Annotated in this window: 50 protein-coding genes, 3 tRNA genes and 1 pseudogene (2 of these 54 cut by a window edge); 30 read left to right on the top strand and 24 right to left on the bottom strand. The window is 64.8% G+C overall.

The window, feature by feature from the left end:
* The 14 genes and pseudogenes from ACV17W_RS20235 to ACV17W_RS20170 form a co-directional block, all read left to right on the top strand.
* Window positions 1–397, top strand: the final stretch of a protein-coding gene (locus ACV17W_RS20235) for an acyl-CoA dehydrogenase (protein ID WP_462594149.1). It extends 1,952 nt beyond the left edge of the window; only the last 397 of its 2,349 coding nucleotides appear in the window; its start codon lies off the left edge, out of view; its stop codon occupies window positions 395–397.
* Between the two features lie 8 nt (window positions 398–405).
* Complete coding sequence (locus ACV17W_RS20230) at window positions 406–1,695, top strand: acetyl-CoA C-acetyltransferase (RefSeq protein WP_462594148.1); 1,290 nt, start codon at window positions 406–408, stop codon at window positions 1,693–1,695.
* Window positions 1,692–3,662 (top strand): 3-hydroxyacyl-CoA dehydrogenase NAD-binding domain-containing protein, encoded by a 1,971-nt coding sequence (locus ACV17W_RS20225; protein ID WP_462594147.1) that lies wholly within the window; start codon window positions 1,692–1,694, stop codon window positions 3,660–3,662. The genes ACV17W_RS20230 and ACV17W_RS20225 overlap by 4 nt, the downstream gene beginning before the upstream one ends.
* Before the next feature lie 82 nt (window positions 3,663–3,744).
* Window positions 3,745–5,013, top strand: a complete 1,269-nt coding sequence (locus ACV17W_RS20220; RefSeq protein WP_462594146.1) for an OmpP1/FadL family transporter — start codon at window positions 3,745–3,747, stop codon at window positions 5,011–5,013.
* A 69-nt stretch (window positions 5,014–5,082) separates the two neighbouring features.
* Window positions 5,083–7,476: a 3-hydroxyacyl-CoA dehydrogenase/enoyl-CoA hydratase family protein gene (locus ACV17W_RS20215; protein ID WP_462594144.1), complete on the top strand. Its 2,394-nt coding sequence runs from the start codon at window positions 5,083–5,085 to the stop codon at window positions 7,474–7,476.
* 25 nt (window positions 7,477–7,501) lie between these two features.
* Complete coding sequence (locus ACV17W_RS20210) at window positions 7,502–8,698, top strand: acetyl-CoA C-acyltransferase (protein WP_462594143.1); 1,197 nt, start codon at window positions 7,502–7,504, stop codon at window positions 8,696–8,698.
* 7 nt (window positions 8,699–8,705) lie between these two features.
* Window positions 8,706–9,224, top strand: a complete 519-nt coding sequence (locus ACV17W_RS20205) for a DUF4442 domain-containing protein (protein ID WP_462594142.1) — start codon at window positions 8,706–8,708, stop codon at window positions 9,222–9,224.
* A 17-nt stretch (window positions 9,225–9,241) separates the two neighbouring features.
* A complete protein-coding gene (locus tag ACV17W_RS20200) occupies window positions 9,242–10,909 on the top strand; it encodes an AMP-binding protein (RefSeq protein ID WP_462594141.1) in 1,668 nt (555 codons plus the stop codon).
* A gap of 244 nt (window positions 10,910–11,153) precedes the next feature.
* Entirely contained in the window at window positions 11,154–13,208 is a 2,055-nt protein-coding gene (locus ACV17W_RS20195) for a TonB-dependent siderophore receptor (RefSeq protein ID WP_462596598.1), read from the top strand.
* A gap of 212 nt (window positions 13,209–13,420) precedes the next feature.
* Window positions 13,421–14,930 (top strand): annotated as a pseudogene (locus tag ACV17W_RS20190) (NAD-dependent succinate-semialdehyde dehydrogenase).
* A gap of 60 nt (window positions 14,931–14,990) precedes the next feature.
* Window positions 14,991–15,809, top strand: coding sequence for a phytanoyl-CoA dioxygenase family protein (locus ACV17W_RS20185; protein ID WP_462594140.1), 819 nt, complete (start codon window positions 14,991–14,993; stop codon window positions 15,807–15,809).
* Between the two features lie 31 nt (window positions 15,810–15,840).
* On the top strand, window positions 15,841–17,451 hold the full coding sequence (locus tag ACV17W_RS20180; RefSeq protein ID WP_462594139.1) for an MFS transporter: 1,611 nt from the start codon (window positions 15,841–15,843) through the stop codon (window positions 17,449–17,451).
* Window positions 17,452–17,528: 77 nt separating this feature from the next.
* Window positions 17,529–18,272 (top strand): GntR family transcriptional regulator, encoded by a 744-nt coding sequence (locus ACV17W_RS20175; RefSeq protein WP_462594138.1) that lies wholly within the window; start codon window positions 17,529–17,531, stop codon window positions 18,270–18,272.
* A gap of 19 nt (window positions 18,273–18,291) precedes the next feature.
* A complete protein-coding gene (locus tag ACV17W_RS20170; RefSeq protein WP_462594137.1) occupies window positions 18,292–18,765 on the top strand; it encodes an OsmC family protein in 474 nt (157 codons plus the stop codon).
* Between the two features lie 117 nt (window positions 18,766–18,882).
* Here the strand turns inward: ACV17W_RS20170 and ACV17W_RS20165 are convergent.
* Together ACV17W_RS20165 and ACV17W_RS20160 are read right to left on the bottom strand one after the other, a co-directional pair.
* A tRNA-Arg gene (locus ACV17W_RS20165) sits at window positions 18,883–18,959 on the bottom strand.
* 92 nt (window positions 18,960–19,051) lie between these two features.
* Complete coding sequence (locus ACV17W_RS20160; RefSeq protein ID WP_462594136.1) at window positions 19,052–20,269, bottom strand: MFS transporter; 1,218 nt, start codon at window positions 20,267–20,269, stop codon at window positions 19,052–19,054.
* A gap of 130 nt (window positions 20,270–20,399) precedes the next feature.
* On the opposite strand from ACV17W_RS20160, the gene ACV17W_RS20155 reads away from it, so the two are divergent.
* The 3 genes from ACV17W_RS20155 to ACV17W_RS20145 all read left to right on the top strand — a co-directional run bounded on the left by ACV17W_RS20155 (window position 20,400) and on the right by ACV17W_RS20145 (window position 22,188).
* The gene (locus ACV17W_RS20155) at window positions 20,400–21,203 is read left to right on the top strand and encodes an AraC family transcriptional regulator (RefSeq protein WP_462594135.1); all 804 of its coding nucleotides are present in this window, start codon (window positions 20,400–20,402) and stop codon (window positions 21,201–21,203) included.
* A gap of 130 nt (window positions 21,204–21,333) precedes the next feature.
* Window positions 21,334–21,723 (top strand): DUF6152 family protein, encoded by a 390-nt coding sequence (locus tag ACV17W_RS20150; protein ID WP_462594134.1) that lies wholly within the window; start codon window positions 21,334–21,336, stop codon window positions 21,721–21,723.
* Window positions 21,724–22,188: a DUF2214 domain-containing protein gene (locus ACV17W_RS20145; RefSeq protein ID WP_462594133.1), complete on the top strand. Its 465-nt coding sequence runs from the start codon at window positions 21,724–21,726 to the stop codon at window positions 22,186–22,188. It begins immediately after the preceding gene.
* 174 nt (window positions 22,189–22,362) lie between these two features.
* Here ACV17W_RS20145 and ACV17W_RS20140 read toward each other — a convergent pair.
* From ACV17W_RS20140 to ku, 3 genes are all read right to left on the bottom strand, one after another.
* A tRNA-Arg gene (locus tag ACV17W_RS20140) sits at window positions 22,363–22,439 on the bottom strand.
* A 71-nt stretch (window positions 22,440–22,510) separates the two neighbouring features.
* Complete coding sequence (gene ligD / locus ACV17W_RS20135; RefSeq protein ID WP_462594132.1) at window positions 22,511–25,273, bottom strand: DNA ligase D; 2,763 nt, start codon at window positions 25,271–25,273, stop codon at window positions 22,511–22,513.
* 2 nt (window positions 25,274–25,275) lie between these two features.
* A complete protein-coding gene (ku, locus tag ACV17W_RS20130) occupies window positions 25,276–26,196 on the bottom strand; it encodes a non-homologous end joining protein Ku (protein ID WP_462594131.1) in 921 nt (306 codons plus the stop codon).
* Window positions 26,197–26,336: 140 nt separating this feature from the next.
* Between ku and ACV17W_RS20125 the strand changes: the two genes are divergently transcribed.
* From ACV17W_RS20125 to ACV17W_RS20105, 5 genes are all read left to right on the top strand, one after another.
* Window positions 26,337–26,903 carry a cysteine dioxygenase family protein gene (locus ACV17W_RS20125; protein ID WP_462594130.1) on the top strand — a complete coding sequence of 189 codons (567 nt, stop codon included), beginning with the start codon at window positions 26,337–26,339 and terminating at the stop codon, window positions 26,901–26,903.
* 98 nt (window positions 26,904–27,001) lie between these two features.
* Window positions 27,002–28,609 (top strand): PAS domain S-box protein, encoded by a 1,608-nt coding sequence (locus ACV17W_RS20120; protein ID WP_462594129.1) that lies wholly within the window; start codon window positions 27,002–27,004, stop codon window positions 28,607–28,609.
* Between the two features lie 183 nt (window positions 28,610–28,792).
* Window positions 28,793–30,070: a putative Na+/H+ antiporter gene (locus ACV17W_RS20115; RefSeq protein WP_462594128.1), complete on the top strand. Its 1,278-nt coding sequence runs from the start codon at window positions 28,793–28,795 to the stop codon at window positions 30,068–30,070.
* A 209-nt stretch (window positions 30,071–30,279) separates the two neighbouring features.
* Window positions 30,280–30,930: an MDR/zinc-dependent alcohol dehydrogenase-like family protein gene (locus tag ACV17W_RS20110; RefSeq protein WP_462594127.1), complete on the top strand. Its 651-nt coding sequence runs from the start codon at window positions 30,280–30,282 to the stop codon at window positions 30,928–30,930.
* The gene (locus ACV17W_RS20105) at window positions 30,927–31,121 is read left to right on the top strand and encodes a hypothetical protein (RefSeq protein ID WP_462594126.1); all 195 of its coding nucleotides are present in this window, start codon (window positions 30,927–30,929) and stop codon (window positions 31,119–31,121) included. Before ACV17W_RS20110 ends, ACV17W_RS20105 begins: the two co-directional genes overlap by 4 nt.
* Before the next feature lie 13 nt (window positions 31,122–31,134).
* On the opposite strand, the gene ACV17W_RS20100 is transcribed toward ACV17W_RS20105, so the two are convergent.
* Window positions 31,135–32,100, bottom strand: coding sequence for a tripartite tricarboxylate transporter substrate binding protein (locus tag ACV17W_RS20100; protein ID WP_462594125.1), 966 nt, complete (start codon window positions 32,098–32,100; stop codon window positions 31,135–31,137).
* Window positions 32,097–32,915: an amidohydrolase family protein gene (locus ACV17W_RS20095; protein WP_462594124.1), complete on the bottom strand. Its 819-nt coding sequence runs from the start codon at window positions 32,913–32,915 to the stop codon at window positions 32,097–32,099. Before ACV17W_RS20095 ends, ACV17W_RS20100 begins: the two co-directional genes overlap by 4 nt.
* Window positions 32,916–33,041: 126 nt before the next feature.
* Here ACV17W_RS20095 and ACV17W_RS20090 point away from each other — a divergent pair, with 126 nt between their 5' ends.
* On the top strand, window positions 33,042–33,950 hold the full coding sequence (locus ACV17W_RS20090; RefSeq protein WP_462594123.1) for a LysR family transcriptional regulator: 909 nt from the start codon (window positions 33,042–33,044) through the stop codon (window positions 33,948–33,950).
* A gap of 174 nt (window positions 33,951–34,124) precedes the next feature.
* Here ACV17W_RS20090 and ACV17W_RS20085 read toward each other — a convergent pair.
* The 6 genes from ACV17W_RS20085 to cysS all read right to left on the bottom strand — a co-directional run bounded on the left by ACV17W_RS20085 (window position 34,125) and on the right by cysS (window position 39,895).
* Window positions 34,125–34,217, bottom strand: a tRNA-Ser gene (locus tag ACV17W_RS20085).
* Window positions 34,218–34,287: 70 nt separating this feature from the next.
* On the bottom strand, window positions 34,288–35,553 hold the full coding sequence (locus ACV17W_RS20080; protein ID WP_462594122.1) for an aspartate kinase: 1,266 nt from the start codon (window positions 35,551–35,553) through the stop codon (window positions 34,288–34,290).
* A gap of 97 nt (window positions 35,554–35,650) precedes the next feature.
* Window positions 35,651–36,715 (bottom strand): tRNA lysidine(34) synthetase TilS, encoded by a 1,065-nt coding sequence (tilS, locus tag ACV17W_RS20075; protein WP_462596597.1) that lies wholly within the window; start codon window positions 36,713–36,715, stop codon window positions 35,651–35,653.
* Window positions 36,716–36,787: 72 nt separating this feature from the next.
* Window positions 36,788–37,753: an acetyl-CoA carboxylase carboxyltransferase subunit alpha gene (locus ACV17W_RS20070; protein WP_462594121.1), complete on the bottom strand. Its 966-nt coding sequence runs from the start codon at window positions 37,751–37,753 to the stop codon at window positions 36,788–36,790.
* Window positions 37,754–37,787: 34 nt separating this feature from the next.
* Window positions 37,788–38,432: a DNA-3-methyladenine glycosylase family protein gene (locus ACV17W_RS20065; RefSeq protein WP_462594120.1), complete on the bottom strand. Its 645-nt coding sequence runs from the start codon at window positions 38,430–38,432 to the stop codon at window positions 37,788–37,790.
* A 14-nt stretch (window positions 38,433–38,446) separates the two neighbouring features.
* Window positions 38,447–39,895 carry a cysteine--tRNA ligase gene (cysS, locus tag ACV17W_RS20060; RefSeq protein WP_462594119.1) on the bottom strand — a complete coding sequence of 483 codons (1,449 nt, stop codon included), beginning with the start codon at window positions 39,893–39,895 and terminating at the stop codon, window positions 38,447–38,449.
* Between the two features lie 213 nt (window positions 39,896–40,108).
* Here cysS and ACV17W_RS20055 point away from each other — a divergent pair, with 213 nt between their 5' ends.
* The 3 genes from ACV17W_RS20055 to ACV17W_RS20045 all read left to right on the top strand — a co-directional run bounded on the left by ACV17W_RS20055 (window position 40,109) and on the right by ACV17W_RS20045 (window position 42,220).
* The gene (locus tag ACV17W_RS20055; protein ID WP_462594118.1) at window positions 40,109–40,807 is read left to right on the top strand and encodes a tetratricopeptide repeat protein; all 699 of its coding nucleotides are present in this window, start codon (window positions 40,109–40,111) and stop codon (window positions 40,805–40,807) included.
* A gap of 137 nt (window positions 40,808–40,944) precedes the next feature.
* Window positions 40,945–41,454 (top strand): peptidylprolyl isomerase, encoded by a 510-nt coding sequence (locus ACV17W_RS20050; protein ID WP_462596596.1) that lies wholly within the window; start codon window positions 40,945–40,947, stop codon window positions 41,452–41,454.
* Window positions 41,447–42,220 (top strand): UDP-2,3-diacylglucosamine diphosphatase, encoded by a 774-nt coding sequence (locus ACV17W_RS20045; protein ID WP_462594117.1) that lies wholly within the window; start codon window positions 41,447–41,449, stop codon window positions 42,218–42,220. The genes ACV17W_RS20050 and ACV17W_RS20045 overlap by 8 nt, the downstream gene beginning before the upstream one ends.
* 53 nt (window positions 42,221–42,273) lie before the next feature.
* Here the strand turns inward: ACV17W_RS20045 and ACV17W_RS20040 are convergent, their stop codons facing one another.
* The 3 genes from ACV17W_RS20040 to ACV17W_RS20030 form a co-directional block, all read right to left on the bottom strand.
* On the bottom strand, window positions 42,274–43,137 hold the full coding sequence (locus ACV17W_RS20040) for an undecaprenyl-diphosphate phosphatase (RefSeq protein WP_462594116.1): 864 nt from the start codon (window positions 43,135–43,137) through the stop codon (window positions 42,274–42,276).
* 21 nt (window positions 43,138–43,158) lie between these two features.
* On the bottom strand, window positions 43,159–44,745 hold the full coding sequence (locus ACV17W_RS20035) for a TerC family protein (protein WP_462594115.1): 1,587 nt from the start codon (window positions 44,743–44,745) through the stop codon (window positions 43,159–43,161).
* A 164-nt stretch (window positions 44,746–44,909) separates the two neighbouring features.
* Entirely contained in the window at window positions 44,910–45,689 is a 780-nt protein-coding gene (locus ACV17W_RS20030; RefSeq protein ID WP_462594114.1) for an inositol monophosphatase family protein, read from the bottom strand.
* Between the two features lie 119 nt (window positions 45,690–45,808).
* Between ACV17W_RS20030 and ACV17W_RS20025 the strand changes: the two genes are divergently transcribed.
* Window positions 45,809–46,576 (top strand): RNA methyltransferase, encoded by a 768-nt coding sequence (locus ACV17W_RS20025; RefSeq protein ID WP_462594113.1) that lies wholly within the window; start codon window positions 45,809–45,811, stop codon window positions 46,574–46,576.
* A gap of 88 nt (window positions 46,577–46,664) precedes the next feature.
* Here ACV17W_RS20025 and ACV17W_RS20020 read toward each other — a convergent pair whose 3' ends face one another.
* Window positions 46,665–47,657: a Bug family tripartite tricarboxylate transporter substrate binding protein gene (locus ACV17W_RS20020; RefSeq protein WP_462594112.1), complete on the bottom strand. Its 993-nt coding sequence runs from the start codon at window positions 47,655–47,657 to the stop codon at window positions 46,665–46,667.
* Between the two features lie 196 nt (window positions 47,658–47,853).
* Here ACV17W_RS20020 and ACV17W_RS20015 point away from each other — a divergent pair, with 196 nt between their 5' ends.
* On the top strand, window positions 47,854–48,612 hold the full coding sequence (locus ACV17W_RS20015; RefSeq protein WP_462594111.1) for an IclR family transcriptional regulator: 759 nt from the start codon (window positions 47,854–47,856) through the stop codon (window positions 48,610–48,612).
* Here the strand turns inward: ACV17W_RS20015 and ACV17W_RS20010 are convergent, their stop codons facing one another.
* The 6 genes from ACV17W_RS20010 to ACV17W_RS19985 all read right to left on the bottom strand — a co-directional run bounded on the left by ACV17W_RS20010 (window position 48,613) and on the right by ACV17W_RS19985 (window position 55,221).
* Window positions 48,613–49,455 (bottom strand): mechanosensitive ion channel family protein, encoded by an 843-nt coding sequence (locus ACV17W_RS20010; RefSeq protein WP_462594110.1) that lies wholly within the window; start codon window positions 49,453–49,455, stop codon window positions 48,613–48,615.
* Window positions 49,456–49,573: 118 nt separating this feature from the next.
* A complete protein-coding gene (locus tag ACV17W_RS20005; RefSeq protein ID WP_462594109.1) occupies window positions 49,574–50,671 on the bottom strand; it encodes a DUF1513 domain-containing protein in 1,098 nt (365 codons plus the stop codon).
* Entirely contained in the window at window positions 50,661–51,734 is a 1,074-nt protein-coding gene (locus tag ACV17W_RS20000) for an imelysin family protein (protein WP_462594108.1), read from the bottom strand. The genes ACV17W_RS20005 and ACV17W_RS20000 overlap by 11 nt, the downstream gene beginning before the upstream one ends.
* A 20-nt stretch (window positions 51,735–51,754) precedes the next feature.
* Window positions 51,755–53,239, bottom strand: a complete 1,485-nt coding sequence (locus ACV17W_RS19995) for a di-heme oxidoreductase family protein (protein WP_462596595.1) — start codon at window positions 53,237–53,239, stop codon at window positions 51,755–51,757.
* A gap of 20 nt (window positions 53,240–53,259) precedes the next feature.
* Window positions 53,260–54,558, bottom strand: a complete 1,299-nt coding sequence (locus ACV17W_RS19990) for an imelysin family protein (RefSeq protein ID WP_462594107.1) — start codon at window positions 54,556–54,558, stop codon at window positions 53,260–53,262.
* Window positions 54,559–54,675: 117 nt separating this feature from the next.
* Window positions 54,676–55,221, bottom strand: a complete 546-nt coding sequence (locus ACV17W_RS19985) for an antibiotic biosynthesis monooxygenase (RefSeq protein ID WP_462594106.1) — start codon at window positions 55,219–55,221, stop codon at window positions 54,676–54,678.
* Between the two features lie 248 nt (window positions 55,222–55,469).
* On the opposite strand from ACV17W_RS19985, the gene ACV17W_RS19980 reads away from it, so the two are divergent.
* Window positions 55,470–56,024 carry an NADPH-dependent FMN reductase gene (locus tag ACV17W_RS19980; protein WP_462594105.1) on the top strand — a complete coding sequence of 185 codons (555 nt, stop codon included), beginning with the start codon at window positions 55,470–55,472 and terminating at the stop codon, window positions 56,022–56,024.
* A gap of 140 nt (window positions 56,025–56,164) precedes the next feature.
* Here the strand turns inward: ACV17W_RS19980 and ACV17W_RS19975 are convergent, their stop codons facing one another.
* The gene (locus tag ACV17W_RS19975; RefSeq protein WP_462594104.1) at window positions 56,165–56,383 is read right to left on the bottom strand and encodes a dodecin; all 219 of its coding nucleotides are present in this window, start codon (window positions 56,381–56,383) and stop codon (window positions 56,165–56,167) included.
* A gap of 203 nt (window positions 56,384–56,586) precedes the next feature.
* Between ACV17W_RS19975 and mutS the strand changes: the two genes are divergently transcribed.
* A protein-coding gene (gene mutS, locus ACV17W_RS19970; RefSeq protein WP_462594103.1) for a DNA mismatch repair protein MutS crosses the window boundary here: on the top strand, window positions 56,587–57,019 show its start. The gene runs 2,243 nt beyond the window's last position; 433 of the gene's 2,676 nt are visible here — the first part of the coding sequence; its start codon is at window positions 56,587–56,589; its stop codon lies beyond the right edge, outside the window.

The raw sequence follows: 57,019 nt of genomic DNA, 5'->3' as shown, positions 1-57,019 counted from the left end.
TGCACCCACCGATCTGCTTGGCCAACGCGTCGCCCGGTTGCTCACTGAACCCGGCGCCCCGCGTGATCGCCTCACCGCCAGTTGCCATATCCCGACAACGGCCGACGAACCTGTTGGCGCGCTCGAGCAAGCGCTGGCGGCCACCATCGCGGCCGCACCGGCCGATGCGCGCCTGCGTGCTTACGAAAAAACCGGCGCACTCTCCGGCAACCCTCAAGCCAACGTGCGTGACCTTGCCGATGCAGCCTACGCCGCTGGCGGGATCGATCGCCACGATTACGAACTTCTCAAGCATCGCGACGCATTGCGGGATCAAGTCATACGCGTCGACGATTTCCCATTCGACTTCGGCATGACCGGCGCCAGGCAGCCGGGTGCTCAGCGCGAAGCCGCCTAGAGGCCGCCATGGCATTCACCCCTATCTATGTCGTAGACGGCGCACGCAGTCCGTTCCTGAAGGCACGCAACGCTCCGGGGCCCTTCGCGGCGTCCGACCTTGCCGTGCAGGCCGGCCGCGCCTTGTTGCTGCGGCAACCCTTCCAGCCCGACGACCTCGACGAAGTCATCGTGGGATGCGCGGCGCCGTCCGCTGACGAAACCAACATCGGCCGGGTCATTGCATTGCGGCTGGGATGCGGTCACCGCGTGCCCGGCTGGACCGTCATGCGCAACTGCGCCTCGGGCATGCAGGCCCTGGACTCCGCCATTGCCAATATCCACACAGGACGCGCCTCATTGGTGCTCGCGGGCGGCGTCGATGCGCTGTCGCGCGCGCCACTGCTCGTGTCCGACGACATGACGCGCTGGCTCGCCGGCTGGAATGCGGCCCGCGGCGTGGGCGGCCGCCTCGCGGCATTGCGCGGATTTCCCTGGCGCGGACTGGCGCCTGTCATCGGACTGCTCAAAGGACTCACCGACCCCGTGGTAGGCCTCTCCATGGGCCAGACCGCCGAGAATCTGGCCACACGCTTCGGCATCAGCCGCGGCGCCATGGATGCCTACGCCGCGCGCAGCCATGCCCGCGCACTGGCGGCCCGGGCGCAAGGCGCCTTTGATGAAGTGGTTCCGCTCATCGATGCGAAAGGCAAGCTGTATCCCCACGACGACGGCGTGCGCGACGACTCCACGCCTGAACGGCTCGCGAGGCTGCGGCCGGTGTTCGACAAACCCTGGGGCAACATCACCGCCGGCAACAGTTCGCAGGTCACGGATGGCGCGGCCATGCTGCTGCTGGCCTCGGAAGACGCCGTGCGGCGCTGGAACCTGCGTCCGCTGGGCCGCATCGTCGATGTGCAATGGGCGGCACTGGACCCGGCAGAGATGGGCCTGGGGCCCGTGCACGCCGCCACGCCGCTGCTGCAGCGCAACCAAATGACACTGAATGATCCCGACTTGTGGGAAATCAACGAGGCGTTCGCCGCGCAAGTATTGGGCTGCCTGGCCGCATGGGAAGATGAATCTTATTGCCGCGCGCAGCTGGGCACGCCTGCCTGGGGCACGCTCGATCAATCCCGGCTCAATGTCGACGGCGGCGCCATCGCCATGGGGCATCCGGTCGGCGCCTCCGGTGCGCGTATCGTGCTGCACCTGCTGCACGCCCTGCGCACCCGGGGCCTGCGGCGCGGCGTAGCGGCCATCTGCATCGGCGGCGGACAAGGCGGCGCAATGCTGGTCGATACCGAGGCCACACCATGACCCATCCTGCCCTCACCGAACTGCGCCACTGGCATCTCGAACACCGGGCCGACGGCCTGGCCTGGCTTACTCTCGATCGCGCGGACAGCGCTGTCAACGCCCTGTCCGCCGACGTAATGGCGGAACTGGCTACGGTGCTCGACACCTTGCAGGCCCGGCCGCCGGCCGGCCTTGTCATCCGCTCGGGCAAGCCCGCCGGCTTCATCGCCGGTGCCGATGTCGACGAGTTCTCCCGACTGGCTACCCCACAGGATGCGCAGGGCCTGGTCGAGCGCGGCTGGCACCTGTTCGACCGCCTGGCCGCCGTACCCTACCCCACGCTCGCCCTGATCCACGGACATTGCCTGGGAGGCGGACTCGAGCTCGCCCTGGCATGCCGCTACCGGCTCGCCATCGACCAGCCCGGCACCTCGCTGGCCCTGCCGGAAGTCATGCTGGGCATTTTCCCAGGCTGGGGCGGCATGCGCCGCCTGCCCGCCCTGATCGGCGCACCCGCGGCCCTCGACATGATGCTGACTGGCCGCCCTGCCGACGCCCGCCGCGCCGCCGCGTTGGGTCTCGTCGATGCCCGCGTGCCGCCTCGGCTGGCCGAACAGGCGGCCCGCGAACACGTCCGCAGCGGCAAGCCTGCGCGCCGGGCGCGCGGACTGGCCGCCCTGACCAATCGCTGGCCGATCAAGCGGCTGGTGGCCCGCCGTGCACGGCAGCAGATCGCCGCCAAAGACCCGCAACAGCACTATCCCGCTGCGCCAGCCATCGTCACGCTCTGGGAGCAACACGACGGCAACGCCCTGCAGGCGCCAGAGATCGTGCAGCGCATTCTCACGTCTGGCGCCGCGCGCAATCTGCTGCGCGTCTTCCGACTGCAAGAACGGCTGAAAGCCTACGGCAAGCAAGCGGGCGTCCCACCCGTTGCGCACGTCCATGTAGTGGGAGCTGGCACCATGGGGGGCGATATCGCCGCCTGGTGCGCGCTGAAGGGCCTCACCGTCACTCTGCAAGACCAGGACGCCGCGCGTATCGCGCCGGCCATCGGCCGCGCGGCGCGCTTGTATCAGCGTAAATTGAAAGACCGCCGCGCCGTGCGCGCCGCGGCCGACCGGCTCATCCCCGATCCACAGGGCCATGGCGTGGCACGCGCCGACATTGTGATCGAGGCAATCAGCGAAGTGGCCGAGGCAAAACAGGCGCTATACCGCACGCTTGAGCCGCGCATGAAGCGCGATGCCTTGCTGGCCACCAACACCTCCAGTCTGTCGCTGGCCAGCCTGCGCAATGGGCTTGAGCGCCCCGGCCAACTGATCGGCATCCACTTCTTCAACCCGGTCTCCAGAATGCCGCTGGTTGAAGTCGTGCAGGCCGGGCCTGACGAACACGCCTCGCAGGCTCGGGCCTGCGCTTTCGTGGGCCAATTGGGCAAGCTGCCGCTGCCCGTGCGCGACGCGCCGGGCTTTCTGGTCAATGCGGTGCTGGCGCCATACCTGCTCGAAGCCATGCGCTGTGTGGACGAAGGGTTGGCGCCTTCAACGGTCGATCGCGCCCTGACGGATTTCGGCATGCCCATGGGTCCGCTGGAGCTGGCCGACACGGTGGGCCTGGACATCGCGCTTGCCGCCGGGCGCGAGCTCGCCGGACAATCCGAACCCCCGCGCTGCCTGGCCGAGCGCGTCGCCGCCAATGACCTCGGGCGCAAGACCGGCCGCGGCTTCTATGTCTGGAAAGACGGCAAACCCCGCAAGAGCGCACCGGGCGAGCGCCCCGCCGGCCTGGCCGGGCGACTGGTGCGGCCCCTGATAGATCGCACGCAACAACAAGTCGACAACGGGGTGGTGGCCGACGCCGATCTCGCCGATGCCGGCGTGATATTCGGCACGGGATTCGCGCCGTTCACCGGAGGGCCGCTGCACTATCGCGGGGCCGCGCGGCCCGCGCCCTCTGCCGCTCAACCCCATCCTGGAGGGACCTGATTCCAACTGCACGACCTCGCACTGATTCCACGTCCGTTCAGCCTGACCAAGGAGGAGACACATGAGTAAGGCATCGTGGGCTATGAGCACAATGTCGGCCGCCATCGCGGCTGGCGTTGCGGGTACCGTCAACGCTTCGGGGTTCCAGTTGCTGGAACAGAACGCCAGTGGCCTGGGCAACGCCTACGCCGGCTCGGCTGCCGTCGCGGATAATGCCAGCACTATTTATTTCAACCCTGCGGGCATGACGTATCTGCCGGGGCTGAGCGTGTCGGCGGGCGTCAATGCGATCAGGCCGTCGTTCAAGTTCCGCGACAACGGCAACAGCCGCAACCCGCTCGCGCTGGGAGGCGGAGTTCCCACCGGCGGCAACGGTGGCGATGCCGGCAACCTTGGCATTGTGCCCAATGCCTATGTTTCCTGGCAGCTCAACGAACAATGGTATGTAGGCCTGGGTGTGGGGGCCCCCTTCGGCCTCATGACCGAGTACGACGACGACTGGGTAGGCCAGTACCATTCCACCAAGTTCGATATCAAGACCATCAACATCAATCCGTCGATCGCATACAAAGTCAACGATCAGTTCTCGATGGGTTTCGGCGTCAACTGGCAGCACATCGACGCGCAGTACAAGAAAAAGGTGGTGGTGCCGGTGTCGCCCATGGGGCCGTTCCTGCCGGGCGACGCCGATCTCAATCTTGATGGCGATGCGTGGGGCTGGAACGCCGGCCTCATGCTTCAGCCTTCGGAAGACACGCGCATCGGGCTGTCCTACCGATCAAAGATCAAGCACACGGCGCGCGGCAATACCGACATCGACGGCTATGCGCCGGGCCAGTCTTTGTCATACGACGCGAAGGCCAAGGTTTCGCTGCCCGACACGCTCATTCTCAGCGCCCTGCACCGCCTGAACTCCCGTTGGGAACTGCTGGCCGATGTTTCCTGGACTGGCTGGAGCAGCCTGCCCAAGCTCACCATCGACAACGATGGTGGCCCAACGGATACGCTGCCGCTCGATTTTCGCGATTCGTGGCGTATCGCGCTGGGCGCAAACTACCAGTTCGCCCCGCAATGGAAGTGGCGTTTCGGGGTAGCCTGGGACCAATCCCCCGTCCATAACCCGTCCGACCGGCCTACCTCGCTACCCGACACCGATCGCTGGTGGTTCTCCACGGGCGTACAGTATCAGGCAGGCAAAGACACCACGATCGATGTGGGCTATACCTACCTGTATTTGCGGGATACAGATATCGACACCGACTCCGGTGACCCTCTGACCCGCGGACGGGTAGCTGGCGACTACCGCAGCAAGGGCAATATCCTGGGTGTCCAGGTATCGACTCGGTTCTAGGCTCGCGCCAGGCCGCCGCGGCGTCCCCGCTCGCCCGGCGGCGGGCGCCGTCCCAATCAGGAGATCGCTTTGAGCAGCAAGTTCAACGTCAAACACGCCGCCGTCCTGGGCGCCGGCGTCATGGGCGCACAGATCGCCGCGCACCTGGCCAACGCCGGCGTGCCGGTCCGCCTGTACGACCTGACCGCCCAGGAAGGCGATCGCAATGCCATCGCGAACAAGGCGCTCGCGGGGCTGACGAAGCTCGAGCCCGCGCCGCTGGCCAGCCCATCCAGACTCGCGCTGATCACGGCCGTCAACTATGACGATCACCTCGATCTTCTTGGCGACTGCGACCTCGTCGTCGAAGCCATCGCCGAGCGCATGGACTGGAAAACCGCGCTCTACGAGCGCATCGCCCCTTACGTGGCCGGGGACGCCATCCTGGCCTCGAACACGTCGGGCCTGTCGATAGGCGAACTGGCCGATACCTTGCCCGAGGCATTGCGGCCCCGCTTCTGCGGTGTGCATTTCTTCAACCCGCCGCGCTACATGCGGCTCGTCGAGCTCATCGCCACGCCGCACACGGGCGCCGATGTGCTCGATCACCTCGAAAGCTGGCTGACGACCCATCTGGGCAAAGGCGTCATCCGGGCCCTGGACACGCCCAACTTCATCGCCAATCGCATCGGGGTGTTCTCCATCCTGGCGGCCTTGCACCATACCGAGCGGCTGGGCCTGGGATTCGACGAAGTCGATGCACTGACCGGCCCCAGGATCGGCCGTCCCAAGAGCGCCACGTATCGCACCGCCGATGTCGTGGGCCTGGACACCCTTGCCCATGTCGTGGGCACCATGCGCGACAAGTTGCCCGACGACCCCTGGCACCGCCACTTCCAGATTCCGGCCTGGCTGAAGGCGCTGATAGATAAAGGCGCCCTGGGCCAGAAAAGCGGCGCCGGGGTGTATCGCAAAATGGGCAAGGAAATCCAGGTGCTGGATCTGTCCGGAGCTGACTATCGGCCTTCAGCCGGCGCGGTCGCAGAGGAAGTCGACGCCATTCTGAAGCAGCGGGATCCCGCACAATGCTTCGCGGCATTACGGGCCAGCCAGCATCCCCAGGCACAGTTTCTCTGGAGCCTGTTCCGAGACGTTTTCCACTACAGCGCCTTCCAGCTCGAGCACATCGCCGACAACGCGCGCGACGCCGACCTGGCCATGCGCTGGGGCTTCGGTTGGGCGCAAGGCCCGTTCGAGACCTGGCAGGCCGCGGGCTGGCAACCCATTGCCGCCGCCGTGGCCGAAGATATCGCCGCCGGCCGCGCCATGAGCAGCGCGGCGCTGCCGGCCTGGGCCGCCGACCCAGCCCGTACGGGCGTGCACGACGCGCAAGGCTCATACTCGGCGCGTGCCCGGAAGCAGCAGCCCCGTTCCACGCTGTCCGTCTACCAGCGCCAGTTGTTTCCCGAACGCCTGGCCGGCGAGCCGCCCGCCACGCGAGGCGCCACGCTGTGGGAGAACGAAGGGGTGCGGCTGTGGCACCTGCCCGAGGTCGACGAAAAAATCGGCATCCTGTCGTTCACCTCCAAGATGCACACCATTGGCGGCGAAGTGCTCGACGGCGTCCTGCACGCGGTTCAACAGAGCGAACAGGCCCTGGATGCATTGGTGCTGTGGCACGAGGCTCCGTTCGCCGTAGGCGCCAATCTTGCTCAGGTTGTCCAGGCCTGCGAAGAGGGTCACTACGATCTGCTGGAAGCCACCGTCGAGAAATTCCAGCGCGCCTCGATGGCGCTGCGCTACGCACGCGTACCCACGGTCGCCGCGGTGCAGGGCATGGCACTGGGAGGCGGATGCGAATTTCTGATGCATTGCAGCCATCGCGTGCTTGCGCTTGAAAGCTACATCGGTCTGGTCGAGGCCGGTGTAGGCCTGGTGCCCGCGGGCGGCGGCAGCAAAGCCCTTGCCGTCCGCGCCGCGGCGCTCGCGGCCGTCACGGCCACTCCCGGCGAAGTGTTCCCCTACCTGCAGCCGGTGTTCCAGAACATCGCAACCGCCCAGGTCGCCAAGAGCGCCCTGCATGCCATCGACATGGGATACGCGCAGGCACACGACGCGGTCGTCTTCCATCCGGATGAACTACTGTGGGTCGCGATGCGGCAGGCCCGTGCGGCAGCCGATATCGGCCACGTGCCGCCAGTACGGCCACAACGCATACCCGTGGCCGGCCGCACCGGCATCGCGAACTTCGAGATGATGCTGGTGAACATGCGCGAAGGCGGCATGATCAGCGCGCACGACTACCAGGTGGCGCGCAGCGCTGCTGTCGCTCTGTGCGGCGGCGAGATCGATGGCGGCACCCAGGTCGATGAGACCTGGCTGCTCGCCGTGGAGCGCCGCGAGTTCGTGAAGCTGCTGCGCACGCCCGAGACCCAGGCCCGCATTCGCCATACCCTGGAAACCGGCAAACCTCTGCGCAACTAGTCCTCACAGGCATTAAGGAATCTTCATGAGCAAACAGATCCAGGACGCCTACATCGTGGCCGCCACGCGCCTGCCGGTGGGCAAGCGCAACGGCATGTACCGATCGACGCGGCCCGACGACATGCTGGCCGCCGTGCTGCGCGCCGTGCTTGCGCAAGTGCCCGCGCTGGACCCGGCGCGGGTCGAGGACGTGATTGCCGGGTGCGCCATGCCCGAGGCAGAACAAGGCATGAACGTGGCCCGCATGAGCCTGCTGCTGGCCGGCCTTCCCGACAACGTGCCCGGCGTCACACTGAACCGGTTCTGCGCCTCGGGCCTGCAGGCCGTCGCAGACGCTGCCGCCCGCATACGCCTGGGCATGGCTGACGTGATCATCGCCGCCGGCACCGAGTCCATGAGCGCCATGCCGCAGATCATGGGCAACAAGGTCGCCATCAACCCCGAGATCTTCGCCCGTGATGAAAATCTGGGCATGGCGTATGGCATGGGTCTGACCGGCGAAAAAGTGGCGGCCCGGTGGAAGGTCTCGCGCGAAGACCAGGACGCCTTCGCGCTCGCCTCGCACCAGAAGGCCTGCGCCGCCATCGCGGCCGGACATTTCCAGGCCGAGATCACGCCCTATGAGGTGATACGGCACTTGCCCGGTTCCGACGGAAACGCCCGCATCACCGAGCGCGTTTGCGAGCACGACGAAGGCCCGCGGGCCGATACCAGCGCGCAGGCGCTGGCCAAGCTGCGCCCGGTCTTTGCGGCGCGGGGCTCGGTCACCGCAGGCAACAGCTCGCAGATGTCCGACGGTGCGGGTGCCGTCCTGATGGTTTCCGAACGCGTCGTGCGCGAACTGAGCCTGGCGCCGCTGGCACGGTTCGTGGGCTTCTCGGTCGCCGGCGTGCCACCCGAAATCATGGGCATCGGCCCCAAGGTGGCCATTCCCAAGGCATTGGCGGCCAGCGGCATCGCGCAGCACGACCTCGACTGGATCGAACTGAACGAAGCCTTTGCCGCGCAATCGCTGGCGGTCATACGCGACCTCGACCTGGACCCGGCCAAGGTCAACCCGCTGGGCGGCGCCATCGCACTGGGCCACCCCCTGGGCGCCACCGGCGCACTGCGCACGGCCACGCTGGTGCACGGCCTGCGGCGCACCGGCGGCAAGTACGGCATGGTAACCATGTGCGTGGGCACCGGCATGGGCGCGGCGGGTATCTTCGAGGCGCTGTAACCCTATCGTGAAGCCTTACTGGATCAAGCGGCTGCCGCCTGCATGGCGGGCCCGGCTCCTGCGCGCGGGCTTCAATCTGCATCCTGCGTTCCGGGCCACGGGCGGCCGCGTCGTCTATGTATCGCCCGATTTCCTGCATTTGCGGGTGCGGCTGCGGCTGTCGCGCCGTACCCGCAACATTGTCGGGTCGATGTACGGCGGTTCGCTGTTCGCTGTCACGGATGGCGCCCATCCGACCCTGCTGATGGCCTCCCTGGGCCCCGGCACCATCGTCTGGGACAAGGCTGCCGCCATACGTTTCCGCAGGCCGGCATATGCCACCCTGTACGCCGATTTCCGCATCGATGCCGGCGACCTGGCTGCCATTCGCGCAGAGCTCGCGCTTCACCATGAAACCACTCGCGTATACGAGGTCGAACTGAAGGACCAGCACGGCATGGTCTATGCCGTGGTCGAGCGCACCCTGTATATCGCGGATAAGCAGTTCTACAAAAACAAGGTGCGCGGTTCGCGCACCGTCGCCTGAACGGCCGGAGGCTCGCCATGGAACGCATCTGGCTCAAGCATTATCCGGCCGGCGTCCCGGCCGATATCGACATTTCCACGCACGGATCGTTGCTGGACGTCTTCAATGACAGTTGCGCGCGCTTTGCCGATCGCCCGGCCTACACCAGCCTGGGCACGACGATCACGTACGCGCAGCTGGACCGGTGGTCGCGTGAATTCGCGGCATGGCTGCAGGGCAGCGGAATGCGCCCGGGCGATCGCCTGGCATTGATGCTGCCCAATCTTCTGCAGTATCCGGTGTGCCTGTTCGGTGCGCTGCGCGCGGGCTGCGTCGTGGTCAGCTGCAATCCACTGTATACCGCCCATGAGCTGGCGCATCAGCTCGGCGACGCGGGCGCGAGCGCCATCGTGATCGCCGAGAACTTTGCGCATACGCTGCAGCAGGCATTGCCCCACCCTGGGCTGGAGCATATCGTCGTGACGTCGGTGGGAGAACTGCTGGGGCCGCTGAAGGGCCTGGCCGTCGACTTCGCCTTACGCCATGTGAAGCGCAAGGTGCCCCGCTGGGTGCTGCCCGGCGCCGTGCGCCTGGGCCAGGCCCTGGCCTCGGGCCGCCGCCGCGCACTGCAGGCGGTGACGCTCACGCACGCCGACCCCGCGTTCCTGCAGTACACCGGCGGCACTACAGGCGTGGCCAAGGCCGCGGTGCTGACCCATGGCAACATGCTGGCGAACCTGTTCCAGGCCCACGCGTGGGTGCGCCCGCTCATACGCGAAGGCCATGAATGCATCGTGACGGCCTTGCCGCTCTACCACGTGTTCGCATTGACGGCCAACTGCCTGTTGTTCCTGAAGGTGGGGGCACGCAACCTGCTGATCGCCGACCCGCGCGATCTGGCGGGCTTCATCAAAGCCCTGCGCCGTACTCCGTTCAGCGCCATCACAGGCGTCAACACCCTGTTCAGCGCACTGGTCAACCACCCTGATTTCGTGCGTCTGGATTTCTCGGGGTTGCGCATGACCCTTGGCGGCGGCATGGCAGTGCAGCGCGCCATTGCCCAGCGCTGGCGCGAAGTCACTGGTGTGTCCTTGGCCCAGGCGTACGGCTTGACCGAAACGTCGCCGGCCGTGAGCTTGAACCCGCTGGATGTCGCGGATTTCACCGGCTCGGTCGGCCTGCCCGTGCCCTCTACCGACCTGTCGGTGCGCGATGAAGCGGGCCGCGAACTGCCAATAGGAGAAACCGGTGAACTCTGCGTGCGTGGCCCGCAAGTGATGGCCGGATACTGGAGGCGTCCCGACGAGACCGATCGGGTTTTCCATCCCGATGGCTTCTTGCGCACGGGCGACCTGGGATACGTGAACGAACAAGGCTTTGTTTTTCTCGTCGACCGCATAAAGGATCTCATCCTGGTGTCGGGCTTCAATGTGTATCCCAACGAAGTCGAGGATGCTGCGGCGCTGCACCCTGGCGTGCGCGAGGTCGCGGCAGTGGGCGTGCCCGACCCTCGATCGGGCGAAACCGTGAAGGTGTACGTAATTCGACGCGATCCTTCTCTTGATGCCGACACCCTGATCGCGCATTGCCGCCAGCACCTCACCGGCTACAAGGTGCCGCGGCACGTAGAGTTCTGCACCGAGCTGCCCCGCACCGCCGTCGGCAAGATCTCGCGGCGCGCGCTGCGCACGCCCCGCGCTTCCTGAGCCGGAAAGGCTCGGTTCATCAGGGCGCGGGCTGCCGGGCAGCGCTCCGAACACCACAGCACCGATACGCTGCCCCCGGGCGGTCCCGCGCCGTGCCGGGTGTCGCCTCGCGCCGCGATCCCCTATAATCCGGAAAATTATCAAGAATCATTCGTATTCTTAATAACCTTAACACGCGAGGAATCCCTTGAAACTCCGAACGCGCAAATCGTCCGTACGCAAGGCGCCCGCCTTGACCCTCTTCATGCTGGTCGCCGGCGTATCCACGCACGGCGCAAAAGCGCAGGAAGCCGCCGTCGAAAACACGGCTACCTTGCCTGCGGTGCGTATCACGGGCAGCCAGGAAACGGCCACCGGTCCGGTCGCGGGATACGTTGCGCGGCGTAGCGCCACCGGCACCAAGACCGATACCGCGCTTCGTGAAACGCCCCAGGCCATTACCGTGATCACGCGCGACCAGATCGTGGACCAGGGCGCGCAGAACGTGCAGGATGCGTTGAACTATGCAGCCGGCGTGCGCCCGAACGCTTACGGGGTGGACAACCGCGCGGACTACGTGCGCGTACGCGGGGTGGAACCGGTTCAGTATCTGGATGGCCTGCGCCAGTTTTTCAGCTACAACAATCCCCGCACCGACATCTACGCGCTGGAGCGCATCGAAGTGCTGCGCGGCCCCTCTTCCATGCTGTACGGGCAGGGCAGCACCGGCGGCGTGCTCAACCTGTTGAGCAAGCGGCCCCAACCCGAGGCGCAGCGCGAAATCGGCGTCATCTTGGGTAACCACGACCGCAAGGAAATACAGGCCGACCTGACGGGGCCTCTGACCGAAGACGGCCAATGGCTATACCGCGTGGTGGCCGTCGCCCGCGATAGCGGAACGCAAGTACAGCACGTGTCGGATGACCGTCTGCTGCTGGCGCCATCGCTGACATGGCAGCCCAGCGCGGCGACCTCGCTGACCCTGCAAGGCTATTTCCAGAAGGACAAAGCCGGCACGACGCAGTCGTTCCTGCCCTGGAGCGGCTCGGTCAGCGGCAATCCCAATGGCCAGGTGCCCACGCGGCGCTTCGTCAGCGAACCTGGCTTTGATGCCTACGACACCGAGCAATTCAGCGTGGGCTGGCTGTTCGAGCACAAGTTCAACGACCGCTGGACGGTGCGTCAGAACTTCCGCAATACCATCAGCAAAGTCGATTACAAGTCGATGTACCCCGATGCGTACTCGAATACGCAAGCTCCCTACATCGATCCCGAGCAGCAGACGCTCAACCGCTACTGGTATGTGAACAAGCCACGCATGCGCACGCTGCTGGCCGACCAGAACCTCGAAGGCAAGGTGAACTGGGGAGCCACCGAACACACCCTGCTCTTCGGTGCCGACTACAGCCGCTATCGCGAGACAGGCGAAGAAGGTTCCGGATTCGGCACGCCTCTCAACGTCTATCACCCCGTATATGGCAACATTCCCGATTACGAGGCGCTGGACAGCCCCAAGACCAAGCAGCAGCAACTTGGCTTCTATGCGCAGGACCAGATGCGGTATCGCAACTGGGTGTTCCTGGCCGGCATCCGCCACGACCGCGCAGAAACCGAAATCGAGGGCAGCGACCGTGAATCGGACAACGCCACCACTAAGCGGTTTGGGCTCTTGTACGCTGCCGATAACGGCCTTTCCCCTTACATCAGCTACAGCGAATCGTTCACGCCCATCGCCGGCAGCGACGTAAACAGCAGCCGCTGGAAGCCGATGCGCGGCAAGCAATGGGAACTGGGTTTGAAATACATGCCGCCGGATCGCGATCTGGAAGCCACTGCGGCCATTTACGATCTGCGCGAGAAGAACCGCCAGGTGCCGGATCCGTCCAATCCGAACAACCAGCTCCAGACCGGCAAGACCGAGACCCGCGGGGTCGAGCTTGAAGTGCGCGGCCGCGTGACCAAGCAGCTGGACGTCATCGCGAACTACATTTACACCGATATCGACCCGGCCCTGGAGGGCGTGCCCAAGCATATGGCGTCGTTATGGAGCAAGTACCGATTCAATGTCGCGGGCAGGTCGGGATTTTCGGCGGGCGCAGGGGTGCGCTATCTCGGCGCCTTCACCGACGGTGGCGCTCCTGAAACGCCTTCGGTCACGCTTTTTGACGCAATGCTGGCGTACGACAGCGGCACATGGCGATACGCGCTCAACGTGAACAACATTGCAGACCGCACCTATGAGGTTACTTGCCTGCGCCGCGGGGATTGCTTCTACGGCCAACGGCGCACCGTGACTTTGAGCGCCGCCTATCGTTTCTGAGCCGCAGGCCTGCCGCCTGGCCCCTGCCGCATCCGCGGACCTGGTTTTTTCCATGAGGCCGACCCCACAAGGGTCGGCCTCTCGCATTCCGGACGCGGCGGCAGCGGCGGTGGAAAAATCACGCTCCTAGGGTTTCTACCGATTACGGCAAACTGTACACAGAATATTATTCACCTCGTGATGCAGTTAAACGCCGCCATGGAGCCCCCTAGATGTCCAGCCAGCCCGTCATTTCCGCTAATCCCGCCCCCCCATCTCTCGGCCATCCGCTTCGGCACACATACCTGCTGCAGACGGGCGGCTTCGTCGGCGGTCGCTGGCAGACCGGGTCCGCTGGCGCACCGCTACAGGTGACCAACCCCGCCACGGGACAGGCGATCGCCGCCGTGGCCGTTACCTCAGAGAATGGCGCCCGTGAGGCAGTGCAGGCCGCAAGCGATGCCCAGCCCGGCTGGGCGGCCCTGCCCGCCAAGGAGCGCGCGGGGCTGTTGATGGCCTGGCATGCACAAATACTTGCCCACGCCGACGACCTGGCCATGCTGATGACGCTGGAGCAAGGCAAGCCGCTGGCGGAAGCGCGCGGCGAAGTCCTGTTCGGCGCCAGCTTCGTATCCTGGTATGCCGAAGAAGCCAAGCGTCCACGGCGAGGTACTGCAGACCTACAGCACCGATCGCCGGGTGATGACCTTGCGTCAGCCCGTGGGCGTGGTCGTCGCCATCACGCCCTGGAATTTCCCCAGTGCGATGATCACCCGCAAATGCGCGCCGGCCCTGGCTGCGGGATGCACCATCGTGCTCAAACCGTCAGAAGAAACGCCGCTGTCGGCCATTGCACTCTGCGTTCTGGCGCAACGAGCCGGCATCCCCGACGGCGTAATCAACCTGGTGCTGTGCTCCCGCGAGAACGTGGCAGATATCGGCCGCATCTTGCTGACCGACAGCCGCGTCCGAAAGCTGTCGTTCACCGGTTCCACAGGCACTGGCAAGGCCTTGATGCGGCAGGCGGCCGACAACGTGCTCAAGGTCAGCCTGGAGTTGGGCGGCAACGCCCCCCTGATTGTGTTCGAGGATGCCGACCTGGATCGCGCGGCCGACGGCGCGCTGGCCAGTAAATTCCGCAACATGGGACAGACCTGCACCTGCGCCAATCGCATCCTGGTACAGCGCAGCGTGTACGACGCTTTCGCCACCAGGCTGGTCGAGCGCGTGCGCGGCTTGAGGGTCGGGGACGGCATGCAACCGGGGGTCACGCAAGGCCCGCTGATCAACCGGCAGGCCATCGACAAGGTGCGCCAGCATGTGTCAGACGCGCTGGCCCTGGGCGCCCGGGCCGCCATAGGCGGCGAAGCCGACAGTCGGGGCGGCCTGTTTTTCCAGCCCACCGTACTGCTCGACGTCACGCCCCGAATGCGCATCTGCCACGAGGAAACGTTCGGGCCCGTGGCGCCGCTGATCGCCTTCGATACCGAAGAAGAAGCACTGGCAATGGCCAATGATTCCAGCTACGGCCTCGCGGGATATTTTTATACCCGCGATCTCGCCCGCGCGCTGCGCATGGCCGAACGCCTGGAACTGGGCGCCGTGGGCATCAACGAAGCCGTCATCTCTTCGGAAGCCGTACCCATCGGCGGCGTGAAGCAGTCCGGCATCGGCCGCGAAGGCGCGCACCACGGCATCGACGAATTCCTTGAAACCAAGCAAATCACTATCGGGGCTTTGTAATCTGACTGGCCTGTACGGCTGCACTCGCTTTTCTTCTCAAACTTATGAAGGACGTTTGCCATGTTGACCGCTGAACAAATTGATTTCTATGACGAACACGGGTTTCTCGTGCTGCGTGACCTGTTCTCCCCTATGGAATTGAGGGCCTTGCAGGAAGATGCGCTCGTGCTGCGCAGCGACCAGCGCGGGCATCCGGACGCCAACGTGCTGGAAAAAGACGGGCAGACCGTACGCGCGGCCTGGGCCGTGGAGCTCGATTCGGAGGCGTGCGCCCGCGCGTACCGCCTGCCGCGCCTGCTGGGAGCGGTGAAGCAGTTGCTGGGACCGACCTACTTGTATCAGTCTCGACTGAACTACAAGGCCGCCGGCACGGGCGACATCTTCCAATGGCACCAGGACTACGCGAGCTGGGTACACGACGGCATGCCGCACGGAGGCCATCGCGACATGCTCACCGCGTTGATCACGCTGGACGACTCAACACCGGAGAATGGGCCCTTGAGATTCGTACCTGGCTCGCACAAGCATGGATTGATCGAGGCGTTTTACGACACCACCACCACCAGCTATCCGCTGCACATCGTGCCCGATGAATATCTGGCCGAGCACTTTTCGCAGACGCCGATCTATGAGTGCACGTTCCCGGCCGGCACGGTCGTGCTGTTCTGCGGCAACCTGGTGCACAGCTCAAAGGAAAACCGTTCGCAGCAGGGGCGCCGCAATCTTTATTTTGCCTATAGCCGTGACGGCAATCGCCCGACCGGCACGGCGACACGGCAGCACAAGAACGCCTACATCATGAATCCCGCGCCTTACGTGCTGCAGGAAATCGACGACGACAGCCTGGCCGACTACGCTCGCGGCCTGCTGCCCGCCTGATGTCGCCACCATAACCGGACAGGGGGAAAACATGGAAACGCTGGCTGGCAGTATGAGCAATCCCGCGCCTACTCAGACTGCGCGCAGCAAAGAAATGCGCAAGGTCATCTGGGGCGCCTCGTTGGGCACCGCGTTCGAATGGTACGACTTCTTCGTATACGGCGCGCTGGCCGCCGTGCTGGCGCCACTGTTCTTTCCGCCCAGCATGGGCCAGACGGCGGCGTTCCTGGCCAGCCTGGCCACCTTCGGCGTGGGGCTGGTGCTGCGCCCTTTCGGGTCGCTGGTCTTCGGCCGATTGGGCGATCTCGTGGGGCGCAAGTACACGTTCCTCGTGACCATCGTCATGATGGGCATCGCCACCATCGGAGTCGGACTGCTGCCGACATACGCCACCGCCGGCGCCTGGGCCCCGGCCCTGCTGGTACTGCTGCGCTGCATCCAGGGCCTGGCCCTGGGCGGTGAATACGGCGGCGCCGCCACCTATGTGGCCGAGCATGCGCTGGACAGCAGGCGCGGCGAATACACCAGCTGGATCCAGGCCACGGCCACGGCCGGCTTCCTGCTGTCCCTGCTGGTGGTGACGCTGAGCCGTTATGCAACCACTCCCGAGCAGTTCAATGACTGGGGCTGGCGTCTTCCATTTCTTTTCTCGGTCGTTCTGCTGGGCATCTCTATCTATATCCGCGCCAAGCTGCATGAGTCGCCGGTATTCCTGCAGATGAAGGCCGAAGGGAAGACCTCGCGGCAGCCGATACGCGACGCATTCGGCAACTGGGCCAACCTGAAGTACGTACTGTTGGCCCTGTTCGGCACGGTCGCCGGCGTGACCGTGCTGTGGTACACCGGGCAGTTCTTTGCGCTGATATTCCTGATGAAATGGCTGAAGGTAGAGCCGACGACCGCGTACATGCTCGTATCGGTGGCTTTGTTGCTGGGTACGCCGTTCTTCGTGCTGGCCGGCTGGCTGTCGGACCGTCTGGGACGCAAGCGCGTCATCATCACGGGGTTCATCGTGGGAGTGCTCGCCGTGATTCCCATCTTCAAAGGCCTGACGCACTACGCGAATCCGGCACTCGAGCGGGCGATCTCTTCGTCGCCGGTGTCGCTGGTTTCGTCGGAATGCCGCCTGCGTTTATTTTCCGGCCCTGAAAACGCCTGCGAACGGGCCCGCGAACTGCTGAATACCGCCGGCGTGCCGTACACCCTGGTACCGGCTACGGAGCCGGGCGCCCGGGTACAGGTGGCAGGAAGCGAGGTGGACGGGGCCGACGCGGACGCTGTCGCCAGCGCCCTGAAGGCTGCCGGCTATCCCACACAGGCGAACACCCAGGATATCAACCGGCCCATGGTCATACTGCTGATCTGGCTGCTGGTGGTGATCGGCTGCGTGGTGTACGGACCCAATGGAGCCTATCTGGTCGAGCTGTTTCCGACCAAAGTACGCTATTCCAGCATGTCCATGGCGTACCACATAGGCACCGGCTATTTCGGAGGCTTCGCGCTCTACTTCGCCACGCTCATTTCGACCACCACCGGCAATATCTATGCAGGCCTTTATTACCCCATTGTGGTGGCGGTGATCTCCATCCTGGTGGCGGGCTTCCTGCTGCCCGAAACCAAAGGGTGGAAGCTGAATCGGTAGCGCCCTGCACGGGCCGCGGCGCGGTCCTCACTGCCTGGATATAATACAGCCCGGTATACACATTATCGGATGCCCCAATGACCCAGGCTGGATCCCGCGCCGCGTACGCTCCCGATTTTCCGACTGACGAAAGCGCCGCCGCGCCACGCAAGCGTACAGCGCTGAGCTCCGCGGCCATTTATGAACGCATCAAGACCATGGCCGCCACTTACGAGTTCAAGCCCGGCGAGCGCATCAATGAAATCGAGCTGTCTAAACAGCTCGAGGTCAGCCGCACGCCGCTGCGCGAGGTGCTGAACCAGCTCATGGTAGAGGGATTCCTCGAGCGCACTGCCAACAAGGGGTTCACCAGCCGGCCGCTGGACGCCAAGCAGGTCTTCGATCTGTACGAGTACCGCCTGGGTATCGAAACCGCGATCGCGCGCCTGGCCTGCCGGCGTGCCAGCGACGCCGAAATCGACGCCCTGGACGCAGCGACGCAGCACGACACTTCGATTCCCGACGATACCGACTCGGCCGAGCTGCTGGCGCTGGATGAAGAATTCCATATGGGCCTGGCCAGGCTGACCCACAACGAAGAATACGTACGGGCGCTGGACAACATCAATGCGCGCATCCAGTACGTGCGCTGGATCGACATGCGCAACGGCCGTCGGCCTTACACACAAGCCGAACACGTCGGCATCATCAACGCGCTGCGCGCTCGCGACGAGGCCGCGCTGGTGGCCCTGCTGGAATCGCACATCGCCCGCCGCCAGGACCAGATCACCGAAGTCATCAAACTGGGCTATTCCGAGATCTACACCCGCAACCGAACCTGATCCGTCATGCGAGGACCTCATGAAAGGCATCGAGACTACCGTGACCTGGGCACGCCAGCCGCACGAAGCGTTTTCCGATCTGCGCTATAGCCGGGCGCACACCTGGCGATTCGATGGCGGCGCGGAAGTCGCCGCGTCGTCGTCACCGCATATCGTGCCCCTTCCGCACTCCGTGCCCGAACATGTGGATCCCGAAGAAGCCTTTGTGGCGTCGATTTCGAGCTGCCACATGCTGGTGTTCCTGGCCATCGCGGCAAAACAGGGCTACGTGGTCGACAGCTATGAGGATCGTGCGACGGGCCATATGGAAAAAAACGCGCAGGGCCGGCTGTTCATCAGTCGAGTGGACCTGCGCCCGCGCGTGGTCTATCGCGGTTCGGTACCGGATCCGGCCACAGACCAGGCCCTGCATCACCAGGCCCACGAACAGTGCTTCATCGCCAACTCGGTCCACACAGCCATCGCCACCGCGCCTGAATCGTTGGCGGGCTGACCGCCGGTACGGCTGGCAGCCGTTGTGGCGGGGCGGCCACCCGCATGCGGCGACCACGGTTTTCGCATTTGCCGATGCAAAAGAAAAAGGGCCTCGCATTGGAGACCCTTTTAAATTTGGCGCGCCCGGCAGGATTCGAACCCACGACCCCTTGGTTCGTAGCCAAGTACTCTATCCAACTGAGCTACGGGCGCTGGTAAAGAGGCGAAATTATAACGGATATTGTTTTTTTGTCCAGCCGTGTCTCGGTGCCCCCCAATTGCGGGGTGAGCATCGGGCCTGGCGCCTAGGCCTTCTTGCGTTCGATATCGGGTAGCAGGAACGCCACCAGCCCCAGCAGCGGCAAGTAAGCGCACACCTGATAAACGTAGGCCAGGCTGGTCATGTCGGCCAACTTGCCCAGCGCCGCCGCCCCCAGCCCGCCCATGCCGAACGCGAAGCCAAAGAACAGGCCCGCGATCATGCCCACCTTGTTCGGCACCAGCTCCTGCGCGTACACGACGATGGCAGAAAAGGCCGACGCCAGAATCACGCCAATAATCACCACCAGCACGCCCGTCCAGAACAGGTTCGCATACGGAAGCATCAGGGTAAACGGAGCGACACCCAGTATTGATGCCCAGATCACGATCTTGCGCCCCACCCGGTCGCCCACCGGGCCGCCCGCCACAGTACCGAAAGCCACGGCCGCGAGGAACAGGAACAGATACAGCTGCGCCGAACGTACCGACAGATCGAACTTGTCCATCAGGTAAAAGGTGAAGTAGCTGTTCAGGCTCGCCATATAGAAGTATTTGGAGAACACCAGCACGCCCAGTATGCTCAGCGCCCAGACCACCTTGCGCCGCCCCGGGGGAGCCGCGTCGCCCGCCGCGCGCGGCTTGGGCTTGAGCAGTGCGCGATTGGCCCCGTACCAGCGGCCGATGCCGATCAGGACGACCATGCCGAACAGGGCCGCCACGGAAAACCAGGCCACGCTGGCCTGCCCGTGCGGGATGATGATCAGCGCCGCGAGCAGCGGGCCCAGCGCCGAACCCACGTTACCGCCCACCTGGAAAAGCGATTGCGCCAGCCCGTGCCGGCCACCTGAAGCCATGCGGGCCACGCGCGATGATTCAGGATGGAATACCGAAGAGCCGGTGCCCACCAGCGCTGCGGCCACGAGCAGGTAGGGCAGCGATGGCGCAAAGGCCAGCATCAGCAGGCCCACCAGCGTGAAGCCCATGCCCACCGGCAACGAATACGTGGTGGGCCGCTTGTCGGTATACAGGCCGATGCAGGGCTGCAGCAACGAAGCCGCCATCTGGTAGACCAGTGTGATCAGCCCGATCTGCGCAAAGCTGAGATTGAACGACTCTTTCAGCATGGGATAGATGGCCAACAGGATCGACTGGATCATGTCGTTCATCATGTGGGCCACGCTGATGGCGCCCAGTACTTTGAAGGCGGTGGCCGGCGCAGGGGTCGATGCGGGGGGCGGTACGGGTGCAGCAGTCGTGGTCATGGCGCAGCAGTTGTCTCGGAACGGCAGGAAATACACAAGGGCGTGTCTACGCACGCATGGCCCAGTGTATAAAGTCCTTGACTCGCGGAAGTGCCAATCTTCGTCGCATAAATGACATAAGCCCCCCAACATGGCCCGTCGCCCTCCCCCGCCTCCCGACCCGTCTCGCAGCCGCCGCGCCGACGACTACCAGCACGTTCCGCGGCAGGTGACTGCCATGGCCAAGGATTTCGTGCCCAGCGAATCGACCGGCCCGCACAGCCATCCGCGCGGGCAGCTGGTGTATGCCATAGAAGGCATGATGCGCGTCAGCACACCCGACGGCTTCTGGACGCTGCCACCGTTGCGAGCCCTGTGGGTACCGCCGGACACCGTACACGGCATCCAGATGGTCGGCACGGTATTGATGCGCACGCTCTATGTGCACGCCGACGCGGCCAGCGCATTGTGGGACCGCTGCCAGGTGATCGAGGTATCGGACCTGCTGCGGGAGCTGATTCTGGCGCTGGCGGCCGAACCCATCGAATATGCGCTGGACGGCCGTGGCGGACAGATCGCCGCGCTGTTGCTGACGGAACTGCGCAGCGCCCCCGTCATTCCGATGCGCATCCCGTGGCCCGAAGATCGCCGCCTGCAGATGGTATGCCGCGCCATCCTGGCGCAGCCAGGCATGGCGCGCACCATCGACGATTGGGGCGATGAAGTGGGCGCCAGCGGCCGCACGCTGATCCGCCTGTTCCAGGCCGAACTGGGCCTGAACTATCGACAATGGGTTCAACAAGTGCGCCTGGCCGAGGCGCTGCGCCGCCTTTCACTGGGCCAACCGGTGGCCCGTGTTGCGGGCGACCTGGGCTATCGCAGCCCCAGCGCCTTCAGCGCCATGTTCCGCCGCGCGCTGGGCTCGCCGCCGCAAGCATATTTGAGCGACCGCTAGCCACCGCCGCCGGCGGCAGGTGGCGCGGCCGCCCCTATGCGCTGCGCGCCTGCGCCGGTATAGTGATGATGCCTGCGGCGCTATCGCGGCGGGCGCGCAGCCCCTGTCACCCATCATGAAACGGTGAGCCATGGCGTTTACGAAGCTTGTCGCAACCTTCGCCGTGCTGGCGTCCGCGGGCCTGCACAGCCTGCCTGTCTGGAGCCATCATGGCTGGTCATGGGCAGATGCCGACCCCATCGAATTGCAGGGCACTGTCCAAAAAGTGCAGGTCGCCCCACCCCATCCCTGGATGGACGTCGAAACGACCGATGGAGTCTGGCGGGTCGAGCTCGGCAATCCTTCCCAGACGCGACGCTCGGGGTTCGACGAGAGCTCGGCTGAGCCGGGCGATTCCATCGTGGCCACGGGCAACCGTGCCCGGGATCATGCCGAGAAACGCATGAAAGCCGTGCAGATCACCGTACGCGGCAAAACCTACGACATCTACCCCGAACGCATCAAGAAGCCGGGTTCCTGAATGCTGGAATGGCTCTCGGCGCTGCCTCATGCGGCGCTGCTGCGCCGGTGGGAGACGGCGTATATCCTGGTCAATGCTGCGCATATCGCCGCCATCGGTCTGATGTTCGGCTGCATTGCCGCACTCGACCTGCGATTACTCGGCCTGGCTCGACAGGCGCCGCTGGCGGGCATGGCGCCCTATCTTGCCAGGCTGGCCGCCATGGGTCTGGGGCTGGCACTGGTGAGCGGCTTATGGCTGTTTTCGGTGCAGGCTGCCGAGTACGCCAGCAACCCGGCCTTCCTGATCAAACTGCTGATCGTGGGCCTGGCCGTCGCGAATGCGCTATGGCTGCATGCCGGGCGTCATTGGCGCGGCGTCGTGGCGGATCACCAGATCGCCGTGCCCGTGCGTGCCCACGCCGCGGCGTCGCTCGGCCTGTGGCTGTGTGCGATTGCGGCCGGCCGCTGGATCGGATTCGTATAGGCGCCGCGCCCGCTGTCTCTCGCTCGTGCGGCCGGCCCGCCCTGGCGGTCCACCGGAGCACGTCACAAGGGGCCTGTACCGGACGGCCGCCGCCTCTCCGGACGATTTCGCGCGTGACACGTCCGCCAGACCGGCAAAGAAAAAGGGCCTCGCAATGGAGACCCTTTCAAAATTTGGCGCGCCCGGCAGGATTCGAACCCACGACCCCTTGGTTCGTAGCCAAGTACTCTATCCAACTGAGCTACGGGCGCTGCAAAGACGACGACTATAACACCTTTTTTCCGGACCTCGCAAGTTCCACGCCACATCGGGCGCCCCCCGGCTATCCGCGATCGAACCCCAACGCCTTCATGGCGCTGCCGAGAGACTGCGGCCGGTAGTCGTCCCACGGCGTATCGCCCACGTCGAGCCGTTCATGCACATTGGCGATCGTCCAGCGATCGCTGCGGTCGATATCGCCCAACTCGTCCCAGGCCAGGGGCACGGAAATGCCTAGCCCGGGACGCGCGCGCGCCGACCAGGCCGCGACCGTGGTGGCGCCGAAGCCATTGCGCAGATAGTCGGCAAAAATCTTGCCGACGCGATTCTTGGGGCCGCTCTTGGCCACGAACAACTGCGGCACCGTCCGCGCCAGGTGTTGCACCACGGCTTGCGAAAAGTCTTTCACGACGTCCCAGTCGTACTGCTTGCGCAGCGGCACGACAATATGCAGGCCCTTGCCGCCACTGGTCTTCAGCCAGGCCTGCAAACCGATTTCGTGCAGCAGTACCCGTACGAGCTCGGCGGCCTGGCGCACCGCCGGCCACTTCACGCCTTCGCCGGGGTCCAAGTCGAACAGCATGCGGTCCGGCCGGTCGATCGCCGACTTGACGGCGTTCCAGGTGTGGAACTCCACTACGTTCATCTGCGCGGACGACATAATGCCCTGCAAAGTCGCGACCTCGGCAAGCGGCGGATGTTTCGGATACAAGCTCTGAGGCAAAGACTTCACGCCCGGCATGGTGTCGATGTCCGGATGCTTCTGGAAAAACAGTTCACCGCCGATGCCAGCCGGCGCGCGCACGAATGACACCGGCCTGGCGCGCAGGTGTTCAAGCAGCAATGGCGCCACCAGCCCGTAGTAACGGGCCAGGTCCAGCTTGGTAAGACCCGAAGACGGATCGATGACGCGCTCGGGGTTGGTCAGCTTCGCCGGACGGCCTCCCCCGCGGGCGGCCACGGTTCCGCTGGCCTTGCCGCCGCTTTTCGTGGCTGCGGAAGAACGGCCGTGCGCCGGGCCGCGAGACCCGCCGTTCGCCCCCGGGGCGGTTTTGGCCCTGGCCGGGGCGGCGCCCTTCCCGCGCCGCGCGGGCGCGCCAGCACCGACCTCACGGGCCGACACCGGCTGCTCACGCTCGATCGCCTTCGCAGGCTTATCGCTGCGTAAACCACGGAAGGTGGCCTGGCGCACATGGCCGGAAGCCGTCCATTCCGCAAAAGACACCTCGGCTATCAGCTCCGGCTTGACCCAATGCGCCCCGCGCGCGGACGAGGCGCCCGCTTCCAGCGGGCTGTGTGTCGACTCCAGCGACTTCAGCTGCCGCGCCAGCGACTCCAGGCCGCGCGTATCGAAGCCGGTTCCCACCTTGCCCGCATAGCGCAGTTCGCCCCGCTCGCCATGCACGGCCAGCAGCAAGGCGCCAAAGCCGGCACGGGACCCCTTGGGCGAGGTGTACCCCACGATGACGAACTCCTGGCGCTGGGCGCATTTGAGCTTGACCCACGAGTCGCTGCGGCGCGATACATAAGTTGCATCACGGCGTTTGCCGATGATGCCTTCCAGGCCCATTTTGCATGCCGAGGCCACCAGCTGGCTGGCCGGCGCCTCCAGTGTTTCGCTGAAACGCACCACGTCGTCAAGCGGCTCGCGATAGGCCTCGACGAGCTGCCCCAGCCAGGCCCGGCGCGCGTGCAGCGGCTCGGCGCGTATGTCGCGTCCCGCCACAAATGGCATATCGAACACGTAGTAAATGATGTCGCCCGTGCGTTCGCTGTCGAAGGCGTTCTGCAGCGCCTGGAAACTGGGCGTGCCGTTGTCGGACAGCACCACGATCTCGCCGTCCAGCCAAACCGTGGGCACTTCAATCTTTGCGAGGGCGTGAACCAGATGGGGCAGGCGCTCGCTCCAGTCGTGCCCGTTGCGCGTATACAGACGCACGTTGCCATTCTCGATGCGCGCAAGCAGGCGGTACCCGTCGTACTTCAATTCGTACAGCCAGTCGCCGGCCTGCGGAGGGCCGTCCACCAGGGTGGCCAGTTGCGGCTTGAGTTCGGCCGGCATGGCGGCGGGAGTGCCCGGTATGGGCGCATCGGCAGAGGCCTGAACCGCTGCTGCCTTGTCCGACGCTGCCTGAGGCGCGCCCTTGCCCGCGCCCTTGCCCGCTGCTTTGCCCGCGGCGTCCGCCGCAGCGGCATGCCCAGCCTGGGGGCGATTGGTATCGGCGCCCTTTCGGCCGGCCTTGCCGGTCGGCGCGGCGCGTGCGCGGCTGGATGCCTTGCGCAAGGGCACGACGCTGTCAGGCATTTCGTCCACGAGTGAAAACTCGCTTTCTGCCCTGGCATGTTCATCGCGGTCTTTGATCAGCAGCCACGGCGGCTGCTTTTCGCTTTCTTTACCCTTCAGACGGATCAAGGCCCACCGCCCCTGCATCTTGTGGCCTTGCAGATCGAACTTCAGGTGGCCATCACGCCACCCTTTGCGCGGATCTCCCACGGGCAACCAGACGCCCTCGTCCCAGATGATGACTTTGCCGGCTCCGTACTGGCCCTTTGGAATCTCGCCTTCGAACTGGTTGTAGGCGATGGGATGGTCTTCCACCTGTACCGCCATGCGCTTGACCGAAGGATCATAAGTCGGCCCTTTCGGCACGGCCCAGCTTTTCATAGCCCCATCGAGTTCGAGGCGAAAATCGTAATGCAGCCGGCTCGCCCAGTGCTTCTGAATCACAAAGGCGCGAGCCTGCTCATTGGACTGCCCGCCCTCGGCAGGTTCGGGGGTCAGGGTGAAGTCGCGTTTCTCGCGGTAACGCTTCAGCGTGTCGCCCATCGTCAAGCCGCCTTGCGCGTGCTGCCAGTCTTGCCGGACTTGGCGGCTGTTTTCTTGGTTGCCCGCTTACGGGGCGCGGCTTTCTTGGCCGCCTTCGCGCTGCTCTTGCGCGCCGGGGCGGCCTTTTTCCCCCCCTTCAGGCTGCGCTGCAGCAGTTCGGTAAGATCGATGACGTTGTCGGCGTAAGCCGGCGATTCTTCCTGGGGCGTGATCACCGTTTCGGTCTTGCCGGCGCGCGCCTTCTTCTCGACCAGATCCATCACCGTGTCGCGGAATTCGTCGCGGAATTCTTCCGGGTCCCAGGGGCCCGACATATCCTCTACGAGCATCTTGGCCATTTTCAGCTCGCTGGCGCTGGGCGTCATGTTCTTGGCGCCCACCGCCGGCAAGTCCAGGCCTTTCATCGACTTGACCTCTTCGCCCCACCGCATCAGATTCAGTACCAGCGCGTCGCCGGACGGAATCAAGGCCGCCAGGTGCTGCTTGGTCTGGATCACGACCTTGGCAATGCCGATCTTGCCGGTCTTGGCCAGGGTGTCGCGCAACAAGGCATACACCTTGTGCCCGCGGTTGATCGGTTCGACGTAATAGGGGCGCTCCAGGTACACGAAGGACACCTCGGCGGCGTCCACGAAGCGCTGAATCTCGATGGTCTGGGTGGTGCGGGGGTAGGCCTCCGCAATTTCATCCGGGGACAATATGACGTACTCACCATCGTGATAGGCGACGCCCTTCACGATGTTCTCGCGGTCTATCTCTTTACCGGTGCGCTTGTTGATGCGCTTGTAGCCGACCGGGTCCATGCTGCGCTTGTCCAGCCAGTCGAAATCCACCCCGGAATTGGTGGTGGCCGTGTGCAAGCCCACTGGGATGTGGACCAGCCCGAACGAAATAGCGCCCTTCCAGATTGTTCTCGTCGCCATGATGCACCCCGTCAAGATGCCGCCATCGCGCGGCCCATGAAACACCGCTGCAAATAGCGTGCCCGGGTTGCCCGGCCACCCATTTGCGGCCGGTATGGCCAACCCTCTATAGTCACGGCTTGAGAAAGAATCCACCCACCATGCACCATCGGCTCAATTCATTCGTAGAAGCGCTGGACCAGGCCGTATCCGACTCCAACGCCGAGCACGCCCTGCTCGACCGCGTGGGCATGGCCATGCGCCAATTGGTTCAATACGACGACTGGCTCGATCCGGCCTATGGCGTGCCGCATCCCGAGCACTACCAGCAGTACTTACTGCACCGCGATGAACGCGGCCGTTACTCAGTGGTGAGCTTCGTGTGGGGCCCAGGGCAACGAACTCCGATCCATGACCACACCGTCTGGGGAGTCATCGGCATGCTGCGCGGCGGCGAGATCGGCACACGCTATCGCCTTGACGGCACCCGGGCCATCCAGGAAGGGCCAGCCACCACGCTCGAGGAAGGCGGGATCGAGTTCGTGTCGCCTACCCTGGGCGACATCCATCGGGTCCAGAACGCCAGCGACGACGATGTGGCCATCAGCATACATTGCTACGGCGCGGATATCGGCCGGGTTCGCCGCCACGTTTACTATGACGACGGACGCGCTCCCAAGGTATTCGTTTCCGGGTACGCATGCCCGGGCCTGGCCGATGGCCACTAGACCCGCGGCGCTCTATTTCCTTTTTCCATCCGTCGCTCAATAATACAAATTTCCAAGTTATTTCACTGAACATTGCGTCCATGCCTACGAACATCCCTATGAGCACGACGGGCGCACATCCGGGCAGCCTGTCCGATATTGACGAGGCGTACCGTTACCAGCTTCTGGTTGAAGCGGTAATGGACTACGCCATTTACCTGCTCGATCCCGAAGGCTATATAAGCAGTTGGAACGCGGGAGCCGAACGCTTCAAGGGCTACCGCGCGGAAGAAGTGATAGGCAAGCACTTTTCCTGTTTCTACACCGATGAAGACCGCGCCGCCGGCAAGCCCGCGCTGGCGCTTGCGACGGCGGCACACGAAGGGCGCTTCGAAGCCGAAGGGTGGCGCGTGCGCAAAGACGGCACGCGCTTCTGGACCAACGTGGTCATTGACCCCATACGCAACAAATCCGGCAAATTGCTGGGTTTTGCGAAGATCACCCGCGACATCACCGACCGGAAGCAGTCGGAACAAGAACTTCAGATGGCGCGCGAGGCGCTGCACCAATCGCAGAAACTCGAGGCACTCGGGCAGCTGACCGGCGGAGTCGCCCACGATTTCAACAATCTGCTGATGGTGATACGCGGCTCCGCCGAGTTGTTGCGCCAGCCCGGGCTTACCGAGCGCAAGCGGCAACGCTACATCGACGCCATATCGACCACGGCCGACCGCGCGGCGCACCTGACGCGCCAACTGCTCGCCTACGCGCGCAAGCAGCCACTGCGTCCCGTGACGTTCGATGTGCGCAGCTGCATCGAAGGCATGCAAGACCTCATCCATGCCACCAAGGGCTCTTCCATCGACATCCAGTACGATCTCGGCGCCGAACCTTGCTATGTGCATGCGGATCGCAACCAGCTGGAAACCTGCATACTCAACATCCTCATCAACGCGCGCGACGCCATGCCCGACGGGGGCGCGTTGCGCATCAAAGTGGGGTCGGTGGATGCCGTGCCCGCTACCCGGCATCACCCGGCCGCCGACTCCCCCCACATCGCCATTTCCATCACCGACACCGGATCGGGCATCGCGCCTACCGACATCGACCGCATCTTCGAGCCGTTCTACACGACCAAGGCGCCTGGCCGCGGTACTGGCCTGGGCCTGAGCCAGGTGCTGGGATTCATGTCGCAATCGGGAGGACTGGTCGATGTAAACAGCGCGCTGGGATCAGGCACGACCTTCCTGCTGCATCTGCCCGTGGCGCAACCGCTGGGCTACGAAGACTTGCTCTCGCCCCAGGCGGGCTCGCTCGACGCCATGCTGCGCCCCAAGTACCGGGTGCTGCTGGTGGAAGACAACATCGAGGTCAACAACATCGTGACCAGCCTGCTGCAAGACCTCGGGCAACAAGTCACGACCGCAGCCAATGGCAGTGAAGCGCTCGACACGCTCGAACAGCAGCAGGGCGCGTTCGACCTGGTCATTACCGACATCGTCATGCCCGAGATCAATGGCATCGACCTGGCCCAGCGCATCAATGCGCAGTGGCCGGACATCCATATCGTGCTGGCCACGGGCTACAGCCATGTCCTGGCCGAATTCGGGCCCACCGAGTACGAGCTGCTGCACAAGCCTTATTCGGTCGAGGCCTTGACCAAGGTCGTGGACTCCGTCCGTCAGGCGCGCGAGCTGCGGCAAGGTTCGGTGCCGGCCGCAACATAGGCCCGCGCCGACCGCGAAAGTATCCGCTGGCAAAGCCTTTCGCAGTGCAATCCAGGAACCGGGGCCGGGAGCGGGCAACATCACGCTCCCGGCTTTGATACACTGCGCGACTTGGGTGTCCGGCAACCTCTTGCCGGGCAGGCTAGAGCGCAGGTCGGGCCGCCGCGCGGAGATCCCGTGCCCATGCAGAACGCCTCTTTCGCCACTTTCGACCTCGTCGCCGCCTTCATCTTCGCCCTGGCCCTGCTTCATACTTTCGCGGCCAAGCAATTCGAACGTCTTTCCCACCGCTATCCGCGTCACGCCGGGCTGTTTCACCTGCTGGGAGAAGTCGAGGTTGTATTCGGGTTCTGGGCGGCGGTGCTCATTGCGGCCATGGCCGTGGGCCTGGGCGGCCGAGAGGCGCTGGCTTATGCCGAATCGCGCAATTACACCGAACCGCTGTTCGTATTCGTCGTGATGGTAGTGGCCGCCTCGCGCCCTGTGCTGCATACAGTCATGGCAACGGTGGGCCGGATTGCGCACGTATTGCCGGTCAGGACCGCCGTGGCCACCGCCTGGCTCGGCTTGGCGGTTGTGCCGCTGATGGGTTCGCTGATTACCGAGCCCGCGGCCATGACCATCGCCGCATTGCTGCTGGCGCCGCAAATATTCACGCAGTCGATGCCCAGCCGCGCCAAGTACCTGGCCCTGGGCGTCCTGTTCGTCAATATATCCATCGGCGGAACCCTGACATCCTACGCAGCGCCTCCCGTCCTGATGGTGGCCAGCACGTGGAACTGGGACTCGGCATTTATGCTGGCCAACTTCGGCTGGAAGGCGGCAATCGCCGTCGTCATCAACGCCACCATTGCCACCTACGTCGTCAGCCGGCACCTGGTCGCCGCGCCGGCGGCCCAGGCAGCAGCTGAAGCGCAGAGCACGGCCCGGATTCCGCTGTCAGTGGTGGCGGTCCACTTTGCAACACTGGCTGCGGTCGTCATGCTCGCCCACCACCCGGTCGCCTTCCTGGGCCTGTTCCTGCTGTTCCTAGGCTATACCCAGGCCTACGACCGGCACCAGAGCCCGCTCATTATCAAAGAAGCGCTGCTGGTGGGCTTTTTCCTTGCCGGTCTCGTCGTACTGGGCGGCCTGCAGCGCTGGTGGCTGGAGCCCATCGTGTCCGGCCTGCAGCCCTTGGCATTGTTCTTCGGATCGCTGGGCCTGACTGCCATCACCGACAACGCTGCGCTGACATACCTGGGCTCACTCATCCCCGGCATGTCCGACGACGCCAAGTACATGCTCATGGCAGGCGCGGTCGCTGGCGGAGGCCTCACGGTGATCGCAAACGCGCCCAACCCTGCCGGTGTGGCGCTGCTCAAGCGCGGGTTTTCCGATGAAACGGTCAGCGCAGGCGGCCTGCTGCTGGGCGCGCTGGGGCCCACCGCTATTGCGGCATTGGCCTTGTTGATGCTCTGATTCGATCGCCTTGCAACGCAGGCGTTGATAGCGGCATAGGCAGGCACGCGCACATTCGGCTCCCTTGCCTGCCAGCCGCCGGATCGAGCGGCATGGCGGTCATGCGAATGCCGAATCGTCACGGCTGCCGCATGCACTGAACCGGGGCCGCGCCAGACCGGTCGAAATCGCCTTACGCGCTGGATGTACGCCGCAACGACAAGAGCACCGTGTCGTTCTGGACGATGCTGGAATTCGGGCGTCGCATGAACGGTAATCCACGCAAAGGTATCCGAGTCCTGAACGTAAGTGACGACTTCATTCGCGAGGACCTGCGCATCGAGGTCGGCTTCTTATCGCGCTCTGTACGCGTGATCCGTACGGTCGAGCTGATCCGATCGCCCTGGCCCAGCAGCGAGCTCCACCTGGTGGATGAACGTATTGTCGCGCTCGCACCAACATCGCTAGACGATGCCGCAGCGGTAGCCTTGCCGCGGACATCCATCGCCGCCTACGAATTACTGTTTGATCCACGGCGCGTCCCGAAGAATGGTGGTGCTGGCCAGACCCTGCTGAGGGTCGGCGGTGCGGGTGCCGTCGGCTCAATACTGGTCCAACTGGCTCGCGAGCTTACCCAACTGACTGTGGTCGCCACTGCCTCGCGGCAAGAAACGGGGCAATGGTGCCTGGACCTGGGCGGGCATGCCGTGATCGATCATCGCATGCCGCTGTCGGCTGGACTACAAGCCGCAGGCATCGGCCAGGTGGATTATGTTGCGGCGCTGACCCAGACTGGACAGCGCTATGCAGCGATCGTCGAAAGTCTGAACCCTCGAGGCGCATCGGCAGTGATCGACGACACGGAGTACTCGACGCCATGAAACTCAAGACAAAATCCATTTCGCTGCACTGGAAGCTCATGTTCACGCGATCGTTCTGCGACACCCGGCTGGGGCTCGATCGCCCCGCCAGTCACGCAATTTCCCTGGTTACCCGCAACCCTTTCCGATGGCCTCTCGTCCGGCACCCAGTCGCTGGTATCGTGTGGCTCGAGGTCAGCCCGCCGCCGTGACGGGCCGCGTGGATCAATTTACCGCAATGCCACTCTGCTTGACGACGTTCTGCCACTTGTCGATTTCTGAGCGGCGGAAAGCCTCCAGTGCTTCAGGTGTGGAACCGACGATCTCCGCCCCCATGCCTTCGAGCTTGCTCTTCACTTCCGGATCCTGAAGTACGTCGGAAAGTGCTGCCGAGATTTTTTCCACGATGTCCCTGGGCGTGCCCGCCGGCGCAAACACGGCATTCCACTCGTACGATGCGAATCCTGGCAGGCCCGATTCGGCAATCGTCGGCAATTTCGGGAGGACGGTTGAGCGCTTCTCGCCGCCCACGGCAATGGGACGCAGCTTACCCCCCTGAATATGCTTCGACGCCGAACCCAGGCTCGCGAACATGAGGGGCACTTGGCCGGACATCACATCGACCATGGCTGGGCCGCCGCCTTTATAGGCGACATGCACGAGTTTCGTGCCGGCCATGACGTTGAACAGTTCGCCGGCCAGATGCTGCGCCGAGCCGGGTCCGGCCGAGGCAAAGTAGGCAGGACTCGATGACTTGCCATTCGTGATTACGTCCTGGACAGAGCCGAAGATCTTGTTGTCCGGTGTGGTAACCAGCACATTTGGCACGCGCAGCAGCAAGGACACGGACTGGAAATCCTTGAGTGTGTCGAAACTCATTTTGGATTGCAGGGCCGGGTTCTGGGCATGGCTCGACGCGTCGAGCATGAGGGTATAGCCGTCCGGGTCGGATCGCGCGACCGCAGCCGCGCCTATCATGCCGCCGGCGCCACCCTTGTTGTCGATGACAACTGATTGGCCCAGTATGCTCGACAGCTTGGGCCCGATGATGCGGGCAACGGTATCCACGGTGCCCCCGGGCGGGTAGGTTACGACCATGGTAATAGCCTTCTCGGGCCATGCCGCTCGCGCTGCCGTCAGCGGCAGCGCCGCGGCGAGGAGGGTCACGGCAAAGGTGCGGTAACTGATCATGACGTCATGTCTCCTTGAAAACCAAAGCAAGTTCTGGGATTTGTCGTAAGTATGCGGTGGTGCAGTTCCGGATCGCCGATCCAGTCATCCAACGCGTGGCGGCTTTGCGCATACGTCACGCCCGGATGCTGTGTGTGAGGCCAATCGCTACCCCACAGCAACCGGTCCGGGCCGACGTGCTTGAGCAGAAGCTCGGCCGTCAGTCGCGCTTGCGTACCGGAGGGTTCGCTCCAATTCCGGTATGCACCGGACAGCTTGACCCAAAGGTCATATTCGCCGGCTGCGTCGAGCAGCCAGCGGAATCCGGGGTCAGCCGTGCCCGCCGCAGGGTCGGGGCGGCCGAAATGATCGACGACCACACGGCAGCGCGTGGGGCGCAACGCCGTCATGATGTCGGGCAACCTGGCGGCTTCGACGTGCAGTTCGACGTGCCATTGCAGCTCGCGGACGCAAGCCAGCAGATCAGGCCAGGCGCCTGCATCCACGGCGGGCAGCGGCTGGCCGATAAGGTTCAGGCGTATGCCGACAATGCCCGCCAGCGCCAGGCGTTCCAGCTCCGCGACATTGGTACCCTCGTCGATGACGATCACCCCTTTCAACCGGCGCGGTGCTTGGCGTATGGCACAGAGCATGTATTGGTTGTCCGTGCCGAGGAAACTGGGCTGGATCAGTACACCTGCCGCCAGTCCGTGAGCGTCGAGGTGCGATAGGTAAGACTCCAGTGGTGCGTCATAGTCGGGCGTGTATCGGCGTCCCGCTGCGAGCGCGAGAGAACGGACGAAAGCGTGCGCGTGAGTATCAACAGAAAAGGACACAACGTTGACCAATAAAAGGGCTGCCTGGATGCTCGCGGCTACCCGCGCCAGGAGCATGGGCAGATTCTAGGAAGGCTTGATATATTTATCTATCCATATTTCTATGTTTTTATATAAGGTCTTGTGATGGATATTCGCCGACTGGAAGAATTCCTTGCTGTTCTGGATGCGGGCAGCCTGAGCAAGGCGGCGCAAGCAATGAACGTGGCCCAGCCGGCCTTGAGCCAATCGTTGGCACGGCTGGAACGCGAACTTGGCGTGCGGCTGTTTCATCGTTCCCGGCGAGGCGCGGAGCCCACGGCCGCGGCCCGACAGATCGCCGAAGACATCCGCAGCGGCGTGTTTCGCATCATCAATGCCAAGGACGCGGCCCAGGCCATCGCACAGGGACGCGCGGGAGTGCTTCGCGCGGGCCTGGTCTCCAGCGCCTTGATTGACATCCTTCCACGCGGCTTGCGCGCCCTGCGCGCGTATGCGCCAGGCGTACGCGTCGTATTGCACGAAATGAGCAACGCGGAACAGGCCCGGGCGTTGTCCTGCGGCGAAATCGATGTCGCGCTGGTCCATACGCCCATCGCACTGACTGGCGTCATGCACGAGAAAGTGCTCATGCGCGAACGCCTAACGGCCGCTGTGCCGGCCGACCTCTCCCTGGAGCGGCGAGATCAGATACATATGGCGGAGATTGCCCGCGCAGGCTTGGTCATGTTTCCCCACGCGCAATTGCCAACGTTCTACGAGTCAGTGATCGACGCCTTCCGCAAAGAAGGCCTGGACGCCGAGGTCGTGCAGGAGGCCAACCGCACGCTCACGGTACTTGCCTGCGTGGCGGGCGGATGTGGTGTCGCATTGCTGCCCAGCTGGATACGCTCACTCGACTTCAAGGGCGTCCGATTTTGTGAAGTGATTGACGGGGCCCGCCTGCCCAGCTTCGACGTCAGCGCGATCTGGCACAAGCGCGCGGTGCCGGGACTGGCTGACGCTTTCGTGCATGCCTGCGAAGACGCCGACGCACATGAATCTAAACTGGTTTGAGAGCAGATCTGCGAATAACCTCCGCCGATCGAGCAAATTTCTTATTCATAGATTCAACGAATCCGATGCTCAGCAGAGATTAGCCGGGACCAGGGGGGATCAATACGGACTTAAGCTGTTGATCTCTCAAGACCAATAAAAAAAGCCCTCGATTTACAAGGGCTTTTTCGGCTCTGGCGGAGACGGTGGGATTCGAACCCACGATGCAGTTTTTAGCCACATACTCCCTTAGCAGGGGAGCCCCTTCAGCCTCTCGGGCACGTCTCCGCAGAACTTGCGATTCTAGCACGCTTTTTTTGGCCCACACCAGCTGCGCGGGCCGGAAAACGTGCTTCGATCAAGCTTTTTCAGCGGGGCTCTGGTCCAGGCCGAACGCCTTGTGCAGCGCCCGCACGGCCAGCTCCATGTACTTGTCATCGATGATGACAGAGGTCTTGATTTCGCTGGTGCTGATCATCTGGATGTTGATGCCTTCCTGGGACAGCGTCTGGAACATCAGGCTGGCGACACCCACATGCGAGCGCATGCCGATGCCCACGATGGACACCTTGGCGACCTTGTCGTCGGTGATCAGCTCGCGGGCCTGAACGGCCGGCACGACTTCACGGTTGAGCAGGTCGATGGTGCGCTGGAACTCGTTGCGGTTCACCGAGAACGAGAAGTCGGTGGTACCGGCCACCGACTGGTTCTGCACGATCATGTCGACATCGATGTTGGCGGCGGCGACCGGGCCCAGGATGGAATAAGCGATGCCGGGTTTGTCGGGCACGGCCAGCAAGGTGATCTTGGCTTCGTCGCGGCTGAAGGCGATGCCGGAGACAACGGCGGCTTCCATTTTTTCGTCTTCCTCAAAAGTAATCAGCGTGCCCGAAGTCATTTCTTCTTCGAGCGGAATGAGCGGGTCGGTCAGTGACGACAGCACGCGCGTGGGCACGCGGTACTTGCCGGCGAATTCCACCGAGCGGATCTGCAGCACCTTGGAGCCCAGCGACGCCATTTCGAGCATTTCTTCGAAAGACACCACGTTCATGCGGCGCGCCTCAGGCACCACGCGGGGGTCGGTGGTATAGACGCCGTCGACATCCGTGAAAATGAGGCATTCGTGGGCGCCCAGCGCCGCCGCCACCGCCACGGCCGAGGTATCGGAACCTCCGCGACCCAGCGTGGTGATGTGGCCGTCGGGGTCGATGCCCTGGAAGCCGGTGACGATGACGACCTTGCCGGCGTCCAGGTCGGCACGGACGCGGGCGTCGTCGATGGAGGTGATGCGGGCCTTGGTGAACGAGGAGTCGGTGCGGACCGGCACTTGCCATCCCGCGTAGCTGCGCGCGGGCACGCCCTCGGCCTGCAGCGCCAGCGACAACAGGCCGCTGCTGGCCTGCTCGCCGGTGGCGGCGATCATGTCGAGCTCGCGCGGATCGGGCTGGTTGGAAATTTCGCGGGCCAGGCCCAGCAGGCGATTGGTTTCGCCGGCCATGGCCGAAGGCACCACCACGACTTGGTGACCGGCCGCGTGCCACTTGGCGACGCGGCGGGCCACATTGCGGATGCGCTCGACCGAGCCCATCGAAGTACCGCCATATTTCTGAACGATAAGGGACATCTCGTGCTCTGGCTGGAAACCCGCCCCAACCGGGCAGGCAAAGCTTGGCATTTTAACGCGTGCAGCTATTTTTCGCTGACGGGCGCGGGCGGGAACCCTACGGCCGCCCCTCTATCCAGACACGGCCCCGATGGCAACGCACGAGGTGCCCCGCGTGCGCCACCTGCATCTGCCGGTCGTGGCCCAGGCTGTGCAACTGCCGCAACTGGCGCAGCAGGTCGGCCAGGCGCGACTGGGTGGGCATGCGCGCGCCGTGCAGGCGCAGCCAGTAGCGCAGAACCTGCGACTGGCGAGCTTCGGGCAGTTGACGCCAGGGCGCGAGACCGAAGCTGATGAAATCGGCCGACGGTTCAAGGCTGGCAAGATCGCTGCGTGCGACTTCTTCGACGATGCTGGCCGCTTCGGCCATGTGGCGGGCATGATCGGCCAGCCGAGCCTGCCAGCCGGGCCAGCGCGCATCGAGCACGGGGCTCAGCAGTTCGCGCACCGCCGCCCGGGCATACCGGGCATCGGCATTGGTAGGGTCTTGCACGGGCTGCCAACCGTGCATCCGGGCAAACGCCTCGGCCGCGCGAAGCACCAGTGCGCGGTCGTGGCCCAACCAGGGGCGCAGGTAGGTCAGGCCGTCTCGCGACATGACGGGCGCCATGGCCGCCATGCCGTCCAGGCCCGTACCGCGCAGCAGGCGCAGCAGTACGGTTTCGGCCTGGTCGCGCTGGTGATGAGCCAGCAGGATGTGGCTGGCGCCGTGTTCGCGCGCCAATTGCGCCAGAGCGGCGTAGCGGACATCGCGCGCCGCGGCCTCGATGCCCAGGCCGCTCGACGTGGCCACCCGCGCCCGAACGGTGTGAACGGGCACCGCCAGGATGCGGCCCAGGTGCTGCACGTGCGATTCCCACTGGTCGGCCGGGGCCTGCAAGCCATGGTGGACGTGGAATACCAACAGGTCGATGCCCAGTTCGCGCGCCAGGACGCTGGCATGAGCCGCCAACATGGCCGAATCGGCGCCCCCGCTGACGGCGGCCGCCACTCGCGCATGCCGGGCGGACAGCGGCTGCAAGGCGGCCGATAGTGCCGCCGCCAATGCGGCCGAGGGAAAGTCAGCGCGGGCGTCTGGGGCCTTGACCGTCGCGGCGGTGGGGGGCGGCCGGGTGGGATTCATCATGGAATGACCCTGAATCCGGGCGACAACGCCTGCGCGCCGCGTCAGTGGATGATTGCGAAGCGACGGGCGTCAGGCACGCGCTTCCTGGTACTTGCCATACGACAGCAGACGCTGCATGCGCTGCTCGACCAGTTGGTCGGGGCTCATGCCGCGGAACTGGCGCAGCGCGTCGCCCAGCGCGCGGCGCAGCAAGCGCGCCATGACGCGGGGGTCGCGGTGCGCGCCCCCCACGGGTTCGTTGACCACGCGGTCGATCAGCCCCAGGTCTTTCAGCCGCGGCGCGGTGATGGCCAGCGCCTCGGCAGCATCGGACGCCTTGTCGGCGCTGCGCCAAAGGATGGACGCGCAACCTTCGGGTGATATGACCGAATAGGTGGCGTACTGCAGCATCAGCACGGCATTGCCCACCGCGATGGCCAGAGCCCCGCCCGAACCGCCCTCACCGATGATGGTGGAAATGATGGGCACCCGGAGTTCGGCCATGGCATACAGGTTGTGGCCGATGGCTTCGGATTGGCCGCGCTCTTCGGCGCCCACGCCGGGATAGGCGCCAGGCGTATCCACGAACGTGAATACCGGCAAGTTGAATTTTTCGGCCAGGCGCATCAGGCGCAAGGCCTTGCGATAGCCTTCGGGGCGCGGCATGCCGAAATTGCGCGCCGCGCGTTCTTTGGTGTCGCGGCCCTTCTGGTGCCCGATGACCATGCACGACGCGCCGTTGAAACGCGCCAGGCCGCCTACGATGGATTGGTCGTCGGCGTACATGCGGTCGCCGTGCAGTTCATGGAAGTCGGTGAAGATTTCGCGGACATAGTCCAGCGTATAGGGCCGCTGCGGGTGCCGCGCCACCAGCGCGGTCTGCCATGGGCTGAGCTTGCCGTAGATTTCCTTGGCCAACGACTGGCTTTTCTGCTGCAGGCGGCTGATCTCGTCGGAAATATCCACCGCCGAATCAGCTTGTACGTAGCGCAGCTGTTCGATCTTGTTTTCAAGTTCGGCCAGCGGTTGTTCGAATTCAAGGAATGTATTGCGCATGAAATAAGATTCCGTTATTGGTCTGCCCGGTGCATCAGTTCAGAACCGGCTTAGATTCCAGACTGCGCCACAGGTACCAGGTCGCCACGGTACGCCAGGGCTGCCACGCCGACGAGACCTCGCGAGCCTCGAAACGCGAGACAGGTTCTCCGCTGAAGTAGTGTAGCGAGATTGCCTTGAGCAATCCCGTATCGTCGAGCGGCAGGACATCGGGCCGCTGCAAATTGAAGATGAGGAACATCTCCGCCGTCCAGCGGCCTATGCCGCGGATGGAAAGCAGTTCGGAGACCACGCTTTCGTCGTCCATCGCCGCCCATTTTTCAGGATGGACGCGGCGTTCGCCGAAATTGACGGCGAGGTCGATCAGGTATTCGCATTTGCGCTGTGACAGGCCCGCCTGCCGCAAGGCGTTCGGCTCGACAGCCAGCACGCCGGCCGGGGTGGGCCGCTTGCCCACGGTGTCGAGCAGCCGCTGCCAGAGGGCGTCGGCGGACTTGCTGGAAATCTGCTGGCCCACGATGGCTCGCGCCAGGGTGATGAACGGCGTGCTGCGCGTGGTGAGCCAGACCTCGGCATGCTGGGGAATGAGCTTTTTCAGGATGCGATCGCGACGCATCAGTTGGGCGACGGCTTCTTCCCAGTAGTGCGGCTTGGCTGCGGCGGTATCGACGGCGGGCATGGGAGCGGTATTCCTCAGGCTCGACGCCATTGCGTCTGGCCGCCCGGCTTGTCGTCGAGCTCGATGCCGGCCTCGCGCAATTGCGCACGGATGCGGTCGGCTTCGGCGTAGTTGCGCGCCTGCTTGGCGGCGGCGCGCGCGGCGATCAGGGATTCGATCGCGGCCGGCTCGAGTGCCGCCTGTACATCGACCTGCGCGCCGGAATACCGGGTGGGGCACTGCAAATAAGCGGAGGGATCCTGCTGCAGCAGCCCCAGCAAGCCGGCCAGCGACTTCAGCTGACCGGCACTGCGCGCGCTGCGGTTGCGGTTGGCGTCCGAGGCCAGCTCAAACAGAACGGCCATGGCACCCGAGGTGTTGAAATCGTCGTCCATGGCGGCCTTGAAGGCCTGTGCATGCGGTTCGTTCCAGTCGATGCCGAGGTCGTCGGGCGCCACGTTGGCCAAGGCCTGATACAGGCGATCGAGCGCGTTCTGCGCGTCGACCAGGTTGTCAGGCGTGTAGTTCTGCGGGCTGCGGTAGTGGTTGCGAACGATGAAGAACCGCAGCATTTCGGCCACGCGCGGGTTGACCGTGTAGCCGGCCTGCCCTTCGGGCGCGTCGCTCTGGGCGATGGTCTGGCGGATGGTGCGGAAATTGCCCAGCGACTTCGACATCTTGTCGGCATCGACCATCAGCGGACCGCAATGCATCCAGACGTTGGCCAGCGCGCCGCCGAAAGCGCCTTCGGTCTGCGCGATTTCATTTTCATGGTGCGGGAACTTGAGGTCGGGCCCGCCGCCGTGAATGTCGAGAGGCAGGCCCAGCAACGCATGGCTCATTGCCGAGCACTCGATGTGCCAGCCCGGTCGCCCCAGCCCATAGGGCGACGGCCATTGGGTGTCTTCGGGTTCATCGGCCTTGGCGGACTTCCAGAGCACGAAGTCGAGCGGGTCGCGCTTGGCCGAGCCCACCGCCACGCGCTCGCCGGCGCGCAGGTCATCGAGCGTCTTGCCCGACAACTTGCCATAGCCCTCGAAGCCGCGCACCGCGTAATTGACGTCGCCGTCTTCCGCACGGTAGGCCAGGCCCTTCTGTTCGAGCCGCTCGATGATGTCGAGCATCTGGCCGACGTACTGCGTGGCACGCGGCTCGCGATCGGGCGGCTGGACTCCCAGGGCGCGCTCGTCGGCGTGCATGGCGGCGATATAGTATTCGGTGACTTCGCCGATCCGGCGTCCGGTTTCGACGGCGCGCCGGATGATCTTGTCGTCGATGTCGGTGATGTTGCGTACGTATTCGACTTCGAGGCCGCTGGCGCGCAGCCAGCGCTGCACGACGTCGAACGCCACCAGCATGCGCGCGTGGCCCAGGTGGCAATAATCGTAGACGGTCATGCCGCATACATACATGCGCACCTGGCCAGGCCGGGCCGGCTTGAAGGGTTCTTTGGTGCGCGACAACGTATTGTAGATATGCAGCATGACGCTTGAGCTGGCCTCGAGATATTGCGGTGTAATGCCCCACCGGGCGCGCGCCGGCGCCTGAGGCGCCTGCAGTACGCGGCATGGTCCATGCCAGGCCGCACCCCGATGCTTCGGTTTCAGTGTAGCCAGATCGCAACCGGGGCTAAAATGGCGGTCGTCAAGTATAGCAAGCGGCCTCGACCCGCGCCCGGCGCGCCACCCCGATTCTCAATGGATGCCCTCGTGACCTTCAACCGCCTTTACCGCAACACCCTGCTGGCCGTGGCGCTGGCCACCCTGCCCGCGGGCGCAGCCTGGGCGCAGGCGATGGGCGGCGGCGACAACCTGCCCAACCAGGGCGGCGCGGGGCTGACCAAGCTCGACCCTGCGCCGCCCGAGCGCGGCTGGAAGGCGCTGGCCAACCTGCTGGAAGCGCTCAAACCCGGCGTCGACACCCGCCTGGACCCCACGCCGTCGCAGATCACCGACCACATCGAACGCCTGTTGAACCAGGGCCAGAACGAAGAGGCGCTGGATTTCATCCAGAAGCGGCAGGCCGACATCCAGGGCCAGCGCGGCACCGACGTGCAACTGATGTTCCAGCATGCGCGCGCGCTGGCGGCACTGGGCCGCACCAATGAAGCCATCCGTCTGTACACCGACATGACGACGCGCTTTCCCGAATTGCCCGAGCCCTGGAATAATCTTGCCGCGCTCTATGCGCAACAAGGCGACCTGGACCGCGCCCACCAGGCCTTGCAAATGGCGCTGCAGGCCAACCCCGACTACCCTGCAGCCCGCGCCAACATGGGCGACATCCAGTTAATGATGGCGTTGCGCACCTATCGCAATGCCGCCAACCAAGGCGTGCCCGGCATGGAATCCAAGGCACGTGAAGTTGAAAACCTGCTGAAGGAAAGCCGACAATAATGATTTCGCGCTACTCTCAAATCCGTATGCTGCGCCTTCTGGCGTGCACCTTCGCGCTGGCCACGATCATGCCGGCGACCGCCGGCGCCCAGTCGGCAGCCCCCTCCACCCCCTCTACCTCGGAAGGCACCAAACCCATGAGCACCACTCCCCGCGTCAAACTGCAAACCAACCAGGGCGCCATCGTCATTTCCCTGGATGCGGAAAAGGCGCCCAAGACCGTGGAAAATTTTCTGAACTACGTCAACAGCGGCTTCTACAACGGCACCGTTTTCCACCGCGTCATCGACGGCTTCATGGTCCAGGGCGGCGGCTTTGAGCCGGGCCTCAAGCAGAAGCCCACGCAGGCCCCCATCGAGAACGAAGCCAACAACGGCCTCAAGAACGAGAAGTACACGCTGGCCATGGCGCGCACCAGCGACCCGCACTCGGCGACGGCGCAGTTCTTCATCAACGTGTCCGACAACGACTTCCTGAATTTCACCGCGCCCACGCCCAATGGCTGGGGCTACGCCGTGTTCGGCAAGGTCACCGAAGGCACCGATGTGGTCGACAAGATCAAGGGTGTCAAGACCGGCAACAGCGGCTTCCACCAGAACGTGCCGACCGAAGACGTGGTCATCGAAAAGGCCGAAGTCATTGAATAAGGTTGAACTGAAGGGTCCGATCTGGCTGGCGGCCGACATACACCTCGGGCCGGCCACACCGGCCACGGCCGAGGCGTTCCTGGCATTCCTGGACGCCGCGGCCAGTGAAGCGGCCGCCCTGCTGCTGCCGGGCGACATCTTTGACGCCTGGATCGGCGACGACGCGATCCAGGCCGCGCCGCCCTGGCTGGCTGCGGCGCTGCAGGCCTTGAAGAATACGGGCGAGCGGATTCCGCTGTGGCTGGGCCGCGGCAACCGCGATTTCCTCATGGGCGGCGGCCTGGCCGACGCCCTGGGCGCCCGGCTGCTGCCGGAACCCGCCCTGCTCGTTACCGATTACGGGCGGGTGCTGCTGACCCACGGCGACGAATACTGCACCGACGACGCGGCCTACCAGCAGTTTCGCGCCATGGTGCGCGATCCTCGCTGGCAGCAACAGTTCCTGGCCAAGAGCATTCCTGAACGGCTGGCCATGGCCCAGCAGGCGCGCGGCGAAAGCCAGGCGGCCAACCAGATGAAGTCGGCCGACATCATGGACGTCAATCCGCAGGCCGTCGAAGACGCGTTCCGCGAATCGGATGTCGATGTGATTGTGCATGGCCACACGCATCGCCCCGCACGCCACGTGCTCGACGTCGACGGACGACGCCGCGAGCGCTGGGTGCTCCCCGATTGGGACTGCGACCACGCCGATACACCGCGCGGCGGGTGGCTGGTCATCGACCGCGACGGGCTGGCCTTCTACGACCTGGATCTGCACGGGTAGGCATGGTGTGCCTCAGGCCCTGGCCCGCGCCAGGGCCCGCCGGCCCCCGCGCCCTACCGGCCGAGCAGCCAGATGGCCACGATCACGCCCAATGCAATGCGGTACCAGGCGAACACGCGATACGTGTGATTGGCCACGAAACGCAGCACGGCCCTGACCACCACCAGAGCACTGAAGAAGGCCGCCACGAACCCCACGGCAATCGCCGACATGTCTTGCTGGGTGAGCAGGCCCATATTGCGGTACATGTCGTAGACCGCCGCCCCCAGCATGGTGGGCATCGCCAGGAAGAACGAAAACTCGGTGGCCGTCTTGCGCTGGATGCCTGCGATCATGCCACCGATGATGGTGGCGCCCGACCGCGAGGTGCCGGGAATCATGGCTACGCACTGCGCCGCGCCCACACCCAGTGCCTGCTTCCAGGTGATCTGTTCCAGGGTATATGCCGTGGCGCGCCGGTCTGAAGCCGTGTCATCGGACGCGCCGGGTGCGTCGCCCGGCGTCTGGTGCGTTTTGCGCTCGACCCACAGCATGACCAGACCGCCCAGCACCAGCGTGACCGCCACCACGCCGGGGTGATAGAACACCGCCTTGATGCTCTTGATGAAGATGGCGCCGATGACGGCTGCCGGCAGGAAGGCCAGCAGCAGGTTCCGCGTGAAAGCCACTTCGGCCGGCACGCCGGCGAGCGTGCCGCGTATAAGTTGCCACAGCCTGGCGCGAAAAATCCACATCACCGCAAGGATCGAGCCGAACTGGATCACCACCTCGAACACCTTGCCCGAACTCGAGACAAATGAAATCCAGTCGCCCACGAGAATCAGGTGGCCGGTGCTGGAAACGGGAATGAACTCGGTCAGCCCTTCGATAATTCCGAGAAAGAAGGCCTTGATCAGGTGTAGCGTACTGTCGGTCACGGTAGGTAGCTTGGGTAGGGATTAGTCGCCGTCGGCCGGTGCGTCGGCCTCGGTCGGGTTCAGGGGCGACCGCGACACCCGAACCGAAGCGATGCGGCGGCCGTCGAGCGCAAGCACTTCGAAGCGGAAATGATGATGCGGGCCGTGGTAGTCGCAGGCATCGCCCGGCTGGGGCAGATGCCCGAAGCGCGCCAGCAGGTAGCCGGCCAGGGTGGAATAGTCTTGCGAGTCGTCGATGAGACCCTCGGTTTCAAGCACCTGTTCGACATGATGAAGGTCGGCCGCGCCATCGATCTTCCAGACGTTGTCCTGCAGAGGAGTGATGTCCGGCATTTCGTCTTCGTCCGGGAATTCGCCGGCGATGGCTTCGAAAACGTCGATGGGTGTCACGAGGCCCTCGATGGCGCCGAATTCGTCGGCCACCAGCACCAGCTGCCCGCGCGAACGCTTCAGGGTGTCCATCAGGCGCAGGATGCCGATCGACTCGTGGACGATGAGCGGATCGCGCAAGCGGTCGCGCCGCAGCCGTTTCTCGGTGATGAGGTCCGCCACCATGTCTTTCGCTCGGCCGATGCCGATGACTTCGTCGAGCGAGCCGCGGCATACCGGAAAAAAGCTGTGCGGGGCCGCAGTGAGCTGGCGGCGGATGGTCTCGGCGTCATCGTCGATATTGACCCACGACACATCAGTGCGCGGCGTCATGATGGATCGGATCGAGCGTTCGGCCAGCGTCAGTACGCCACTTACCATGTTGCGCTCTTCCACCCCGAAGGCCGGCACCGCCGGCTCGCTGGGATGGGAGGCCACGATCTCGTCGCCATCGGGCGGCCGCTTGCCCAGCATGCGCAGCACCGCGCCGGCAGTGCGTTCGCGCATCGGGCGCGTGGCGTCCAGGCGCAGCAGATTACGCCGCGCCACCTGGTTGAGCGCCTCGATGGCCACCGAAAAGCCGATGGCGGCGTACAGGTAACCCTTGGGCACCTTGAAGCCAAACGCCTCGGCCAGCAACGAAAAGCCGATCATGAGCAGGAAGCCCAGGCAGAGCACCACCACGGTGGGGTGGGCATTCACGAAGCGCGTCAGGGGCTTGGAGGCCAGCAGCATGATGCCGATGGCCACGGTGACCGCGATCATCATGATGGCCAGGTAGTCGACCATGCCCACCGCGGTGATGACCGAGTCCAGCGAGAACACGGCATCGAGCACCACGATCTGCAGCACGATGACCCAGAAGCTGGCGTAGACGCGCGGTCCGGACGCGTGCGCGCTCTGGCCGCCTTCGAGACGTTCGTGCAGTTCCAGCGTGCCCTTGAACAACAGGAACAGGCCGCCTATGAGCAGGATGAGGTCGCGCCCCGAGAAGGTAATCGGACCGATGGAAAACAGTGGAGCGGTCAGTGTCACCAGCCAGGACATGACGGACAGCAGACCCAGGCGCATCAGCAGCGCCAACGACAAGCCCACGATACGCGCACGGTCGCGCTGCGCAGGAGGCAGCTTGTCGGCCAGGATGGCGATGAAGATCAGGTTGTCGATCCCCAGGACGATTTCAAGGACGACCAGGGTAAGCAGGCCGACCCACGCGGCGGGGTCCTGCAGCCACTCCATCGAGTGCTCCATCAGTTTCGGAACCGCCAATCGTACCCGGAAATAACGTCACATGCCGGCCAAATGCCGGCAGATCGGTTGCAAAACATGAGGCTGACTGCGCAGCCTGCGGGCCGAGCGCAGCCTGGCGGGCGCCTTGCAGGGCCCGCCGGCATGCCGGGAGATCAGCCCTGCCGGGGCTGCAGGGCGGCGAGCATCTGCGTGAAGATCTTGGGGCTGGCGGCGAGCACGTTGCCGGAATCCTGCCAGCCCTGCTCGCCGTCGAAATCGGCCACCAGGCCACCGGCTTCCTGTACCAGCAGGCTGCCGGCGGCGAGGTCCCAGGGCTTGAGGCGCACGCCGCAGAAACCGTCCAGGCGGCCCGCAGCCACGTAGGCCAGGTCAAGCACGGTGGAGCCCAGGCGGCGCACCCCGGTGCTGCCCTCGGCCATCTGGCGGAAACGCCCGCCGGCATCGAGGTCGCCCGAATTGGGCCAGTGGGCCCCCAGCAGCGCCTCGCTGTAGCGCGTACGCCCCGAGACGCGCACGCGCCGGTCGTTCAAGAACGTGCCGCTGCCGCGGCTGGCGGTAAACAGTTCGTTACGCGACGGGTCGTAGACGACGGCCTGCGTGACCTGGCCACGCTGCGTCAGCGCGATGGACACCGCGTAGTTGGGCAGGCCATGGATGAAGTTGGTGGTACCGTCGAGCGGGTCGATGATCCATTGGAATTCGGCCTGGTCGGGGCCTTGCAGCCCATATTCTTCGCCCAGCACGGCATGGTCGGGGTAGGCCGTGCGCAAGGTTTCTACAATGGACTCTTCCGAGGCACGATCGACTTCCGTGACATAATCGCGCGGCCCCTTGCGAGCCACGCTGAGTCGTTCTAGATCGAGGCTGGCACGATTGATGATGGTGCCGGCACGCCGGGCCGCCTTGATGGCGATATTGAGCATCGGGTGCATAAAATTCCGTACGTATGCGGTAAGGGCTGCCACCCGGGCGGCCTCGCCATGCACCGGGTGACCGGCGCGGCAACGACCCCAAAAACCAGGAAAGCGTTAAGCCAAACTTGGCATTTTAAATGACTCAAGAATTTTCACGCGTTCAGTTCATCATGGTACAGCCCAGCCACCCCGGAAACGTGGGTTCGGCGGCCCGGGCCATCAAGACCATGGGCTTTGCCGACCTGGTGCTGGTCGAGCCGCGCTACCCCGATATCTGCGCGCAACCCGAAGCCGTGGCCCTGGCCAGCGGAGCAATCGACATACTCGAGCGCGCACGCGTCTGCGATACGCTCGAAGAGGCGTTGGCGCCGGTCACACTGGCGTTTGCACTGACCGCCCGGGTCCGGGACCTCGGCCCGCCGCCGTGCGACATACGCCAGGCGGCCGAGTTGGCCCGCGCCCACCTGGTCACGCCGGGCACGGGATGTACCGCCGTGGTGCTGGGCACTGAGCGCGCAGGGCTGACGAATGCGCAGATCGCCCTGTGCCACCGCATCTGCCATATACCGGCCAATCCGGAATACAGCTCGCTGAACGTGGCCCAGGCCCTGCAACTGGCGGCGTGGGAACTGCGCTATGCCCTGCTGCAGGCCGCGCAAGCGCCCCTGCTGCCGGCCTCGACCGCGCAGCAGGCCGACCCGGGGGCCGCCCTGGCGCCCAGTGAAGCCGTGCAGGCGTTCCTGGCCCATTGGGAACAAGCGCTGATCCATGTCCAGTTCCTGGATCCCGCCCATCCCAAGAAGCTGATGCCGCGCATGCGACACCTGTTCAGCCGGAGCGGGCTGAGCCGCGATGAAGTCGACATGCTGCGCGGCGTGTGCACGGCAATGCTGCGCAGAAAATAAGCACGGCAAAAGAAAACGGCGGGGGCCGATAGAAATATCAGCCACCCGCCGCGCCCGCCGCCCGCGCCATTGCGCGAGCAAGTGGCAATCAGTCGACCTGAGCGCCCGAGCCCTTCACCACCGGAGCCCAGCCCTCGACTTCAGACTTGATGAATGCGCCGAACTCTTCCGGAGTGGTCTTCTCGCCCACGGCACCCAGGCCGGCGAACGCCTTCTGCACCTCGGGATTGTCTTGCGCCTTGACGATCACGGCGTTCAGCGTGTCGATCACTTCTTTAGGCGTACCGGCCGGCGCGATCAGGCCGAACCACGACGACACGTCGAAGTTTTCGAAACCAGCTTCCTGCATGGTGGGCAGGTCTGGGGCCGTGGCTGAACGCTTGGCGGTCGTGACTGCCAGCGCGTTGAGCTTGCCGCCCTTCACGTGAGGCCAGGCCGACGGCATGTTGTCGAACATGAACTGCACCTGTCCGCCGATCAGGTCGGTCACGGCGGGCGCGCTGCCCTTGTAAGGCACGTGCAGCACGTCCAGGCCCGTACGCTGTTTGAACAGTTCGCCGGCCATGTGGATGGACGTGCCGCTACCCGACGAAGCAAAAGCCAGCTTGCCGGGGTTGGCCTTGCCGTACTCGACGAGTTCCTGCACGGACTTCACCGGCACGTTGGGATTGATCACCAGGATATTGGGAACCTTGGCGCCCAGCGCGACCGGCGCGAAATCCTTCGTGAGGTCGAACGACACGTTCTTGTACAGCGTCTGGTTGATGGCGCTGGTGACGGCGACGAACAGCAGCGTGTAGCCATCGGGATCGGCGCGCCGGACGTAGTCGGTAGCGATATTGCTGCCCGCGCCGGGCTTGTTCTCGACCACGAAGGACTGGCCCAGTGCCTGGGTAAGTTCCTTGGCCATGATGCGGGCAATGACGTCGGTGGTGCCGCCGGCCGAAAAGCCGACCACGATGTGCACCGGCTTTTCCGGATACGCCGCCTGCGCGGTGGCGCCGATCGCGAGCGCGCCCAGCGTGCTTGCCAGCAGCGTGGCGGCATGACGCAGGAAGCGGGGTTTCTGACCTTGGGCCATTTGATAGTCTCCTGTAGGAAAGGTCCGCGGTACGGACAGGCTATTTTTGTCCGTGGTACGGACATACTAGTCTTTGTGACGCGGCCGATTTTCCCCTAGTCAAGGCCGTTTCGGCAAGGTAGAGTCCACCCTACGGACACTGGGACATCCCTAGGCGTCCCACGCCGCTAGTTTCACGGTTTTATTCGAGGGTGGCATGTCGATTGCAGAAAATTCCTCCGGCCCGCGCACGTTGCGCCGCGGGCTGGCCGTATTGGCCGCGCTGCGCGATCAGGGCGCCGCGGGCCTGAGCGTTACCGACATCGCGCGCCTGACGTCCATCCAGCGCCCCACCGTATACCGCTTGCTTGCGGCGCTGCTGGACTCGGGCCTGGTGCTGGCCGTGCCCGGCACCAAGAAGTACCGTGCCCAGTGGGCCGCCTGCGCCGATACGGCGACGCCCGACCCCCGGGTCAGCCAGACCCTGCCCATCTTGCGGCGGCTGGCCGAACGCACGGGCGACGCGGTGTTCCTGGTGGTTCGCGAGGGCGACGAATCAGTGAGCCTGCACCGCGAGATAGGCAGCTATCCGGTGCAGATTCTGGCCACCTATGCAGGCAAGCGCCAGCCGCTGGGTGTGGGGTCCGGCGGCATGGCCATACTCGCCGCCCTGCCCGATACCGTTGCGCACAGTATCGTCGAGCGCAATTCCGGCTACCTGGACGAATACGGCGGCATGACGCCCCATGAGATGCACAGGTTGATCGAGAACACCCGCGCGCGAGGCTACGCGGTGGTGGGCAACCATGCGGTGCGCGGCGCACTGGGAGTGGGCTGCGCGCTGCTCGACCCGCAGGGCGCGCCCATCCTGGCCATCAGCGTCACGGCCATTATTGATCGCATGCCCGCGCCGCGCCAGCGCGAAATCGCCGGCTGGATCCACGCCGAACTCGCGCGGCTGTCATTGCGGGCCTGATCAATCCGCCGGCGTGCCGCCGTCTTTTGGCGTCGCCTGGATTTCGCGCACCGGTATCGCCGGCTTGAAGCCGGCCTTGCTCATCGACTGGCGGATCTGGTGGAAAAGGTCCCAGCGCAGGTCCCAGTATTGAGCCGCGTTGCACCACATGCGCGCGTTCACCACGGTGCCGTTGTCTTTGTATTCAATGGCCTTGACCTGCGGCGCCGGCTCTTTCTGCACCAGCGGATGATTGGCCACCAGCGTGGTCAGTTGCCGGACGGCCGCGTCGAGATCGTCGTCGTAGTGCACAGTGACAGGGATGTCCAGGCGGCGCGTCGTATTGCGGCTGTAGTTCGTAATGGTGGCGTTCCAGACGACACTGTTGGGCAGGGTGATGTGGATGCCATCGCCCTGCACCAGTCGGCACAGGAACAGCCCGACTTCGGCGACGGTGCCCTCTGTGCCGCTGCTCAGCGCCACGTACTCGCCTGCACGCAGGGGCCGCAGAATCAGCAGCATGATGCCGGCCGCGATGTTCTGCAGCGTGTTCTGCAAGGCCAGGCCCACGGCCAGGCCGGCCGCGCCCAACACGGCGATCAGGCTTGCGGTCTGCACCCCGAATCGCGCCAGCACGGCGATCAGGGTGAATATGCGCACCGCCCACACCACCACGGTGTAGAACATGGGCACTATGGTGGGGTCGATGCGCGGCGAGCGCGTGGCGGCGCGCCGGACCCAACTGCCCAGCATGGCAGAAACCCACCAGCCGATGATCAGAATGGCCAGGGCCATGACGACATTGATTGCGCCGTCTGCCAGGCGGGGCATGACGGCTTCTAGACTGACAAGATATTCATTCATGGGGGTTCCGCCTGTGCGGCGCGCGCCGGTGGACCGGATGGCCGCACGTGAGTTGAGACGCCGGAGAATGTATCAGATCCGCGCTGCCGCACGGCGCTTATGGCATGAAGCCACGGCCTCAGACGCGACGGAAGTGATTGTCCCAGGACACCGACGCAGAGGCGGGCATGACCTCTTGCAACTTCGACTCGGGGCCTGCCTGCACCAGCGTCCCCCCGCCGCTGCTCAACATGAATCGCTCGGCAGCCAGAGGCGCCACGCCGCAACCGTCGGCCAGGTGCGTGAGGCCCAGACAGCGGCCGTCCCGCGTGTCCCAGTAGACTACCTGCCCGCCTACCGGACTGCTCGTGGCCAGCGTGCGCCCGGCCGGATCGACGGCGACGGACCCGACGTAATTGCGCAAACCGCGCAACACCTCGGGTGGACCTGCGTACAGTTCCGGGGCGCGGCCCCGGCGGTGCCGGCCCACCAGCGGCGGCCGCTCGCCCGCCGGGCCCGTATGCTGGCAGCCGAACCACACCGCCCCATCGGCCGCCACGGCCAGATGGCGGATGGATAGGCGGTGATACTCACGGGGCAGTTCCACCCGTTCGAGCAACCGGCCATCGCTGGCATTCAGGTACGCCAGCGATGGCCGCATGGTGTCGAGGTTCAGCTCGAGCTTGCCGTAGTCCGGATGCGTGAGAATGCCCCCGTTCGCCACGCACAGCGTCTTGCCGTCCGGCATCATCACCACTTCGTGCGGGCCGACTCCACCGGTTTCGAACTCGCCGACGCGCCGGTAAGCGCCATCCACGGTGGTGTCATAGACGCCCATCACACCGTAGCCAGCCTCGTAATGGTTCTCGGTGGCCACCATGCGGCGCCCACCGGGCAGGAACACGCCGTGTCCGAAAAAATGTCGCCCCTCGGCCGCCTGCAGCGGCGTGGGTGGCTCGGAGCCATCGAGACGGAAGGCCACGGCGAAAAACCCGGGCTGCCGGCCGAATACCACCGCGCGGCCGCCGGCGGCATCGAGTGCGAAGCTATGGCCGCGCGCAGGCATGGGGATGATCTGCAGGTCGCGGCCCTGCGCGTCCAGCACCACGGCCTCATAACGTTGCGCAGTGCGTCGCGCGGCCAGGAACAGCGGCTGCCGCTGCGCGGCCCGCAGCGTCGAAGGCGCCAGGCCCGCCACGGCCGCAAGGGCAAGAAATTGTCTGCGGTCAGTCGCCATCGAGCGCGTTGAAACCGATAGTCACGCCGAGCGCGGGCGCCATATGCTGATCGACGATTTCTTTGGCATTCTTCAGGATCAGCCCCCCCAGCGCCAGCCGCTGCCAGCCGTCGGAATCGGCCAGCGCCTGCATCAGAGGCAGGCCAGGCGACTTGAAGACCGCGGCCGCACGATCGAGTTCGCCGCTGACCGAAGTGCCGATCCATCGTTCATCGTCGGCGTAGCGGTAGTGGCCAGCCTGATAGAAGGCGCGCATGCCCTGCAGGCTGGCCGACAGCGCGGGAAGGCTCATGCCGCTGCGCCAGAACGACGCCCGTTTGCCACGCGCGGCTTGGGGCGAATCGCCCAACACGGGCAGCAGCTTGACGTCGCGGGCAAACTGCAGGCCCGTCGATATCGCCTTCACCGCCTCGGCGGCGACTTCCTGCGTGCCGCGATACAGGTCATTGCCGCTCGATGGCGAGGTGAACTGGCGGCCGAAATCGCCCTGGGTGCTCCATGCATGCTGCAGTTCCGACGCTACGCGAGTCACATTCGCGGCCACGGCCACCGCATAGCGGCACGCATAGCCGGTGCCGGACCCGGACGGGGCGTCGAGCAGGCCGGGTTCGTCATAAAGCACAAATTCCAGCGCCGGCAAGCCTTGCACCGCAACGCTGCGGCCGGACAAAGCCTGGGGCGCCAGCGCAGCCTCGTCGGCCTGTGCCAGCAATGTGCGCACCTGGCGTTGCATCACCCCCCGGGTGTCGGGCCAGAACGCGAGGCGTTCGTAGCGGTTGCCTTGCACCAGCGGGCCGAACCTCAGGAACTCCACGCCCGACCAGGCCAGTATGGTTTGCTGGAATGCCTCGCGCACCGCCGGCGCGCCCGCGGCGCCCCCGCCGGCGCCGCACCATGTATCCAGGGCCTGATGCAGCTTGCCGGCTTGCTTTGCCAGGGCCGACGTTGCGGGCCGCACATAGCCGTCGGCCAGCCTGATCCCGAGGTCGGCCGGGGCTGCCGCATGCGCGGCGGCGGGGGCCAGGACGAGGGCCGCGGCCATCAACACATTGCGGGTCAGCATATTCAAGGTTCCAGGCGGGTTCAAAGCGATTCGAGGAAACGGATCAGGTCGGCGCGTTCTTCGGGGGTCATGGCCACCACGCGGTCGCGGGCGGCTTGAGCTTCGCCGCCGTGCCACAGGACCGCTTCGAGCAGCGTGCGGGCACGTCCGTCATGCAACCAGGTGGCGTTCGGGTTGACGACACGAGTCAGGCCGATGCCCCACAGCGGCGGTGTGCGCCATTCGCTGCCCGTGGCCAGATCTTCCGACACGTCGTCGGCCAGCCCTTCCCCCATGTCGTGCAGCAGCAGGTCGGTATAGGGCCAGATGAGCTGGAAGCGGTGTTCGGGCCGCAGTGCATTGCGGCTGGTCACATACTTGGGCACGTGACAGGCCACGCAATTCGCCTCATAGAACAGCTTCTTGCCCGCCAGCACGCGGGCGTCTTCGGCATCGCGGCGCTGCGGGACAGCCAGGTTCACGGAGTACGTTGTCACGAAATCCATCAGCTCGGCCGGCACCTCGTGTTCGCCCAGGCGGGGCTGGGCGCCATGCGGCATGTCGAAGCAGGCCTTCTGCGCGGGCCGGCACTCACCATAATGGCTGGTGAACAAAGGCGTGGACAAGCCCATGTCGTTGGAAAACGCGACGGCACTCTGCTGCTCGACAGTGGGTTGGCTGGCCTTCCAATTGAAGCGGCCGAGCACGCGTTCGCCAGTGCGCACGTCGCGCACCCAGTTCGGACGGCCGCTGATGCCGTCGCCATGGTCGGCAGCGGCATTGGCCAGGATGTCGGCGGGATGTATGGCTTCGAGCAGGCCCAGCCCTATCATGGGAGGCGCCAGCCGCGCCGAGATCTGCACATCCGGCCGCAGCGGCCCGTAGCCCGGATCTTCAATGCGATAGCTGGGCTTCATCAACGTTGCGGTTTCGCCGCCATTGAGTTCGACCACCACGGGTTCGTATTCGATGGCGAGCCGCCCCTCGGCCGGCAGTCCGGCCACGGCAAAGTTCTGGAGCTGCGAGCCATACACGGGCTCGGGCACGAACGGCAATTCCCCGGAAGCGAGCAGACGGCGATGTTCGTCGGTGGTGGGCGGCACCGCCAGGCGCAGCAGCAGCGCCACGGCGTCGGTGCGTTCCAGCGGATCGAACCCCGGCACTGTGCCGCGGCCGTCCTTGGTATGGCAGGCCTGGCAAGACCGTGCGTTGAATAATGGCCCCAGGCCGTCCGAAGCCTGGGTCGAGGACGGCGACGAAACCCAGTCTTTGCGGAACAGACCGTTGCCGACCAGGAATTCCTGGCGGCCCTCGAAAGTCAGGTTGGCCGACGGGTGCGAATAAATGTCGGCGTTCAACATCTTGCGCGTGGTGCCGGCGCCCGCCGACAGGGTTTCGAACGGCTCGGCCCGCGAAAAATCGCGCGCCGGCGCGGTGACCCTGGATACGCGCTCGCGGTCCTCGGCGGTGAGGTCATCGCGTTCCGCCGGGACTGCGGCGGCGCCGGTCAGGGCCAGCGCCGCCATGACTGCCACTGCTGTCTTGCTCACTGGAATACAGCTTCCGGCTTATCGAGGCTGTCCGAACCCTCCAGCGCCACATCGCCCAGTTCCAGCGCAGCGATCACGCGTTCCAGGCTGCGCGTCTGGTCGACGAGACGATCAATGGCGGCCTGGACCACGGCATTGCCTTCGGCGTTACCGCTGGCGATCATCTGGTCATACGTCTCGACCTTCTCGGCACGATCGCGCATGGCCTGCATGGCGGCAACGGTGGCGTCCAGCTTGCTGCGCATCTCGGCGTCGAGCTTGGCATCGCGCGCCTTCACCAGGTCGGACAGGCTGGCGCCCGAAACCGTCTTGCCGTCGACGCGCTGGTAGGTGCCCAGGTACACGTTACGGATCCCGAGCTGGTTGTAGTAGTGCGAGTTATGCGTGTTGTCGGAAAAGCAGTCATGCTCTTCTTCGGGATCATGAAGCATCAGGCCGAGCTTCATGCGCTCGCCGGCGAGTTCTCCGTACGACAGGCTGCCCAGGCCGGTGAGCATGGCCACGAGACCGGCCTTGGGATCTTGCTCGACGGCCTTGCGCGCCTCGCCGTCCGGCTTCCAGTTGTCGACCATGTCTTCCAGGTCGGAAATCAACAGATCAGTGACGGCCTGCAGGTACTGCACGCGGCGCTCGCAATTGCCGCCCGTGCACTGCGCGGGATCGAAGTCGGTATGCGGACGGTTGCCGGCGTGACGCTCTTGCGGCGTGCCCTTGCGATCCGCCGGAGCCGGCCCGGTTCCGTTCAGGTCCTGGCCCCACAGCAGGAATTCGATGGCATGGTAACCGGTCGCCACGTTGGCCTCGTTGCCGTCGGCCTCGTGCAGCGTCTCGGCCAACAGCTCGGGCGTAATCGTGGTGACGTCGATCGTCTTGCCGCCCACCGAGATCTTCGAGTTCGCAATGACGTTCACGGCGTAGAACGCGTTTTCGTCGTTTTCGGTGCCATACGAGGCATCCACGTAGTCGATCAGGCCCTCATCGAGCGGCCAGGCATTAACACTGCCCTCCCAATCGTCGACAATGGGGTTTCCGAACCGGAATGCTTCAGTCTGCTGGTAGGGCACGCGCGCATCGATCCACGCCCGGCGCGCAGCCTGCAGGGTCTGCGGACTCGGCTGGTCGATCAGGGCCTGAATGGCTGAGCGCAGGGCCCGCGCCGACAGCAGCGAGTCCTCGTAGCCGGCCAGGGCCACATCGGAATACGTCTTCACCACGGCTTTGGGCTCGACGGCAGCCTGGGCCGTGGCGGCCATTAAAGTTGCGGCCAGCAGTGCGCCATGAAACAACTTGCGCATTGAATCACTCTCCTCTATTGGAAGCGCGCCCCGCGTGGCCGCGCCATGCTATTGATCACCGGCGCAAGTGTAAACGATTTTCGTTTAGGTCTCCGAGGAAAATTGGCCCGCCAATCCTCAAGCCCGTCCGGCCGGTTGCAACCAGCCTCGCAACAGGCGCGTGATCAGCGGTATGCATACGAAAGACAGGATTGGCGTCATGCACAGCGTAGTCACCAGCACGCGCCAGAAGACCGGCATCGCACTGAGCGGCGCGTTCAGCAGCGAGCTGAACAGCAGCAACACCGGGAAATAGGCCAGCCAGATGCTGACCGCCTGCTTCCAACGCGGTGGCGCCACATGGGCCGGCCCGAACCACGCGTCCATGCCGCTGGCCCGGTGCACGTGACTGGCGCGGACCAGGTCCGCGCCACGCTCCAGCCACATGCGGCGCGGAAGCGAGTTTTCCCAGCGGGCCAGGCTGGCCGCGTCATGGAAGCGCAATACGATCTGGTATTGGTCGCCGCCCTCTGGCGGTTGCAGCACCCCGGACCCCAGGAATCCGGGAAAGCCCGCTGCCAGGATCTCGCCCTGTCGCAGCCAGGCCAGGAAATCTCCATAACGCTCGGCGGCGATGCGGCGCGTGACGAGCATGGTGACGGGCGCGGACGACTGGACGGACATGCGGTGCTCCTGGGCTACATGCGGCCGAGCAGGAAGCGCCCGGCCACTTAGTGTTTACCCTAGCAAGGTCTATGCCAAGTCGCCGCTGGAGTCGGGCCGGGCGAGAGGCCCTGCTGCGGTGGAGGCAGGTGCGTTTTCTGCACCGCCAGCGGTCCCGCAAAACCAGGCATGCCCCAGATTGGTGCAATGCGGAACTTTCCAGCCGCAGGTCTTACACTGCTTGTCCTTACCCGTGGAGAGCGACCATCATGAGCAAATACAAGATTGCGGTATTAGTCGGCAGCCTGCGCGCCGCATCATTCAACCTGCGCCTGGCCCGCGCGCTTGAAAAGCTCGCTCCCGATACCGTGGAATTCGAATACGCCAGCCTGGGCGACATACCGTTGTACAACCAGGACCACGAAACCTCGATGCCGGCAGCGGCCACAGCGCTGAAAGACCTGATCGCGCGCGCCGACGGGCTGCTGTTCGTCACCCCGGAACACAACCGTTCGATTCCCGCCGCCCTCAAGAACGCGATTGACTGGGGCTCGCGCCCCTGGGGCCAGAATTCCTGGGCAGGCAAGACAGGCGGGATCGTGGGCACCTCGCCGAGCGCTGCCGGCACCGCCATGGCACAGCAGCATCTGCGCAACATCCTGGCCGCCGAAGGCGTGAACGTCATGACCACCCCCGAAATCTTCCTGCAGCACATCGAGGGCGTCATCGACGACCAATACACCATCACCAACGACCGAACGCGCGCTTTCCTGAAGGGGTGGCTCGACGGCTACGTTGCCTGGGTTGCGAAACTGGCGGGCTGAGCCCGCTTACCGCGCAGGCGCCGGGCCGGCGCCTGCCACGCACCTGGCACGTTCCGCGCCGTCGCCCGCGCGATGCTTGCGGGCGCGGGGGGCGATGGCCTTCGCCTTCTTGCAGCGGCCAAGTGCCGCCCTCGGGCGGTTCAATCGTCTTCTTCAAGGCGCATGCCGATCTTCAGGCCGACCTGCCAGTGTTCGATCTTGCCGTTCTTGATGTGTCCGCGAAGCTCGGTCACTTCAAACCAGTCCAGATTGCGCAGGGTTTCAGAGGCGCGTGCAATGGCTTGGACAATGGCGTCATCGGAAGACTTGGTAGACGACCCCACCAGTTCGATCTGCTTGTATACATGGCCGTTGGACATTGTTCGTCTCCTGCAGAAGGTAGCGACTGACCAGGACAGCCAGCCGCCGCCCGGCAAATGGGCCAGATCATTGTGGCACGGCCGGACGTGCGTGCCTATGCGCAAGCCGCGTGCCACCGCAAAGACGCCGCGAGGCCGGATACTCGGACAGATGAGTTCTAATAGCCGCTGTTCGAACACCACGATCGAAGACCCGTTCATCAATGTCGAAGCAAGATCTCCACGCGGGCCAGCCTGGCTCAAAAAGCCCGGGCGACCATCTCGCAGGCCACACGCCCATGATGCAGCAATACCTGCGCCTCAAAGCCGAGGCGGGTTCGTTGCTGCTGTTCTATCGCATGGGCGACTTCTACGAAATGTTCTACGAAGACGCCGAGCGCGCGGCGCGCATGCTGGGTCTCACCCTGACCAAGCGCGGCACGTCCAACGGCACGCCCATTCCCATGGCGGGAGTGCCCGTGCACGCCATGGAGCAATATCTGGCGCGGCTGGTCGGCCAGGGCGAGTCGGTCGCCATCTGCGAGCAGATCGGGGACCCGGCGGCCGCCAAAGGGCCCGTCGAGCGGCGCATCGTGCGCATCGTCACCCCGGGCACCCTGACCGATGAAGCGCTGCTGCCCGCCAAGGCCGACCGCG

This window comes from Bordetella sp. MIP270_01_BMS (genome assembly GCF_054958705.1).
Note: the sequence above shows the minus strand (reverse complement) of the source record. Positions and strands in the feature narration are given on the sequence as shown.

Excerpts from the sequence above, each read along its gene's own strand:
- ACV17W_RS20125 (WP_462594130.1), top strand. The coding sequence starts at position 26,337 with ATGCACCATCGGCTCAATTCATTCGTAGAAGCGCTGGACCAGGCCGTA.
- ACV17W_RS20210 (WP_462594143.1), top strand. The coding sequence starts at position 7,502 with ATGAGCAAACAGATCCAGGACGCCTACATCGTGGCCGCCACGCGCCTG.
- ACV17W_RS20030 (WP_462594114.1), bottom strand. The coding sequence starts at position 45,689 with ATGCACCCGATGCTCAATATCGCCATCAAGGCGGCCCGGCGTGCCGGC.
- ACV17W_RS20070 (WP_462594121.1), bottom strand. The coding sequence starts at position 37,753 with ATGCGCAATACATTCCTTGAATTCGAACAACCGCTGGCCGAACTTGAA.
- ACV17W_RS20100 (WP_462594125.1), bottom strand. The coding sequence starts at position 32,100 with ATGATCAGTTACCGCACCTTTGCCGTGACCCTCCTCGCCGCGGCGCTG.
- ACV17W_RS20080 (WP_462594122.1), bottom strand. The coding sequence starts at position 35,553 with ATGTCCCTTATCGTTCAGAAATATGGCGGTACTTCGATGGGCTCGGTC.
- ACV17W_RS20220 (WP_462594146.1), top strand. The coding sequence starts at position 3,745 with ATGAGCACAATGTCGGCCGCCATCGCGGCTGGCGTTGCGGGTACCGTC.
- ACV17W_RS20050 (WP_462596596.1), top strand. The coding sequence starts at position 40,945 with ATGAGCACCACTCCCCGCGTCAAACTGCAAACCAACCAGGGCGCCATC.
- ACV17W_RS20185 (WP_462594140.1), top strand. The coding sequence starts at position 14,991 with ATGTTGACCGCTGAACAAATTGATTTCTATGACGAACACGGGTTTCTC.
- ACV17W_RS19980 (WP_462594105.1), top strand. The coding sequence starts at position 55,470 with ATGAGCAAATACAAGATTGCGGTATTAGTCGGCAGCCTGCGCGCCGCA.
- ACV17W_RS20035 (WP_462594115.1), bottom strand. The coding sequence starts at position 44,745 with ATGGAGTGGCTGCAGGACCCCGCCGCGTGGGTCGGCCTGCTTACCCTG.
- ACV17W_RS20145 (WP_462594133.1), top strand. The coding sequence starts at position 21,724 with ATGCTGGAATGGCTCTCGGCGCTGCCTCATGCGGCGCTGCTGCGCCGG.
- ACV17W_RS20065 (WP_462594120.1), bottom strand. The coding sequence starts at position 38,432 with ATGCCCGCCGTCGATACCGCCGCAGCCAAGCCGCACTACTGGGAAGAA.
- ACV17W_RS19985 (WP_462594106.1), bottom strand. The coding sequence starts at position 55,221 with ATGTCCGTCCAGTCGTCCGCGCCCGTCACCATGCTCGTCACGCGCCGC.
- ACV17W_RS20115 (WP_462594128.1), top strand. The coding sequence starts at position 28,793 with ATGCAGAACGCCTCTTTCGCCACTTTCGACCTCGTCGCCGCCTTCATC.
- tilS (WP_462596597.1), bottom strand. The coding sequence starts at position 36,715 with ATGAATCCCACCCGGCCGCCCCCCACCGCCGCGACGGTCAAGGCCCCA.
- ACV17W_RS20195 (WP_462596598.1), top strand. The coding sequence starts at position 11,154 with ATGCTGGTCGCCGGCGTATCCACGCACGGCGCAAAAGCGCAGGAAGCC.
- ACV17W_RS20175 (WP_462594138.1), top strand. The coding sequence starts at position 17,529 with ATGACCCAGGCTGGATCCCGCGCCGCGTACGCTCCCGATTTTCCGACT.
- ACV17W_RS20200 (WP_462594141.1), top strand. The coding sequence starts at position 9,242 with ATGGAACGCATCTGGCTCAAGCATTATCCGGCCGGCGTCCCGGCCGAT.
- ACV17W_RS20020 (WP_462594112.1), bottom strand. The coding sequence starts at position 47,657 with ATGGCCCAAGGTCAGAAACCCCGCTTCCTGCGTCATGCCGCCACGCTG.
- ACV17W_RS20170 (WP_462594137.1), top strand. The coding sequence starts at position 18,292 with ATGAAAGGCATCGAGACTACCGTGACCTGGGCACGCCAGCCGCACGAA.
- ACV17W_RS19995 (WP_462596595.1), bottom strand. The coding sequence starts at position 53,239 with ATGGCGGCGCTGGCCCTGACCGGCGCCGCCGCAGTCCCGGCGGAACGC.
- ACV17W_RS20120 (WP_462594129.1), top strand. The coding sequence starts at position 27,002 with ATGAGCACGACGGGCGCACATCCGGGCAGCCTGTCCGATATTGACGAG.
- ACV17W_RS20105 (WP_462594126.1), top strand. The coding sequence starts at position 30,927 with ATGAAACTCAAGACAAAATCCATTTCGCTGCACTGGAAGCTCATGTTC.
- ACV17W_RS20000 (WP_462594108.1), bottom strand. The coding sequence starts at position 51,734 with ATGCTGACCCGCAATGTGTTGATGGCCGCGGCCCTCGTCCTGGCCCCC.
- cysS (WP_462594119.1), bottom strand. The coding sequence starts at position 39,895 with ATGCTGCATATCTACAATACGTTGTCGCGCACCAAAGAACCCTTCAAG.
- ACV17W_RS20180 (WP_462594139.1), top strand. The coding sequence starts at position 15,841 with ATGGAAACGCTGGCTGGCAGTATGAGCAATCCCGCGCCTACTCAGACT.
- ACV17W_RS20155 (WP_462594135.1), top strand. The coding sequence starts at position 20,400 with ATGGCCCGTCGCCCTCCCCCGCCTCCCGACCCGTCTCGCAGCCGCCGC.
- ACV17W_RS20150 (WP_462594134.1), top strand. The coding sequence starts at position 21,334 with ATGGCGTTTACGAAGCTTGTCGCAACCTTCGCCGTGCTGGCGTCCGCG.
- ACV17W_RS20025 (WP_462594113.1), top strand. The coding sequence starts at position 45,809 with ATGACTCAAGAATTTTCACGCGTTCAGTTCATCATGGTACAGCCCAGC.
- ACV17W_RS20090 (WP_462594123.1), top strand. The coding sequence starts at position 33,042 with ATGGATATTCGCCGACTGGAAGAATTCCTTGCTGTTCTGGATGCGGGC.
- ku (WP_462594131.1), bottom strand. The coding sequence starts at position 26,196 with ATGGCGACGAGAACAATCTGGAAGGGCGCTATTTCGTTCGGGCTGGTC.
- ACV17W_RS20230 (WP_462594148.1), top strand. The coding sequence starts at position 406 with ATGGCATTCACCCCTATCTATGTCGTAGACGGCGCACGCAGTCCGTTC.
- ACV17W_RS20005 (WP_462594109.1), bottom strand. The coding sequence starts at position 50,671 with ATGGCGACTGACCGCAGACAATTTCTTGCCCTTGCGGCCGTGGCGGGC.
- ACV17W_RS20160 (WP_462594136.1), bottom strand. The coding sequence starts at position 20,269 with ATGACCACGACTGCTGCACCCGTACCGCCCCCCGCATCGACCCCTGCG.
- ligD (WP_462594132.1), bottom strand. The coding sequence starts at position 25,273 with ATGGGCGACACGCTGAAGCGTTACCGCGAGAAACGCGACTTCACCCTG.
- ACV17W_RS20225 (WP_462594147.1), top strand. The coding sequence starts at position 1,692 with ATGACCCATCCTGCCCTCACCGAACTGCGCCACTGGCATCTCGAACAC.
- ACV17W_RS20015 (WP_462594111.1), top strand. The coding sequence starts at position 47,854 with ATGTCGATTGCAGAAAATTCCTCCGGCCCGCGCACGTTGCGCCGCGGG.
- ACV17W_RS20010 (WP_462594110.1), bottom strand. The coding sequence starts at position 49,455 with ATGAATGAATATCTTGTCAGTCTAGAAGCCGTCATGCCCCGCCTGGCA.
- ACV17W_RS19990 (WP_462594107.1), bottom strand. The coding sequence starts at position 54,558 with ATGCGCAAGTTGTTTCATGGCGCACTGCTGGCCGCAACTTTAATGGCC.
- ACV17W_RS19975 (WP_462594104.1), bottom strand. The coding sequence starts at position 56,383 with ATGTCCAACGGCCATGTATACAAGCAGATCGAACTGGTGGGGTCGTCT.
- ACV17W_RS20055 (WP_462594118.1), top strand. The coding sequence starts at position 40,109 with ATGGATGCCCTCGTGACCTTCAACCGCCTTTACCGCAACACCCTGCTG.